Annotated in this window: 60 protein-coding genes and 1 riboswitch (2 of these 61 cut by a window edge); of the genes, 30 read left to right on the forward strand and 30 right to left on the reverse strand. The window is 34.4% G+C overall.

The features are described from left to right. Positions 1 to 221, forward strand: partial view of a WD40/YVTN/BNR-like repeat-containing protein gene (locus AC000W_RS08860; protein WP_474747671.1) — the end only. Its footprint begins 808 nt before the window's first position; only the last 221 of its 1029 coding nucleotides appear in the window; the start codon falls outside the window, past its left edge; it ends in the stop codon at positions 219 to 221. A gap of 6 nt (positions 222 to 227) precedes the next feature. Here the strand turns inward: AC000W_RS08860 and AC000W_RS08865 are convergent, their stop codons facing one another. From AC000W_RS08865 to AC000W_RS08895, 7 genes are all read right to left on the reverse strand, one after another. Continuing rightward, positions 228 to 680, reverse strand: a complete 453-nt coding sequence (locus tag AC000W_RS08865) for a hypothetical protein (RefSeq protein WP_476658673.1) — start codon at positions 678 to 680, stop codon at positions 228 to 230. Beyond that, entirely contained in the window at positions 667 to 1188 is a 522-nt protein-coding gene (locus tag AC000W_RS08870; protein WP_474747674.1) for a hypothetical protein, read from the reverse strand. The genes AC000W_RS08865 and AC000W_RS08870 overlap by 14 nt, the downstream gene beginning before the upstream one ends. Positions 1189 to 1220: 32 nt before the next feature. After that, positions 1221 to 1769: an RNA polymerase sigma factor gene (locus tag AC000W_RS08875; protein WP_474747676.1), complete on the reverse strand. Its 549-nt coding sequence runs from the start codon at positions 1767 to 1769 to the stop codon at positions 1221 to 1223. A gap of 56 nt (positions 1770 to 1825) precedes the next feature. Then, positions 1826 to 3652 carry an ABC transporter ATP-binding protein gene (locus AC000W_RS08880; protein ID WP_474747677.1) on the reverse strand — a complete coding sequence of 609 codons (1827 nt, stop codon included), beginning with the start codon at positions 3650 to 3652 and terminating at the stop codon, positions 1826 to 1828. After that, a complete protein-coding gene (locus AC000W_RS08885) occupies positions 3652 to 5373 on the reverse strand; it encodes a phospho-sugar mutase (RefSeq protein ID WP_474747679.1) in 1722 nt (573 codons plus the stop codon). Before AC000W_RS08885 ends, AC000W_RS08880 begins: the two co-directional genes overlap by 1 nt. Before the next feature lie 116 nt (positions 5374 to 5489). Further along, positions 5490 to 6437 carry a glycosyltransferase family 2 protein gene (locus AC000W_RS08890; RefSeq protein WP_474747762.1) on the reverse strand — a complete coding sequence of 316 codons (948 nt, stop codon included), beginning with the start codon at positions 6435 to 6437 and terminating at the stop codon, positions 5490 to 5492. Positions 6438 to 6487: 50 nt separating this feature from the next. Further along, positions 6488 to 7009, reverse strand: a complete 522-nt coding sequence (locus AC000W_RS08895; RefSeq protein WP_474747680.1) for a DUF4199 domain-containing protein — start codon at positions 7007 to 7009, stop codon at positions 6488 to 6490. 170 nt (positions 7010 to 7179) lie between these two features. Between AC000W_RS08895 and AC000W_RS08900 the strand changes: the two genes are divergently transcribed. The 3 genes from AC000W_RS08900 (at position 7180) to mtaB (ending at position 10096) form a co-directional block, all read left to right on the forward strand. Next, complete coding sequence (locus AC000W_RS08900) at positions 7180 to 7431, forward strand: type B 50S ribosomal protein L31 (RefSeq protein WP_474747682.1); 252 nt, start codon at positions 7180 to 7182, stop codon at positions 7429 to 7431. Between the two features lie 83 nt (positions 7432 to 7514). Next, the gene (locus tag AC000W_RS08905; RefSeq protein ID WP_474747683.1) at positions 7515 to 8690 is read left to right on the forward strand and encodes a GlmU family protein; all 1176 of its coding nucleotides are present in this window, start codon (positions 7515 to 7517) and stop codon (positions 8688 to 8690) included. A gap of 77 nt (positions 8691 to 8767) precedes the next feature. Continuing rightward, entirely contained in the window at positions 8768 to 10096 is a 1329-nt protein-coding gene (gene mtaB / locus AC000W_RS08910) for a tRNA (N(6)-L-threonylcarbamoyladenosine(37)-C(2))-methylthiotransferase MtaB (RefSeq protein WP_474747685.1), read from the forward strand. A gap of 33 nt (positions 10097 to 10129) precedes the next feature. On the opposite strand, the gene AC000W_RS08915 is transcribed toward mtaB, so the two are convergent. Next, on the reverse strand, positions 10130 to 10423 hold the full coding sequence (locus tag AC000W_RS08915) for a GNAT family N-acetyltransferase (protein ID WP_474747686.1): 294 nt from the start codon (positions 10421 to 10423) through the stop codon (positions 10130 to 10132). Between the two features lie 176 nt (positions 10424 to 10599). On the opposite strand from AC000W_RS08915, the gene AC000W_RS08920 reads away from it, so the two are divergent. Together AC000W_RS08920 and AC000W_RS08925 are read left to right on the forward strand one after the other, a co-directional pair. Next, a complete protein-coding gene (locus AC000W_RS08920; RefSeq protein WP_474747688.1) occupies positions 10600 to 11262 on the forward strand; it encodes an alpha/beta hydrolase family protein in 663 nt (220 codons plus the stop codon). 45 nt (positions 11263 to 11307) lie between these two features. Further along, on the forward strand, positions 11308 to 12252 hold the full coding sequence (locus AC000W_RS08925) for a lytic transglycosylase domain-containing protein (RefSeq protein WP_474747689.1): 945 nt from the start codon (positions 11308 to 11310) through the stop codon (positions 12250 to 12252). A 9-nt stretch (positions 12253 to 12261) separates the two neighbouring features. Here the strand turns inward: AC000W_RS08925 and AC000W_RS08930 are convergent, their stop codons facing one another. Beyond that, on the reverse strand, positions 12262 to 12777 hold the full coding sequence (locus tag AC000W_RS08930; RefSeq protein ID WP_474747690.1) for a DUF2892 domain-containing protein: 516 nt from the start codon (positions 12775 to 12777) through the stop codon (positions 12262 to 12264). Positions 12778 to 12973: 196 nt separating this feature from the next. Between AC000W_RS08930 and rpmH the strand changes: the two genes are divergently transcribed. Continuing rightward, positions 12974 to 13141 carry a 50S ribosomal protein L34 gene (rpmH, locus tag AC000W_RS08935; RefSeq protein ID WP_474747692.1) on the forward strand — a complete coding sequence of 56 codons (168 nt, stop codon included), beginning with the start codon at positions 12974 to 12976 and terminating at the stop codon, positions 13139 to 13141. An 88-nt stretch (positions 13142 to 13229) separates the two neighbouring features. Then, a complete protein-coding gene (carB, locus tag AC000W_RS08940) occupies positions 13230 to 16082 on the forward strand; it encodes a carbamoyl-phosphate synthase large subunit (RefSeq protein WP_474747693.1) in 2853 nt (950 codons plus the stop codon). 4 nt (positions 16083 to 16086) lie between these two features. On the opposite strand, the gene AC000W_RS08945 is transcribed toward carB, so the two are convergent. From AC000W_RS08945 to gndA, 5 genes are all read right to left on the reverse strand, one after another. Further along, positions 16087 to 17973 carry a sodium:solute symporter family protein gene (locus AC000W_RS08945; protein WP_474747695.1) on the reverse strand — a complete coding sequence of 629 codons (1887 nt, stop codon included), beginning with the start codon at positions 17971 to 17973 and terminating at the stop codon, positions 16087 to 16089. 364 nt (positions 17974 to 18337) lie between these two features. Then, positions 18338 to 18757 carry a hypothetical protein gene (locus tag AC000W_RS08950; RefSeq protein ID WP_474747696.1) on the reverse strand — a complete coding sequence of 140 codons (420 nt, stop codon included), beginning with the start codon at positions 18755 to 18757 and terminating at the stop codon, positions 18338 to 18340. A gap of 94 nt (positions 18758 to 18851) precedes the next feature. Beyond that, a complete protein-coding gene (locus AC000W_RS08955) occupies positions 18852 to 19202 on the reverse strand; it encodes a ribose-5-phosphate isomerase (protein ID WP_474747698.1) in 351 nt (116 codons plus the stop codon). A gap of 75 nt (positions 19203 to 19277) precedes the next feature. After that, positions 19278 to 20006 (reverse strand): DUF6966 domain-containing protein, encoded by a 729-nt coding sequence (locus tag AC000W_RS08960; RefSeq protein WP_474747699.1) that lies wholly within the window; start codon positions 20004 to 20006, stop codon positions 19278 to 19280. Between the two features lie 296 nt (positions 20007 to 20302). Further along, positions 20303 to 21712 (reverse strand): NADP-dependent phosphogluconate dehydrogenase, encoded by a 1410-nt coding sequence (gene gndA / locus AC000W_RS08965; RefSeq protein WP_474747701.1) that lies wholly within the window; start codon positions 21710 to 21712, stop codon positions 20303 to 20305. Positions 21713 to 21880: 168 nt separating this feature from the next. Between gndA and zwf the strand changes: the two genes are divergently transcribed. Both zwf and pgl read left to right on the forward strand, forming a co-directional pair. After that, on the forward strand, positions 21881 to 23413 hold the full coding sequence (zwf, locus tag AC000W_RS08970) for a glucose-6-phosphate dehydrogenase (RefSeq protein WP_474747702.1): 1533 nt from the start codon (positions 21881 to 21883) through the stop codon (positions 23411 to 23413). Between the two features lie 26 nt (positions 23414 to 23439). Continuing rightward, positions 23440 to 24165: a 6-phosphogluconolactonase gene (gene pgl, locus AC000W_RS08975; RefSeq protein WP_474747703.1), complete on the forward strand. Its 726-nt coding sequence runs from the start codon at positions 23440 to 23442 to the stop codon at positions 24163 to 24165. Here the strand turns inward: pgl and AC000W_RS08980 are convergent. From AC000W_RS08980 to AC000W_RS09000, 5 genes are all read right to left on the reverse strand, one after another. Then, the gene (locus tag AC000W_RS08980) at positions 24146 to 24691 is read right to left on the reverse strand and encodes an acyl-CoA thioesterase (protein WP_474747705.1); all 546 of its coding nucleotides are present in this window, start codon (positions 24689 to 24691) and stop codon (positions 24146 to 24148) included. The two genes, pgl and AC000W_RS08980, sit on opposite strands and share 20 nt — an antisense overlap. Beyond that, entirely contained in the window at positions 24692 to 26041 is a 1350-nt protein-coding gene (locus AC000W_RS08985) for a DNA recombination protein RmuC (RefSeq protein ID WP_474747706.1), read from the reverse strand. It lies immediately after the preceding gene. 142 nt (positions 26042 to 26183) lie between these two features. Beyond that, positions 26184 to 26978 (reverse strand): ABC transporter ATP-binding protein, encoded by a 795-nt coding sequence (locus AC000W_RS08990; protein ID WP_474747764.1) that lies wholly within the window; start codon positions 26976 to 26978, stop codon positions 26184 to 26186. Between the two features lie 11 nt (positions 26979 to 26989). Next, the gene (locus AC000W_RS08995) at positions 26990 to 28021 is read right to left on the reverse strand and encodes a FecCD family ABC transporter permease (protein ID WP_474747708.1); all 1032 of its coding nucleotides are present in this window, start codon (positions 28019 to 28021) and stop codon (positions 26990 to 26992) included. Beyond that, positions 28022 to 29197 (reverse strand): ABC transporter substrate-binding protein, encoded by a 1176-nt coding sequence (locus AC000W_RS09000; protein WP_474747709.1) that lies wholly within the window; start codon positions 29195 to 29197, stop codon positions 28022 to 28024. It lies immediately after the preceding gene. Positions 29198 to 29376: 179 nt separating this feature from the next. Then, a riboswitch (cobalamin riboswitch) is annotated at positions 29377 to 29593 on the forward strand. A gap of 72 nt (positions 29594 to 29665) precedes the next feature. Here AC000W_RS09000 and AC000W_RS09005 point away from each other — a divergent pair. After that, on the forward strand, positions 29666 to 31522 hold the full coding sequence (locus AC000W_RS09005) for a TonB-dependent receptor plug domain-containing protein (protein ID WP_474747711.1): 1857 nt from the start codon (positions 29666 to 29668) through the stop codon (positions 31520 to 31522). A 44-nt stretch (positions 31523 to 31566) separates the two neighbouring features. Here the strand turns inward: AC000W_RS09005 and AC000W_RS09010 are convergent, their stop codons facing one another. Beyond that, the gene (locus AC000W_RS09010) at positions 31567 to 33045 is read right to left on the reverse strand and encodes a S41 family peptidase (protein WP_474747712.1); all 1479 of its coding nucleotides are present in this window, start codon (positions 33043 to 33045) and stop codon (positions 31567 to 31569) included. A gap of 212 nt (positions 33046 to 33257) precedes the next feature. Here AC000W_RS09010 and AC000W_RS09015 point away from each other — a divergent pair, with 212 nt between their 5' ends. From AC000W_RS09015 to AC000W_RS09035, 5 genes are all read left to right on the forward strand, one after another. After that, complete coding sequence (locus tag AC000W_RS09015; RefSeq protein WP_474747714.1) at positions 33258 to 33767, forward strand: RNA polymerase sigma factor; 510 nt, start codon at positions 33258 to 33260, stop codon at positions 33765 to 33767. Beyond that, a complete protein-coding gene (locus tag AC000W_RS09020; RefSeq protein ID WP_474747715.1) occupies positions 33754 to 34185 on the forward strand; it encodes a hypothetical protein in 432 nt (143 codons plus the stop codon). The genes AC000W_RS09015 and AC000W_RS09020 overlap by 14 nt, the downstream gene beginning before the upstream one ends. A gap of 11 nt (positions 34186 to 34196) precedes the next feature. Beyond that, a complete protein-coding gene (locus AC000W_RS09025; RefSeq protein ID WP_474747717.1) occupies positions 34197 to 34739 on the forward strand; it encodes a DUF4252 domain-containing protein in 543 nt (180 codons plus the stop codon). An 83-nt stretch (positions 34740 to 34822) separates the two neighbouring features. Continuing rightward, on the forward strand, positions 34823 to 35362 hold the full coding sequence (locus tag AC000W_RS09030; RefSeq protein WP_474747718.1) for a DUF4252 domain-containing protein: 540 nt from the start codon (positions 34823 to 34825) through the stop codon (positions 35360 to 35362). 140 nt (positions 35363 to 35502) lie between these two features. After that, on the forward strand, positions 35503 to 36318 hold the full coding sequence (locus AC000W_RS09035) for a mechanosensitive ion channel family protein (protein WP_474747720.1): 816 nt from the start codon (positions 35503 to 35505) through the stop codon (positions 36316 to 36318). 24 nt (positions 36319 to 36342) lie between these two features. On the opposite strand, the gene purB is transcribed toward AC000W_RS09035, so the two are convergent. Genes purB through AC000W_RS09050 form a run of 3 tightly spaced genes read right to left on the reverse strand, consistent with a single transcriptional unit; the run spans position 36343 to position 39006 of the window. Further along, positions 36343 to 37686 (reverse strand): adenylosuccinate lyase, encoded by a 1344-nt coding sequence (purB, locus tag AC000W_RS09040; protein WP_474747721.1) that lies wholly within the window; start codon positions 37684 to 37686, stop codon positions 36343 to 36345. Between the two features lie 53 nt (positions 37687 to 37739). After that, positions 37740 to 38297 (reverse strand): adenylosuccinate lyase, encoded by a 558-nt coding sequence (locus tag AC000W_RS09045; RefSeq protein ID WP_474747722.1) that lies wholly within the window; start codon positions 38295 to 38297, stop codon positions 37740 to 37742. Between the two features lie 7 nt (positions 38298 to 38304). Then, a complete protein-coding gene (locus AC000W_RS09050; protein ID WP_474747724.1) occupies positions 38305 to 39006 on the reverse strand; it encodes an SIR2 family NAD-dependent protein deacylase in 702 nt (233 codons plus the stop codon). 57 nt (positions 39007 to 39063) lie between these two features. On the opposite strand from AC000W_RS09050, the gene AC000W_RS09055 reads away from it, so the two are divergent. Genes AC000W_RS09055 through AC000W_RS09065 form a run of 3 tightly spaced genes read left to right on the forward strand, consistent with a single transcriptional unit; the run spans position 39064 to position 40656 of the window. After that, positions 39064 to 39720, forward strand: coding sequence for a TrmH family RNA methyltransferase (locus AC000W_RS09055; RefSeq protein ID WP_474747725.1), 657 nt, complete (start codon positions 39064 to 39066; stop codon positions 39718 to 39720). A gap of 39 nt (positions 39721 to 39759) precedes the next feature. Then, positions 39760 to 40287 carry an SRPBCC family protein gene (locus tag AC000W_RS09060; RefSeq protein WP_474747726.1) on the forward strand — a complete coding sequence of 176 codons (528 nt, stop codon included), beginning with the start codon at positions 39760 to 39762 and terminating at the stop codon, positions 40285 to 40287. Positions 40288 to 40290: 3 nt separating this feature from the next. Next, positions 40291 to 40656: a VOC family protein gene (locus AC000W_RS09065; RefSeq protein WP_474747728.1), complete on the forward strand. Its 366-nt coding sequence runs from the start codon at positions 40291 to 40293 to the stop codon at positions 40654 to 40656. 2 nt (positions 40657 to 40658) lie between these two features. Here the strand turns inward: AC000W_RS09065 and AC000W_RS09070 are convergent, their stop codons facing one another. From AC000W_RS09070 to AC000W_RS09085, 4 genes are all read right to left on the reverse strand, one after another. After that, the gene (locus AC000W_RS09070) at positions 40659 to 42350 is read right to left on the reverse strand and encodes an alpha-amylase family glycosyl hydrolase (protein ID WP_474747729.1); all 1692 of its coding nucleotides are present in this window, start codon (positions 42348 to 42350) and stop codon (positions 40659 to 40661) included. Between the two features lie 82 nt (positions 42351 to 42432). Then, positions 42433 to 43197: a carboxypeptidase-like regulatory domain-containing protein gene (locus AC000W_RS09075; RefSeq protein ID WP_474747730.1), complete on the reverse strand. Its 765-nt coding sequence runs from the start codon at positions 43195 to 43197 to the stop codon at positions 42433 to 42435. A 76-nt stretch (positions 43198 to 43273) separates the two neighbouring features. Next, positions 43274 to 45088 (reverse strand): DEAD/DEAH box helicase, encoded by a 1815-nt coding sequence (locus AC000W_RS09080; RefSeq protein ID WP_474747732.1) that lies wholly within the window; start codon positions 45086 to 45088, stop codon positions 43274 to 43276. A gap of 149 nt (positions 45089 to 45237) precedes the next feature. Then, complete coding sequence (locus AC000W_RS09085; protein WP_474747733.1) at positions 45238 to 45816, reverse strand: non-canonical purine NTP diphosphatase; 579 nt, start codon at positions 45814 to 45816, stop codon at positions 45238 to 45240. A gap of 54 nt (positions 45817 to 45870) precedes the next feature. On the opposite strand from AC000W_RS09085, the gene AC000W_RS09090 reads away from it, so the two are divergent. The 4 genes from AC000W_RS09090 to serA all read left to right on the forward strand — a co-directional run bounded on the left by AC000W_RS09090 (position 45871) and on the right by serA (position 49717). Next, positions 45871 to 46323 (forward strand): methyltransferase family protein, encoded by a 453-nt coding sequence (locus AC000W_RS09090; RefSeq protein WP_474747735.1) that lies wholly within the window; start codon positions 45871 to 45873, stop codon positions 46321 to 46323. A gap of 95 nt (positions 46324 to 46418) precedes the next feature. After that, positions 46419 to 47045 (forward strand): SatD family protein, encoded by a 627-nt coding sequence (locus AC000W_RS09095; protein ID WP_474747736.1) that lies wholly within the window; start codon positions 46419 to 46421, stop codon positions 47043 to 47045. Then, on the forward strand, positions 47026 to 47727 hold the full coding sequence (locus tag AC000W_RS09100; protein ID WP_474747738.1) for a DUF3307 domain-containing protein: 702 nt from the start codon (positions 47026 to 47028) through the stop codon (positions 47725 to 47727). Before AC000W_RS09095 ends, AC000W_RS09100 begins: the two co-directional genes overlap by 20 nt. A gap of 97 nt (positions 47728 to 47824) precedes the next feature. Continuing rightward, positions 47825 to 49717, forward strand: coding sequence for a phosphoglycerate dehydrogenase (gene serA, locus AC000W_RS09105; RefSeq protein ID WP_474747739.1), 1893 nt, complete (start codon positions 47825 to 47827; stop codon positions 49715 to 49717). On the opposite strand, the gene AC000W_RS09110 is transcribed toward serA, so the two are convergent. Both AC000W_RS09110 and rlmH read right to left on the reverse strand, forming a co-directional pair. Further along, positions 49701 to 50468 carry a class I SAM-dependent methyltransferase gene (locus AC000W_RS09110; RefSeq protein WP_474747740.1) on the reverse strand — a complete coding sequence of 256 codons (768 nt, stop codon included), beginning with the start codon at positions 50466 to 50468 and terminating at the stop codon, positions 49701 to 49703. The genes serA and AC000W_RS09110 overlap by 17 nt on opposite strands. 6 nt (positions 50469 to 50474) lie before the next feature. Then, positions 50475 to 50948 (reverse strand): 23S rRNA (pseudouridine(1915)-N(3))-methyltransferase RlmH, encoded by a 474-nt coding sequence (gene rlmH / locus AC000W_RS09115; protein WP_474747765.1) that lies wholly within the window; start codon positions 50946 to 50948, stop codon positions 50475 to 50477. A 96-nt stretch (positions 50949 to 51044) separates the two neighbouring features. Between rlmH and nadC the strand changes: the two genes are divergently transcribed. The 4 genes from nadC to priA are packed head-to-tail and all read left to right on the forward strand — an operon-like array spanning position 51045 to position 55776. Further along, a complete protein-coding gene (gene nadC, locus AC000W_RS09120; protein WP_474747742.1) occupies positions 51045 to 51902 on the forward strand; it encodes a carboxylating nicotinate-nucleotide diphosphorylase in 858 nt (285 codons plus the stop codon). Then, a complete protein-coding gene (locus AC000W_RS09125) occupies positions 51903 to 52868 on the forward strand; it encodes a YihY/virulence factor BrkB family protein (protein ID WP_474747743.1) in 966 nt (321 codons plus the stop codon). Between the two features lie 53 nt (positions 52869 to 52921). Then, the gene (locus tag AC000W_RS09130) at positions 52922 to 53308 is read left to right on the forward strand and encodes a DUF2147 domain-containing protein (RefSeq protein WP_474747745.1); all 387 of its coding nucleotides are present in this window, start codon (positions 52922 to 52924) and stop codon (positions 53306 to 53308) included. A 14-nt stretch (positions 53309 to 53322) separates the two neighbouring features. Beyond that, positions 53323 to 55776 (forward strand): replication restart helicase PriA, encoded by a 2454-nt coding sequence (gene priA, locus AC000W_RS09135; protein WP_474747746.1) that lies wholly within the window; start codon positions 53323 to 53325, stop codon positions 55774 to 55776. Here the strand turns inward: priA and AC000W_RS09140 are convergent, their stop codons facing one another. Beyond that, the gene (locus tag AC000W_RS09140; protein WP_474747747.1) at positions 55777 to 56469 is read right to left on the reverse strand and encodes a LytR/AlgR family response regulator transcription factor; all 693 of its coding nucleotides are present in this window, start codon (positions 56467 to 56469) and stop codon (positions 55777 to 55779) included. It abuts the gene before it with no gap. A gap of 246 nt (positions 56470 to 56715) precedes the next feature. On the opposite strand from AC000W_RS09140, the gene rpsF reads away from it, so the two are divergent. The 3 genes in view from rpsF to rplI are tightly spaced (at most 11 nt apart) and all read left to right on the forward strand, a layout consistent with a single transcriptional unit that may run on beyond the window. Beyond that, positions 56716 to 57054: a 30S ribosomal protein S6 gene (gene rpsF, locus AC000W_RS09145; RefSeq protein WP_474747749.1), complete on the forward strand. Its 339-nt coding sequence runs from the start codon at positions 56716 to 56718 to the stop codon at positions 57052 to 57054. 5 nt (positions 57055 to 57059) lie between these two features. Beyond that, complete coding sequence (rpsR, locus tag AC000W_RS09150) at positions 57060 to 57356, forward strand: 30S ribosomal protein S18 (RefSeq protein ID WP_167964528.1); 297 nt, start codon at positions 57060 to 57062, stop codon at positions 57354 to 57356. Positions 57357 to 57367: 11 nt separating this feature from the next. Next, a protein-coding gene (gene rplI / locus AC000W_RS09155) for a 50S ribosomal protein L9 (protein ID WP_474747751.1) crosses the window boundary here: on the forward strand, positions 57368 to 57427 show its start. It continues 393 nt past the right edge of the window; the window shows 60 of its 453 coding nt (coding positions 1-60); its start codon is at positions 57368 to 57370; its stop codon lies beyond the right edge, outside the window.

Below are 57427 nucleotides of genomic sequence, written 5' to 3' on the forward strand. Positions count from 1 at the left end.
GCAATCTGGAACCTGGATATAAAAGTTGTGTGCAATTTGTGCCAAGCGCTGGAGGTAAAGATATTGTTGCCGTTGGGTTTACAGGAATTTCATATTCAAAAGACATGGGCAACACATGGGAACAACTATCGGAAGAATCTTTTTATACGATTAGATTTTTAAATGATACCATTGCTTATGCGGCTGGAAAGGGTAGGGTTTCAAAACTAACATTTAAGTAAGTATAACTACCTGCCGCCGTGTTTTTTACGATATTCCCTTATCAATTTTTTTTGAAAGTCTTTCTCGGCCTTTATCAATAAAAGTGCTTTTTTGGCGGATAGCAATTTTTTTACTTTTAACATGAAAGCTTTGTCCAATTCCTCTTCTTCCTCTTCAATGAACAAATAACCATCCAATAATCTACCAGCTTCTTCTTCACCGACACTTTCATTGGCCAATTTGCTATAAAAGTCATGGTATTGCTTTTTTCCCAATTGGTGCCTTTTCTTTTCATATTCATTATATGCGGGCCAAAAAGTTTCCGCCTCAGTACTTGTAAGGCTTAATCGCTCTGTAAAAAAAGCCACTTTTAAGGCTTTGATTTTTTCAAACTCTTGTTTGGTCGGTTTTTGCCCAAATGACATATTTAATGCCATAAGAAAAACTGCAATGAATAATGTTGTCCTATTCTTCATCATACACATTATTTAATTCTTGTAAATCTTCAATATTACTGTCTAAATACTCAACAATTCCTTCTTGATTTATTTCTTGATTTAATATGTCATTTATTTCTACATCATGTATTGGCAATAACTCTGCCAATTCGTTCTCATTAAAATCCAATTCGTAATCTTCGAAATAATTTTCAATGCTGGTACTTGTTACATTATCAAAAGTAGGTGTCTTGTTTGTGTTTATCTTAATGGCAAAAAGCACCACAAAGACTGCTGCTATTGATGCAGCTACATAATAGTATTTTTTATAGAGTGAAACAACTTTGGTTTCATTTTTACCAACTTTTTGGAGAATATCTGTGGTTATATTCTCAAAATAGTTTTCAGGCACTTTAAAATTATTTTTAAGGCTGTCAGAATTTGGCAAAACAGAATTCTCTTCAGATATTTTGTTCAAAAGTTCAGCAGGCAAACTTTCCAAATATCCGTCTGGAATCTTAAAACCACTATTTTTCTTTCTTTCTTTCATTCTTTAGTTTGACTATCAATACTTTAAAAGGTTTAATCCTCTTTGATGAATGCTTCTATTTTTTTTACTGCCAAGTGATAGGATGCCTTTAATCCACCCACGGAAGTTTCTAAAATTTCTGAAATTTCTTCATATTTTAAATCATCATAATACTTCATATTAAAGACCAGTTTCTGCTTTTCAGGAAGTGTTGCTATTGCCTTTTGCAATTTCAGTTGAATATCATCTCCTTCAAAATATACATCCGACTGTAAATTACCGACCAATCTTTCCTGAAGTTCTACATTATTTACCCCCATTTTCTTTGATTTGGACTTTAAGAATGTAAGGGCTTCATTGGTGGCAATACGATACATCCATGAGAATAATTTACTATCTCCCTTAAAACCACCAATGTTTTTATAAACTTTTATAAAAGTATTCTGTAGCACGTCATCTGTATCATCATGGTTTAACACAATTTTACGGATATGCCAATAAAGCCTTTCCTTATAGTTGTTTATCAATACCTCAAAGGCTTTGGAAGACAACGTCTTATCCTTTTGTTTTAATTGATACAATAATGTTTCTTCGTCAATCAAAGGTATTGTCTTGTGTATTTTATATGACCTTTTTTTTAGGTAAAGGTTTAATTTGGTTACGAATCAAAAGATTGCATAGCCACCAATTTTTGATATGCGCCTTTTTTTGTAAGCAATTCTTCATGAGAACCCATTTCTGCAATTTCACCCTTCTTTAGTACAACAATAGTGTTTGCTTTTTGAATTGTTGACAGCCTATGGGCAATGACCAATGAAGTTCTATTTTGCATCATTTTTTCTAAGGCATCTTGTACCAAGCGCTCACTTTCAGTATCTAGAGCAGATGTTGCCTCATCCAATATCATAATGGGCGGATTCTTTAAAACGGCACGTGCAATGGATAGACGTTGTTTTTGCCCTCCACTTAGTTTATTACCACTATCACCAATATTGGTATTATACCCATTTGGCAGTTCTGTAATAAAATCGTGTGCATTTGCAATTTTGGCCGCATCAATAATTTCTTCCTCACTTGCATTTTCTTTTCCTAAGGAAATATTATTCTTAACAGTATCATTGAATAGAATGGAATCTTGAGTAACCAACCCCATTAAATCCCTAAGAGATTTCTTGGCCATGTCCTTAATACATATACCATCTATTTTAATTTCACCTTCGTTTACATCATAAAAACGTGTAACAAGATTTGCAACGGTAGATTTTCCACTGCCTGATTGACCTACCAGAGCCACTGTATGGCCCTTTGGAACATTAAGACTGAAATTTTTTAACACATAGTCATCCTCATATTTAAAAGAAATGCCCTGTAGCTCTATATTCTTATTGAAATCGGTTTTTACAACTGCATTTTTCTTTTCAACGATTGGATTTTCTGTTTCTAAAATTTCTAGCACTCTTTCGGCCGCGGCATTTCCTTTTTTAACCCCATAAGATGCTTTACTTATGGCTTTTGCTGGAGTTAGAATGTTATAGGCCAATCCCATGTAAGCTATAAAGGAAGAGGCGTCCAAAGTCTTGTCTACCAAAACCATTTTTCCACCAAACCATAACAATACACCAATAACAAGAATCCCAAGAAATTCCCCTGTGGGTGATGCCAAATTTTGTCGATTCAACAAGGTATTTGAGAATCTAAAAAAACGAGTTGTTGATTTTTTAAAGGTGTTGTAAAATTTAGATTCTGCATTAAAAGCTTTTATCACTCTTAAACCACCCAAAGTTTCTTCTACAATGGATAAAAATTCTCCTTGCTCTTTTTGTACTCTGTCCGACTTCTTTTTAAGTGACTTTCCAATTCTTGAAATAATCATTCCAGCAACGGGAATAAAAATAAACACAAACAAAGTAAGTTTTGTACTTATTCCGAACATAATAATGATAGTGAATAAAATGGTAAGTGGCTCTCTTACAATGAGTTCTAAAACCGATAAAAAGGAATGCTGTATTTCCAGAACATCGGAAGTGACCCTGGCAATCACATCACCCTTCCTTTTTTCCGAAAAATACGAAACAGGCAAATCTGTTATTTTTCGGTACATTTTATTACGAATGTCCTTTAAGACTCCATTCCTAAGAAAGGTAATAAAGTACATTGCCAAGTAGTTAAAAAAATTCTTTAATAGAAATAGAATAAGTACAAGCCCAATGACCAAAACCAACCCTTTCATTTGGTCATCCCCAGAATATAAATTAACTCTATAATTAATTAAGTCCTGTAAATAATCTTTAAAGTGACCTAAATCTGTATACTCTGGTTTTACTATAACTTTTTTTTCGGGTTTAAAAAGAACATCAAGCATTGGAATTAAAGCCGCAAATGAAAGCGCACTGAACAATGCATAAAGGATATTAAAGAAAATATTTAAGAATCCGTATTTGCGATATGGTATAGCAAATTTTAGAATCTTTTTGAAGTACTCCATTAACCTAATTTCAGTTCATCCAAGATACCATTAATTTTGGCATCCAATTGAGCATCAACCAATTTATAATCTGAAGATTTGCTCAAAGAAGTATTGGTTGTAATGTAAAATTTCACCTTTGGTTCTGTACCGCTGGGTCTAGCAGCTATTCTAGTGCCATCTTCGGTAACATAAATCAAAACATTGGATTTAGGGATGTCTATTATTTTATCTTCCCCAGTAATCACATTTTTTGCAATGGAAGTATTATAATCTTCTACCCAAACAACTTTAGAGCCTTGAATTGAATCTATAGGGTTTTCTTTGAAGTTTTTCAACATTTCCTTTATCTCTTCTGCACCACTTATTCCTTTTTTAGTAATTGAAATTAAATGCTCTTTGTAAAAACCATAATCAACATAACAGTCTATTAAATCTTTATAAAAGGAACTACCATTTGCTTTTGCTTGTGTTGCTATTTCGCAAGCCAGTAGAGTAGAGGTAACCGCATCTTTATCACGAACAAAATCACCCACCATATATCCAAAACTTTCTTCACCACCACCTACAAAATATTCATTTGGAAAATCTTTTATCATCTTACCAATCCATTTAAAACCAGTAAGAGACGTTTTATAGCCAATTCCATACGCTTCTGCCAATTTCTGTACCATTGGTGTAGAGACAATTGTAGTTGCAATAAATTCATTTCCTTTAAATCCTATAGTTTTTCTTTGGTCTAATAAGAATTTGGTCATTAAGACCATAGTCTGGTTTCCGTTGAGTAATTCCATTTTTCCTTCAAGGTTGCGAACTGCAATTCCCAATCTATCACTATCAGGGTCCGTTCCAACAACCATATCCGCATCAATTTCTTCTGCCTTGGCAATTGCCATTGCTAATGCTTCTGGTTCTTCCGGGTTTGGGGATTTTACAGTCGGAAAATTACCATCTGGCTTAGCCTGTTCTTCAATTACAGTTACATTTTTATAACCTGCCCGCTTTAAAACCTCAGGAATTGCAGTAATAGATGTACCGTGAATTGAAGTAAACACGATTTTAAAATCATCCTTTCCTGTAGCATTAAAACTACCGTTTGCTACAGATGCTTCAAAAAAGGCTTCATCTACCTCTTTGTCAATTAATTCTATTAGGCTTTCGTTAGCATCAAACTTTATATCTTCAAAAGAAAGGCCTTCTATTTCTGCAATAATCTCTCCATCCTGCGGAGGAACAATTTGACCACCATCTTCCCAATACACCTTATATCCATTATATTCTGGAGGATTGTGCGATGCAGTAAGTACAATGCCAGCTTGGCATTTCAAGTATTTTACCGCAAAGGAAAGTTCTGGGGTTGTTCTTAATTCTGAAAATAAATATACTTTAATCCCATTCGCAGAAAGGACTTCTGCAACTGTTCTCGCCAATGTATCGCTATTATGCCTACAATCGTATGCAATCACAACTTTTGGCTGTTTATTTGGATAGGATTCTTTAAGATAATTACTTAAACCTTGTGTGTTTTTTCCAAGAGTATATTTATTAATTCTATTTGTACCAACCCCCATAATGCCTCGCATACCTCCTGTTCCAAACTCAAGATTCTTATAAAACCTTTCCTCTAATTCTTGAGGGTCATTCTGTATAAGGTTCTCGATTTCTTCTTTTGTCTCAGAATCGAAAAAATTTGTAAGCCAAGTTTGGGCAGTTTTAAGGGCAGAATCAGTAGTATTGCTCATGAAAAATATTTTTGGTAAAGGTACATTAGATTTTTTATTTTTTGAAAAAGAGAGTCGGTCTTTCGTATTATTTTACGGGGGATTAGACCTTAATATTTGTAATTTTTTAGGTTAGATTACAAATTAACCTTTTCATCAATTGCATAATTTGCCTTGTTTTGTTTTGTTCGCAAAATAATTTCTCCTAAAAACCCAGCTAAGAAAAATTGAGTGCCAATAATCATGGATGCCAAGGCAATAAAAAATTGAGGGCGGTCTGTTATAAGTCTACCTGTAGGGTTAATAAATAGTTTATCAATTCCAAGATATAAAGCAAAACCAAATCCAATGATAAACATTAAGACCCCTAGTGCTCCAAATAAGTGCATAGGGCGCTTCCCAAATTTAGATACAAACCAAATAGTAATTAAATCTAGAAATCCGTTTATAAATCGTTCCATACCAAATTTTGTTTTTCCGTATTTTCTTGCTTGATGCTGCACTACTTTTTCTCCAATATTTATAAACCCAGCGTTTTTTGCTAAAACAGGAATATAGCGATGCATTTCCCCAGAAACTTCAATGGTTTTCACCACATTTTTTTTATATGCTTTGAGTCCGCAATTAAAATCGTGCAACTTTACACCAGATGTTTTTTTTGCTGCCCAATTAAAAAGTTTGGAAGGAATGTTTTTAGCAATGACGGAATCATATCTTTTTTTCTTCCAACCAGAAACTAGGTCATATTCTCCTTTGGTTATTAGACTATAAAGTTCAGGGATTTCCTCTGGGTTGTCCTGTAAATCGGCATCCATGGTAATTATTACATCCCCACTTGCAGCGTTGAAACCGGCATGTAATGCCTGGGATTTACCAAAATTCTTAAGAAACCTAATTCCTTTTACGTTGGGGTTGCTTTTACTAAGCTGAGAAATTATTTTCCAAGAATTGTCGATACTGCCATCATCAATAAAAAGAATCTCATATAAAAAATGATTGGATTGCATTACGGATACAATCCAATCATGTAGTTCTTTTAAAGACTCATCTTCGTTAAGTAAAGGAATTACAATAGATAATTGCAACTGCATTGTTCAATTCTAAAATTCCTTTCAAAAGTAATGCTTTTTACTTTTTAGTAGTTGTCCTTATCCTTTTTCAAAATTAAACCACTTATAAGTCCAAGAATAAGTCCAAGGATACAACTAATAATTAAACCAATTGGATATTGTAACCATGAGAGACTTTTTTGCATCTCTACACCTGTATCCCATTGCTCTTGTGTTAGTTTGGGATTTTGAGCAAAAGCTTTGGTTTTGGCTATTTCCATCACTTTATCCATAAAATCTGGTTCTATAAATGTTGTTAAAACATATTGGTATAAGAGGGAAATAATGGTTGCAATAAGGGCTATGCCAACCCCTAACTTTAATGCTTCCGAAATTTTTAGATACCCGCCATTTGCTTTTTTAAAAGCATTGACACCCATGAAAACAAAGACACCAGTAAGTAAAATAGATATTACGATTATGGGAACAGTCTGCTCATAGTGCATTTTTTGCGTAAATAACATTACACCAAAAATCACGGAGGCAAGGCCTAATAATATGCCATAGTTCAGAATGAATTTTTTAGGTTTTAATTGAATTTCTTCCATTTTATTTTAAGTTTTTAGTTGATTGTTTAATTAGTTGTTACTTCCACAATTTTGTTACATTTTAAAGATACAATTTTTTCTTTTTCTTTTTTATTAATTAGTATTGGATATTCGTATGGAAATTTATAAATTTGCACCTCCAAAATTTAAGTGGAATAAAGTTTATTAAAATGAGAAAAGGTATACATCCAGAAAATTATAGATTAGTTGCATTTAAGGACATGTCCAACGACGATGTTTTTATCACTAAGTCTACTGCGGATACTAAAGAGACTTTGGAAGTTGATGGTGTTGAGTATCCATTGATTAAATTGGAAATCTCCAGAACATCACATCCTTTCTATACAGGTAAAGCTAAATTGGTTGATACTGCTGGTAGAATTGATAAGTTCAAGAACAAATATAAGAAGTTCAGTAAGTAATAAATTACGCTTCAAAAAGTTATTAAGTCACGTTTCTATTGTTTTAGGAAGGTGACTTTTTTATTTTTACAAAAATGCCATAGATGAATTATATTCTTTTTGACGGTCCAGCTAGAAATGCCCTTCTCCCTTTTACCTATACTAGACCTGTGGCCGATATTAGAATTGGAATTTTGACCATACGAGAGAAGTGGGAAAAATATCTTGGAAACAAAACAAGCACAATTACCCAAGATTACCTTTCTGATAAATATCCAGTACTTGAATCTTCTATTAACATTTTGATTAATGCTTCTTTTTTACCAAATGAAAATTTTATGGACTTGGTTAAAAACCTAGAAGAAAATGAAGCCATTTATTATAAGGAAAAAGTTGTTGCTTTTTGTTCCAAGACAGCACAAGCAGAACAAGATTTTTCATCCTACAAAAGAATTGAGTTTAGTGGAGATGTGCTATGTATTGAGAAGACATGGGATATTTTCTCAAAGAATGGGGAAGCGCTACAAGCTGATTTTAATTTATTGACTAAAGGAAGAAAAAGCCAGCCTATTCCCAACTCAAACACGGTTATCAAACCTGAAAATGTATTTTTGGAAGTAGGCGCAAAAGTGTCCTGCAGCATTTTGAATGCATCCACAGGCCCTATCTATATAGGAAAAGATTCAGAAATTATGGAAGGTAGTATCATTCGAGGGAGTTTCTCTCTTGGTGAAGATGCTATTGTTAAAATGGGAGCAAAAATATACGGACCAACAACTATCGGCCCTCGTTCCAAAATAGGAGGTGAAGTCAATAACGTTGTTCTTTTCGCATACTCCAACAAGGGACACGATGGGTTCTTAGGGAATTCGGTGCTTGGCGAATGGTGTAATCTAGGAGCAGACACAAATACCTCCAATATGAAGAATAATTATGCAGATGTACGTTTGTGGAGTTATGAAACAGAAGGTTTTGCTCGAACTGGACTTCAGTTTTGTGGATTAATGATGGGGGATCATAGCAAGTGTGGTATTAATACAATGTTGAATACGGGAACGGTAATAGGTGTAAGTGCAAATATTTTCGGTTCTGGGTTCCCAAGGAATTTTATCCCTAGTTTTAGCTGGGGAGGAGCTTCTGGTTTTACAAAGTACCTACCCAAAAAAGCTTTTGAAACAGCGAGAGAAATGATGTGGAGAAGGGAAGTAGAGTTTGATGATAAGGAAGCAGCTATTCTAAATCATGTTTATGAGGAAACCAAGAAGTGGCGTAAAAGCTAGTTAGACATTTTACATCGCCAATAACTTCAAAACAAACTTCTTATCTTTGCAAACCCTCTTATGGAATCATCCAATAAATGAAAAAGAAAGTTGCATTTTACACTTTAGGCTGTAAGCTTAATTTTTCTGAAACCTCCACTATAGCAAGAAACTTTAAAGAAGAAGGTTTTGAGAGAGTGGATTTTTCTACTGCTGCGGATATGTATGTAATTAATACGTGTTCTGTTACAGATAATGCTGACAAACGATTTAAAACCATTGTAAAACAGGCGCAAAAGGCTAATCCAGATGCTTTTGTAGCCGCTATTGGTTGTTATGCTCAGCTTAAACCGGAAGAATTGGTTGCAGTAGATGGAGTTGACTTAGTTCTAGGAGCCACAGAAAAGTTTAAAATCACAGATTATGTAAACGACTTATCAAAGAATGATAAAGGTGAAGTTCATTCTTGTGAAATACAAGAGGTGGATTTTTATGTGGGCAGCTATGCCATAGGTGATAGAACAAGGGCTTTCCTTAAAGTGCAAGATGGTTGTGATTATAAGTGTACCTATTGTACTATTCCATTGGCTAGAGGTATATCTCGCAGCGATACACTTGAAAATGTGCTGAAAAATGCTTCAGAAATTTCAGCTCAAGGTATAAAAGAAATTGTTCTTACAGGAGTCAATATTGGTGATTATGGTAAGGGAGAGTTTGGGAATAAAAAACACAAACATACTTTTTTGGAATTGGTAAAAGCTTTGGACAAAGTAGATGGAATCCATCGATTAAGAATATCATCCATAGAACCCAATTTGCTTAAAAATGAGACTATAGATTTTGTGGCTCAAAATAATTCGTTTGTGCCACATTTTCATATTCCGTTACAAAGTGGAAGTGATACCATTTTAAAGTTAATGAAAAGAAGGTATTTAAGCAATTTGTATATAGAAAGGGTTGCCCGTATAAAACAGGCAATGCCACATGCTTGTATTGGAGTAGATATAATTGTAGGGTTTCCAGGAGAAACAGACGAACATTTTTTGGAAACCTACCATTTTTTAAATGAATTGGGTATATCTTACCTCCATGTTTTTACATATTCAGAGAGGGATAATACAATGGCAGCTTCTATGGAAGGAGCAGTCCCTAAAAATGTGCGTGCTAAGCGCAGTAAAATGCTCCGAGGACTTTCTGCTAAAAAGCGACGTGCATTTTATGAGAGTCAGTTAGGAACCGTAAGAACCGTTTTGTTTGAAGGAGAAAATAAAGAAGGGTATATACATGGATTTACGGAGAACTATGTTAAGGTAAAGACTCCTTGGAATCCTTCTTTGGTAAATACGCTCCATGAAATAAGGTTGACGGAAATCGATGAAGATGGGATGGTACGGTTAGAATTTATAAACAGTGGAGTAGAGGTATAAAAAAACCTCTTGGTTAGAGAGGTTTAAATTTACTTAGATTCTTATCCCAACGGGAAGCATTTCTTTATACTGTCTATTTTTTCGTAGAAACCCTGCTATTTGAGGGCTAGTTGGAACAACTCTTAAATTTTTATCTTGAATTTGATGAAGAACACCTTTAATGAACTCTTCTTTAAAACTTTCTCTTGTAATTTCTTCTGGGATTACAAGCTTGGTTAAAAAAACCTTACGCTCCTGTGATGAATATTCTATCTTGGCCAAGTGCCCATTCACCCTAGTTTCAAATTGACGCAAGAAACTGTTGTCATTAATTTCCATTTCATTCATATAGTCGTATTTTAATGTTGGTTTAGATAAAAAAATTACGACGTTCTCAAATCGTAATTCTTTTAATATTAAGTATTTTGACTAAACTGTATAAGTTTGAGTAAATTTAACAGCGAGCTTACAAAAGTAATAAAAAAAATGCTAAATTCCTAGTTAAAACCCATTCTCGGCCTATTATGACAGAAGAGAAAATCCACGTTTACTTTATGCCTGGCATGGCAGCTAATTCATCAATTTTTAAGAATATTTCTTTGTCACAAGATAAATTTAAAATTCATCTTTTAGATTGGTTCGTACCTAAAAAGGGGAGCAGTATTCAAGAATACGCTCTGGAAATGTGCAAGAAGATAGTGCATCCATCTCCCGTGCTTGTTGGCGTTTCATTTGGAGGAATCTTAGTCCAGGAAATTGCAAAATTGATTCCGGTTAAAAAAGTAATTGTTATTTCTAGTGTTAAGAATAAAACAGAGTTGCCAAAACGAATGATATTTGCAAAGTATACCAAAATACATAAGTTATTACCCACTGGTCTTGTTAACAATGTGGAATTACTAGCCAAATATGCTTTTGGTGAGACAGTCACCAAGCGGTTAGAATTGTATGAGGAATATCTTTCAGTGAGGGATAAGTATTATATAGATTGGTCTATAGATCAAATCGTAAATTGGCAGCATACAGGTAAGCTTCCAAATTTGGTTCATATTCATGGTGAAAAAGATTCGGTTTTTCCAATAAGTCATATAAAAGAGTGTATTCCCGTTAAAAATGGAACCCATACAATGATAATTCATCGGTATAAGTGGTTTAATGAACAATTGCCTGCAATTATTTTGGAATAAAGTAGTTGTATTTAATACCTTTAAGTCGTTAATAAAAGCACAGTTATGAAGTTTATAAAGAATATTTTAATGTTTTTAGGGATGGTTTTTGTTGTAAGCACCTTAATTTTTGCTATTCAGGACAATACAGAAGATGTTGCCGTTGTGGATGTTGAGGAAAATATTGAAACCAATAATGGCTATAGAATTTCGGCTATAGATATCCCTGAAGATTTAAACTTTGCAAATGAACCAGTTCCTTTGGATGACCCAGAGGTTATGGAGCGAGTAGATAGAGAGTTTTTGGTAAACACCTATTGGCAATCCAACGCCCTTTTATTAATGAAGAGAGCCAATAAATATTTCCCAATCATTGAACCAATTCTTGCTAAAAATGGTATTCCAGATGACTTTAAATATTTAGCTGTAGCAGAAAGTGGTTTGCAAAATGTTGTGTCTCCAGCTGGCGCAACAGGGTTTTGGCAAATTATGAAAGGAACTGGTAGGGAATATGGTTTGGAAATAAATGCAAACGTAGACGAACGTTATCATATAGAAAAAGCTACTGAGGTTGCCTGTAGGTATTTAAAAAAATCAAAAGAAAAGTTTGGAAGTTGGACTTTGGCTGCTGCCTCCTATAATGGAGGTCCTTATGGAATTCAAAAATATATGGGCCAACAAAAGGCGGAGGATTATTACAGTCTTCTTTTAGGGCAAGAAACTGGACGTTATATGTTTAGAATCATGGCTATAAAAGAAATTCTAAATAGTCCAGATAAATATGGTTTTGATATTGAAAAGGAAGATATGTATACTTCTGTGCCTACTTTCAATGTGGAAATTGATGAGCCAATAGCTAATTTTGCTGATTTCTCTAATCTTTATGAGATTAACTATAAAATATTGAAAAGACACAATCCTTGGTTAAGAGAGCCACACTTAAATAATACCTCTCGAAAGAAGTATGTTATAGAAATTCCTGTAAAAGGCTATTATAAAGTATCTAAATAAAAATAGAGGTTATATTTTTTTCATCTGCTGCTGCATCATTTTTATTTGATCCGTTAGCATATTGTTTTTATCTAATTTTTTGGCTTCCTGTAAAAGGGTTGTTGCTTCACGCTTTCTACGTTTTTGCATGGCAATACCCGCAAGACTCAATTTAGCCATGGCAACATCATAATCCATGCTTAATCCCAATTTCAAGGCTTTTTTAAAATACTTTTCTGCTTGGGTAAGATTCTTTTGAGAAAAAATAATTCCATGTAGGTAATTGTAATAACCTTGTTGTTTTTTTACAAGTGCACTTTCTGGGTTTTTAATTTTGGCCAACCATTTTTGTGTACCATCCAAATCTTGCTTCCTCATTCTTAAAAAGGACATCAAAATAATTTCATTTTTAAAATATAGAAAGATAAAGATACCAGAAAGGAGAAGGAAAAAGATTCCATTTCCAATGAAGCCTTCAATAAATTGATATACGGCATAGGCAATTATAAGGCCAGCAATGACAAGTTTTATGTTTTTATTGAACATGAATAATTATGTTATTCTTAATTAACGTTAAATATGTGTTTTAGAACGTACCAAAAAACACGCATGCAAAAGTAATAAAACTATCCTAAAATATTTTTTTAAATACGTTTGGGAAAGCAAAAACTCTTCGTATATTTGCGCCCAGATTTTGAGGGATAGCCTTTAAGATTTTTAATAACGAATTAAGGATTAAAAAATGCCTGGACAAAAAAGAACATACCAACCGTCAAAAAGAAAGAGAAGAAACAAGCATGGTTTCAGAGAACGTATGGCTTCAGCCAATGGTAGAAAGGTTCTTGCTAGAAGAAGAGCAAAAGGAAGAAAGAAATTAACTGTATCTTCAGAGCTGAGACATAAAAAATAAATGATAGAATTATTTTCTAAATATTAAAGGTGTTACTTTTTTAAAGTAGCACCTTTTTTTTGATTAAAATTATAACACAATAAAGAAAATGCCGAAAAGAAAAGATATAAAATCAGTTTTAATTATTGGTTCAGGCCCCATTATCATTGGGCAAGCATGTGAATTTGATTATTCTGGATCGCAATCCTTACGCTCATTAACGGAAGATGGAATTGAAACTGTATTAATTAATAGTAACCCGGCAACTATTATGACAGACCCGTCCATGGCGGATCATGTGTATTTAAAACCATTAACTACAAAATCTATTATTGAGATACTAAAAAAACATCCAAATATAGATGCAGTATTGCCAACAATGGGAGGGCAAACGGCACTTAATTTATGTATTGAGGCCGATGAAAAAGGAATTTGGGAAGATTTTGACGTAGAAATTATTGGAGTTGATATTGATGCTATCAACATTACTGAGGACCGTGAGAAGTTTAGAGAGTTAATGTTGAAGATTGGAATAGGTATGGCGCCACAGGCTACCGCTACTTCTTTTTTAAAGGGTAAAGAAATTGCCCAAGAATTTGGTTTCCCTTTAGTAATAAGGGCATCTTATACCTTAGGAGGGGCTGGAGCATCTATTGTTTATAAGCCAGAAGATTTTGATGAATTATTGAGCCGTGGGCTGGAAATTTCACCTATTCATGAGGTAATGATAGATAAAGCCTTAATGGGCTGGAAGGAGTACGAATTGGAGCTATTGCGTGATAAAAATGACAATGTAGTTATTATATGTACTATTGAAAACATGGATCCTATGGGAATCCATACAGGTGACTCTATTACCGTAGCACCGGCTATGACCTTGTCTGATAGAACGTATCAGAAAATGAGGGATATGGCCATTAAAATGATGCGAAGCATTGGTGATTTTGCTGGCGGTTGTAATGTTCAGTTTGCTGTAAGCCCAGATGAGAAAGAAGATATTATTGCTATTGAAATTAATCCAAGGGTTTCCCGTTCGTCAGCGTTGGCATCAAAAGCAACAGGATATCCCATTGCTAAAATTGCAACCAAATTAGCGATTGGCTACCATTTAGATGAGTTGGATAATCAGATTACAAAATCTACTTCGGCTTTGTTTGAGCCAACTTTGGATTATGTTATCGTAAAAATTCCACGCTGGAATTTTGATAAGTTTGAAGGTTCTGATAGGAGCTTGGGCCTCCAGATGAAATCGGTGGGAGAAGTAATGGCCATTGGTCGTTCTTTCCAAGAAGCATTGCATAAGGCCACACAGTCATTGGAAATAAAGAGAAACGGACTTGGTGCAGATGGGAAAGGTTACAAGGATTACGACCAAATTATCCAGAAACTAAGAGTTGCAAGTTGGGACAGAGTATTTGTTATCTATGATGCAATCCAAATGGGAATTCCGTTGAGTAGAATCCATGAAATCACCAAAATTGATATGTGGTTCCTTAAACAATATGAGGAGTTACATTTCTTAGAAAAAGAAATATCAAAATATACCATAGAATCTTTACCAAGAGAACTTTTGTTAGAGGCTAAGCAAAAAGGTTTTGCGGATAGGCAAATTGCCCATATGTTGGATTGTTACGAGAGTGAAGTCCACAAAAAACGTTCTTCATTAGGTATTAATAGGGTGTATAAACTGGTTGATACATGTGCTGCAGAATTTAAGGCTATGACTCCTTATTACTATTCCACTTTTGAGGAAGAAATTGAAACATCTGATGGTGAAAGGTATGTTGCCAATGATAGTATAGTCACTGATAAAAAGAAAATTGTAGTTCTTGGTTCCGGTCCAAATAGAATAGGACAGGGAATAGAGTTTGATTATTGTTGTGTACACGGTGTATTGGCAGCCGCTGAATGTGGTTATGAAACCATTATGATTAATTGTAACCCAGAAACCGTTTCAACTGATTTTGATACAGCTGACAAACTCTATTTTGAACCCGTTTTTTGGGAACATATCTACGATATAATTCAGCATGAAAAACCAGAAGGGGTTATTGTACAACTTGGAGGTCAAACAGCTTTAAAACTTGCCGAAAAGCTTTCTAAATACGGAATTAAAATAATAGGTACTAGTTATGAATCTTTGGATTTAGCAGAGGACCGAGGAAGTTTTTCCAAGCTGTTAATGGAAAATAAAATTCCTTTCCCAAGATTTGGAGTTGCAGAAACTGCTGATGAAGCTCTTGTATTGGCTGATGAGTTGGATTTTCCATTGCTTGTAAGACCATCCTATGTGCTAGGTGGCCAGGGTATGAAAATTGTCATCAATAAAGAAGAACTAGAAGAGCATGTAGTTGATTTATTAAGAAAAATACCCAACAATAAATTGCTATTAGACCATTATTTGGATGGAGCAATAGAAGCTGAGGCCGATGCTATTTGCGACGGTAAGGATGTCTATATTATTGGTATTATGGAGCATATTGAACCTTGTGGAATTCACTCTGGGGATTCCAATGCCACCTTACCGCCTTTCAATTTGGGTGAGTTTGTAATGCAACAAATTAAGGATCATACCAAAAAAATAGCCTTGGCATTGAATACAGTAGGTTTAATTAACATACAGTTCGCTATAAAAGATGATATGGTATATATCATAGAAGCTAATCCAAGAGCTTCTAGAACCGTTCCTTTTATTGCAAAAGCATACAAAGAACCATATGTAAATTATGCTACCAAGGTGATGTTGGGAGAGAAGAAAGTGAAGGACTTCAAATTCAATCCGCAATTAGAAGGCTATGCCATTAAGCAACCGGTATTCTCTTTTAATAAGTTCCCTAATGTGAACAAGAATTTGGGACCAGAAATGAAGAGTACAGGTGAAAGCATCTTATTTATTGATAGTCTAAAAGATGACGAATTCTATACGCTCTATTCTAGAAGGAAAATGTATTTAAGTAAGTAGTTGTTTAAGTATTTTCAACTTCAGTATTGTGCATAGCATCTTTACCGTATACCCTTTTGTACCATAGAGGAACCATGGCAAGGCCAATTACGGTTAGTATCACGGCTAGTGTAATACTTTCGGAACTGTGTCTAAACATAAGTTTACCAAGACCTACCAATAGGGTAAAAAGTGAAATGGCTGTAAAAAGTACGTCTATCATACTTTTCTTAAACCTCTTCATAGGAGCTGCTGGACTCTCTCCCATGGCAATAGCTGTGCTTTTCCAAAAACCAGATGGGTTAACTTTTTTGTAAAATGATTTTAATTTTTCTGGACTATTCCTTGGGGTAAGCAAGGTTACAGTAACTACTATTATTGTAGATGCGGCTGCCATTACTGCGATTTGCATCCATTGTTCATCAACATAAAGAAGAACTAAAGGAGCAAGTATTAAGGAGGCAACAATAGCCGAAATTTCCGAAAATAGGTTTGTTCTTTCCCATAGCCAGCGCATTAGTAAAACTGCACCGATACCAGATTCAAAAACAAGTGCAATATACCATGCTTCCTGTATAGACCCTAGATTAAACATGACGGCCAATGCTATAAAAAGAATTAAAAAATTGGATAAACGAGCTACCCAGACCAACTCCGAGCTCTTGGGTTTCTTTTTTAACCATTTTTCACAAATTATATGCTGATAAATATCGTTGCTCCAATAACTAGAACCCCAGTTAAGATGAGTGTCAATAGTGGATGCCAATGCTCCCAGAAGTCCAGTAAGCATAATTCCTTTTATTCCCATAGGGAGCATATCGTTTATACCATTTACAAAAGTAAGTTCTCTAGCAGCTGTAAAACCAACCTCGGTTGTTTCTGCCAAATCATATGGGTAAATAACCAATAGGCCCACACCGATAACTAACCAAATAAGACTGCGTAGCAATACCTGTACCCATGTAAAAATCATAGCCGCGGTACGGGCATCTTTATCCGTTTTGCAAGCAATCATCCGCTGTGCCAGGTACCCTGTGCCATCACTATTTTTTTGAAATAACCATTGGAGGCTTAAAAGAACCACAAAAGGCATTATGGCATCTTCTGCATTTGGCGTAAATGATAATAATTCCTTAGAACGAACATCACCATATATAAGCTCTATCTTTTCTAATATACCCCCAATACCACCAGCATGGTATAAAATATAACCAGCATAAATTAAGGTGCCCACCATGGCAAAATAGAATTGGGTAATATCTGTTGCAATTACACTTCGTAAACCACCAGTAGTGGAATACATAGTTGTAAAAGCTAAAATCAGGAAAATACTAATAAGGTTGTTGGTTGTTAAAATCACAGGGTCTAAAGAGACATCTCCCCCAACTACAGCAAGCCCTGTAGAAGCAACTAAATCATGTATGGGCTGGTATATGGATTCTGGCAACCAAAGATTCCAAAAAAGAAAGGCTTCTGCAATACGCATGGCAGCCACTAAGACCATGGCCATAACCGTACAATTTATTACGGTGCCATAATATATGGCTTTTAAACCTCTTAAAAGAGTTACTCCTTTACCGCTATACCTTAAATCGGCCAGCTGAGCATCTGTAATAACACTAGATTTACGCCATTGCGCTCCTAAAACCAAACCCATTATTAAAAATGCGAGACCAAAAATCCACAATCTCCAGACCAAGAAAATACCACCTGTAGCAATCATGCCCGTTACCAACAGCGGTGTATCTGCTGCAAATTGTGTTGCAGCCATACTTAATCCTGCACGCCATCCTTTTACCGTTCTTCCAGCCAAAAAATATTCTTGTAGATTTTCACCTGCTTTGGATTTAGATTTAAATCCAGAATAAATGGCATAGACAATAAAAGCGAGTACAATAACTAAATCAAGCATAAATGGTTTTTATTTATTTGGAATAATCACTTTTTAAATTAATGTAGGCAAACCCTAGATGGTTTTACCCATTAATTTACTTAGGTAAGATATGTAAATTTTGCACTATTCTACAAATTATTTGATTTTTGCGTTAAAATTTATAATATAATGGTGGTTTTGGCTCTAGTAATTATGAATTTACTAAACAATTACATGAATCATTTTTGGAATTAAGAAGATAAGAAATACCCTGTTCAAAAAGGGAAAATGTATTTGTGGTAGTAGACCTAATTATAGAGTAAATTTAAAAAGGTGTATGGATTGAGAAAAATACCATACACCTCATAATGATAGTTTAGTTAGTTTACTATTAAGAATAGATTCAATTAAAAAAATGAACATGGGATTCATTCGCTAATAACTGTACATTTTTTGGAAACTCTGCATGTAATACCAATGCGTTTTTATGATGGTGTTCCAACTCCGCCAGCTTTTTTCGGTTTAATAGGACTACTGTAGAATGTCCGTGGTGGTCATATTTGTCCAAAATAGTCGTTTGGTTAAAATCACATTGCCAATGTGTTTCTCCCATGTCTTCAGAATAAGAAAATGCTATGCTTGGAACTTGGTAATATTGATGTTTGCCAATATTCTCGAAATCAAAAACAATTCTTACTAAACCACCATCAAATACTAAGTCCTCATCTTTTAACCCCATTTCTGCCAATGAAACCTTACCAGATGTTGGTTCGTTGAAAAATACTTTAATCTCACCTGGATTTTGTTCTGTTATAAATGTCATATCTATTGTTTATTTAAATTTTTAATGACATAAAGGAAAGAATTTAAGTGACCATAAAAACTGTCATTTATCAGGTTTTAAATGAAATTTTCACTTAATTAAACCAAACGGCATATCGTTTTCTTCGCAGTTCCAAAGCTAAGGTTTCTTCCATTTTAAGCGCTTCTGCACGGTTGGTTATTGGCGGGATATGGTTGTACAGGCTAGGACGTAGGTAAGAACCATATTTTTGTACAATGTTGGAGGATAGCTTATACCCTTTTTTGTTTACAAAACCTGTCTTATGCTGTGCAAAACGCTCTTTGGGTGTTTTGCTCGTCATGCCCACATACAAACATTCCAATATACCGTTAAATTGAGGATTGGCTTCCCTAAATCTTCTATTTTCTGTGAATACCTTTTTAGAGAGTTCTATAACATAAATACGGTATTCGGTTTTGGGCATTGTTTTATGGTATTCTTTAATAGATTAGCTACAATTGAATGTGTTCTACGCTGCAGGTGTATTCGACATCATCGGTTAGCGTAAACGTAGTAGCCGACGAATGGAGGCTATTATCGTTTTACGCGTTGTTGTATGCTGGCTTCTTTTTAATTTTAAGTTATCTGATGATTCAACTATTTCATTTTTTGCAATATCATATTCCCACCTGTAGACACAAACATCATTGCTTTTACAATTTGGACAGACCTTTAACCAAGAACTATTTTTTCCCAGTTGTATGTTGGTTTCTCTTAAAGAATCAATGATTTTCAATCTTTCCGTTTCTATTTCTAAATCCTTTATCCAACTCTCAATTGGCAACAAATTTTCTAATTTTTCACTCTTAACTAATTGAACGATTTTTTTGGGTAAAAATTTGTTTGATAAATGATATTCAACTTTATTTTCATTTAATCTTGATAGTCCACAATTTCTACAACGCCATCCACTCATTTGACCATTTCCATTTCTGTAGAATTCCTCGGATTTTGGTGCTTCTTTAATTCTTCTTTTTGCTAAATTCCAAGATAGATTTTTTACTTTCTCAAAAATCAAATTCTCCCATATCCCAGATTTATCTTCTCCTCCTACCCATAAATCATTAATTGAGCCCATTCCTCCAAAAGCTCCTAAATGATGTTTTACACTTTTCTCTTTATTCCATAATTCGATATCTTTCTTAATCCAATTAGCCCAATGATTATTACCAGACTTGTGCAATAGTCGATGAAGTATATTGAGTGATATTTCGTAATGGTCTGTCATTTTTTTCCGCTTGCAAATTGAATATAAATCATATGATCTATATATCTTTTATGTGAGCACTTACGAAGCTAGTAAATCTTTTAGTAAAAACTTAAGCTTATCCATTTTAGGCTGTAGTCACTTTAATTTCCATTTAATTTGTGCATGGTCATTTCAGCAGAACGAGGAACGAGTGATGAGAAATCTATTACTATTTTGAGATTCTTCTTCGTGCCTCATTCGAAATGACAAGCTATCCTAAAAAGGATGAGATTCTTTTAATCAAAACAATAATGGTTTATTTACTTTTTAGCCAACTACTCCCACTCTGTATGAAAAATACCTTCCATATCTGTTCTTTCATAGGTATGTGAGCCAAAATGGTCACGTTGTGCCTGTATTAAATTTAATGGTAGTTTTTCTGAGGTATAGGCATCAAAATAAGTAAGAGAGTTAGAAACCCCTGGAAGCGGAATTCCATTTTTAGCAGCATATGCAACTACTTCTCTTGCAGAACCAACAGTAGCCTTCACTTTTTCTACAAAAGTTGGTGCCAGTAAGAGATTTGCCAGCTTTTTGTCAGCTTGGTATGCTTTGGTAATATCTTCCAATAATTCTGCCCTAATAATACAGCCTGCTCTCCAGATTTTGGCAATTACCGCCAAGTCTAATTCATAGCCATATTCATTGGAGGCATCTAAAAGTTGGTGCAATCCTTGCGCATAGGCAGAGATAAAAGAGAAATAAAGGGCTTCTTCTGCCGTTTTTATTAATTCCGCTTTATCAACAGCAGTAGGGGTAGGGCGGTCGTACAAAGAATCTGCCAACACACGTTCTTCTTTAAGGGCAGAGATTTCTCTCATGCTCACAGCAATATCTATAGTTGGCACGGGAATCCCTAAATCCATGGCATTTTGGCTAGTCCATTTTCCCGTTCCTTTTTGTTTGGCCTTGTCCAGAATTTTATCAACCAGCCTACCATCACCTTTATCGTCTTCTTGATTAAATATTTCTGAGGTAATTTCAACTAAAAATGATTGCAATCTGCCTTTATTCCATGTGCTAAATACTTCATGCAGTTCATCATTGTTAAGCCCACCTACTTTTCTTAATAAGTCATAGATTTCAGATGTCAGTTGCATTAAACCATATTCAATACCATTGTGCACCATTTTTACGTAGTTTCCTGCAGATTTTGGCCCCAAATAGGCAACACAGGGTTCTCCTTTGAATTTAGCGGATACAGCCTCAAAAATGGGTTTTATACTTTGGTAGGCTTCTCTATTTCCCCCAGGCATAATACTTGGCCCTCTACGAGCACCCTTAGCACCACCAGAAACTCCAGAACCAAAGAAATTGATTCCTTTCTCTTGTAAATAAGCTTCCCTACGGTCTGTATCTGTATAGAAGGAATTTCCACCATCAATTATAATATCTCCTTTGTCTAAAAGTGGCAAAAGGCTTTCAATTACAATGTCCACAATTTTGCCAGCAGGAACCAAAAGCATAATTTTTCTTGGAGTACTCAATGCTGCAACAAAAGTTGCTGCATTAGAAGTGGCATTTACCTTATTGGTATCTCCGCCTTCCTCAATTAGAGCACTTACTTTTTCTTCATCCAAATCATTACCATAAGCGGTAAATCCATTATCAGCCACATTTAAAATAAAATTACGACCCATTACACCAAGACCAACCAATCCAAAATCATACTTTACGTCTGACATATTTTTTAAAATTACTTTTTATTTAACATTCTTCTTGGCAAATGAGCCATCTCTAACGAAACCAGAAATAATCACTAAATTCCGAGGTTTAAAACATCAAATTTAAACTAAAAATAGCGACTTTTGCACCTTGTTAAAGAAATATAACATAGTTAACTTTTCTGATTAATGAGAAAAACAGACAATCAAATGCTGGTGATTTTTGGCGCTTCGGGAGACCTTACTGCAAGAAAATTAGTGCCAGCTATATTCGATCTCTTTATTGCGGGTCAACTTCCAGAAAACTATATAGTTCTTGGCGCTAGTAGAAGTAACCTTACAGATGGCGGCTTTAGGAAAAAGGTTATTGATGAGAGTCCTTTTTTAAAAGAAAAGATAAAAAATGTTTCTAAGGAGAAAGTAAAGGAATTTGCAGACAAGTTTTTTTATGAAGACTTGGGAGAAAACTACGACACCTATTATGGGAGGTTGCAAACAAGGATTTCTGATCTTGACAACAAATATAACACAGAAGGAAACCTAATTTTCTATCTATCTACACCTCCGCAGTTGTATGAAGCCATTGCGAAGAATTTGGCGGATCAAGATTTAAATAATCAAACAGATGGATGGAAACGCTTAATCGTGGAAAAACCTTTTGGATATAGCTTAGAAACGGCAAAACAATTGAACAAAGGGCTTCAAACTTATTTTGCAGAATCCCAGATATATAGAATAGATCATTATTTAGGAAAGGAAACGGTACAAAACTTATTGATTACACGTTTTTCCAATAGTATTTTTGAACCACTTTGGAACAGAAATTACATTCATCATATAGAAATTACCAATGCAGAAAGTGTTGGGGTAGGCAAAAGAGGTGGCTATTATGATAAATCTGGTGCTTTGCGAGATATGTTTCAAAACCATTTATTGCAGATTGTATCCCTTATTGTGATGGAACCACCAATTAGTGACAAACCAGACGATATCCGTAATGAAAAGGTAAAGGCATTAAAGTCTTTGCGTATTATGCGAGATGAACAAACCCTTTTTGATAATACAATTAGAGCACAATATATAGCCTCTAAAATCAATGGTAAAAAAGTTAAAGGATATAGGGAAGAGGATGGAGTAGACCCAAATTCTACCACAGAGACGTACGCTGCAATTAAATTTTTTGTGGACAATTGGCGTTGGCAAGATGTTCCTTTTTATGTGCGCACAGCTAAGTGTATGCCCACTAAGGTTACGGAGGTTGTTATTTATTTTAAATCTCCGCACCATCAACTATTTCAGTCTTCGGACTTGAGTAGTAAAGCAAACAAACTGATTATTAGGATACAACCAGACGAAGGTATTTTGGTTAAAATAGGTGTAAAAGTTCCGGGTCAAGGCTTTAAAGTAGAGCGCGCCAATATGGATTTTTATTATTCCAGCTTAGAGGAAACTACAGTAATGGATGCATATGAGCGTTTACTTTTGGATGCTATGCAGGGTGATGCCACTTTGTATGCTAGAGCAGATGAAGTAGAAGCCGCTTGGGAGTTTGTAGACCCTATTTTGGAGTATTGGAAAAATGGAAAGGATGTTAGAATGTATGGATACTCAGCTGGAGTTTGGGGACCACAGAATGCGGATAGTTTAATAGATGGTATAGGAATGTGGCGTAATCCTGAGGCCAAATTGGCAGATGAACCAGATTTTTGTGTTCTTGTTTAAAAATTAATTACGACCAAATATTTAGAATGGAATTAAAAGTATATAACTCAAAAGAAGCGGTAGCGGAGTCTTTCTCAGAATATTTAGTTCAGTTGATTGAGTCTAATGAAATAATTCACATAGCTCTTTCCGGTGGTAGTACCCCCAAAGTGGTTTTTGATTATTTAGCGGAGAATTATAAAAATGAGATTGATTGGTCAAAAGTTCATTTCTATTGGGGAGATGAGCGTTGTGTGCCACCGAGCCATGAAGAGAGCAATTATAAAATGACAGTGGATCATTTGTTGAGTAAAATTGATATTCCCAATACCAACATCCATCGTGTTAAGGGTGAAGATATTCCAGAGGATGAAGCTATTAATTATAGTGAACTACTGGAACAAAAATTACCAAGCGAGAATAACATTCCCCAATTTGATTTAGTAATATTGGGAATGGGTGATGATGGTCATACGGCTTCTGTTTTTCCATATAATATTCATCTGTGGGATTCAGACAATGATTGCGAGGTTGCCATACACCCAGATTCTGGACAAAGACGTGTAACAATTACAGGTAAAGTAATTAACAATGCCAAGGAAGTTGCTTTTTTGGTTACAGGTGATAGTAAATCAGAAAAAATAAGGGAAATCATTAACAAAGAGGAAACGGCTACATTATATCCAGCAGCATTGGTAAAGCCTACCTCTGGTAGTTTATATTGGTTTTTGGATTTGGCCGCAGCAAAAGAAGTTACTTTAGAGCAATCTTAAGGTTTTCTTTTTTTAGCAATTTCAAGTGTTCCTTTGCTTTGAACTTAGAAGCATCAAATTGAGTATCCCTAGAAAAGGCTTCTTCTTTTCTTTGTTTGCTACAAGCAAACCTGCGTATTCCTTGTTCATTTTCTACAAGTAACCCAGGAATTGGAATGTTTTTGCCCTGCTCATCTTTTGCAACCATGGTAAAATAGGAAGAATTACAATGCTTCTTTTTTCCGGAAGTAATATTTTCTGATTCTACCCTTACGCCAACTACCATAGATGTTTTTCCTGTATAATTAATGGACGCTTTTAATGTTACCAATTCCCCAACATCAATAGGGTTTAAAAAATTTACACGGTTTACGGATGCCGTAACACAGTAACATTGTGAATGCTTAGAAGCGCATGCAAAGGCAATCTGGTCCATTAAATTTAAAATATGGCCCCCATGTACCTTACCACCAAAATTTGAATGGGAGGGAAGCATAAGCTCTGTTATGGATACCCTAGATTCTCTAGCTGATTTATATTTTGGCATTTATAAATTTAGTTTTGTAGGTTCTTCATCAAAGTCATCTTCCTGAGCCCGTTTTAATATGGGTTCTGGAATGGATTTTTTGGCTTTAGCACCCATTTTTTTGAGCTTTTCTATGCTAGTGACAATATTTCCACGACCTTCCACCAGTTTGTTCATAGCACCTTTGTATTCGGTTTTGGCTTCATCCATTTTTTTACCAACTTTTGTGAGGTCGATTACAAACCCTTCAAATTTATCATAAAGCGCACCTGCTTGGCGGGCAATTTCTATAGCATTACGCTGGTGTTTTTCATTGTTCCACATAGAATCAATAGTTCTTAATGTTGCCAATAAGGTCGAAGGGGTGACAATCACTATATTTTGTTCAAATGCCTTGTTGTAGAGACTATTGTCATTGTTAATGGCAACAGCAAAAGCAGGCTCAATTGGTACGAACATTAATACAAAATCTGGACTTTCCATTTCATATAGGTCCTCGTATTTCTTTTCAGACAATTGATCTACATGCTTTCTAAGGGAATTAATATGATCTTTTAAGTTTTTCTCTTTTTGGTCATCTTCGGCATTAACATACCTTTCATAATCGGTTAATGATACCTTGGAATCCACAACCATTTTCTTGCCGTCTGGAAGGTGGATAATAACATCTGGCAGAACTCTTGTACCATCTTCTTTGGTAAAGCTTTGTTGCACGGAATATTCTCTGTCTTTTTCTAACCCCGACTTTTCTAAAACGCGCTCCAATACCAATTCCCCCCAATTCCCCTGCATTTTACTATCACCCTTTAGAGCTTTGGTTAGGTTTATGGTTTCCTTACTCATTTGTTCGTTCATTTCCTTTAAGCCAAAGATTTGTTGACGCAAGGCAGCATGATAATCGATACTTTCTTTATGGGTCTTATCTACTTTTTCCTCAAAAATTTTGATTTTCTCTTTTAAAGGATTGAGAATGTTTTCAATATTTTCTTTATTGCTTTTTGTAAATTTTTCACTTTTTTCATCAAGAATCTTATTGGCCAAATTCTCAAACTCTTTTGTAAATTTTTCTTGCAGTTTTTCTACTTCTTCCTTTTGCTCTGTATTCTTTAATTGAAGGTTTTCTAAATCAGCTTGATATCGTGTTATTTGATTGCTTAATTGAGAATTTTCTATATGTAGTTGGCTTTTTTCCTCTTCGATATAGTTTAATTTTTCTTCCTGAACCGATAGCGAATTTTTTAGTAGTTGTTCTCTTTCCACCAAAGTGCTATGACTAGATTTGGTTTTTAGATTTTGAATATAACTACCCAAAAAGAAACCGCCTACAAGAAATACTAGACCTATCAATACGTAAATTAAAAGTTCACTCATTTGTTAAAAATACTTTGTAGTAAATTACCTCTGAGCCAGCCCACAAGAAATACATAAAAAAACATTTTTTTGAGTTTGAGGCAAGCCCTAGAGTACTTAAATCTGGATTATCCAGTAAAGATAAAGGTTTGACATTAAAATGCTACTTCTTTATTTTAAAGGAGCCTGTGGTTGCATCAAAACGAATAGTGTCTTTTGGGAATAAACTTTCAAAACAGGCATTTTTAATTAATTGTTTTGGTGTGCCAAAATTGGTTTTGTCATTTTCCAACACCAACATTTTATCTGCTAATTGTATTCCCAACTCTATTTCATGGGTCGTAAACACAATTGTTTTATTGGTTTCATGGGCAATCTGTTGCAAGAGTTTTAAAATTTGAGCTTTATGGTACAAATCTAAATGGGTGGTGGGTTCATCCAACAGCATAATGGAAGTGTCTTGGGCAACTGCGCGGGCAATCATTACTTTTTGTAATTGACCATCACTGAGTTCATAACATTTTTTATGTTGCAATTCTTCCAATCCTATCATTTGAATTGCTGATTTAATTTTTTCTTTATCAGTTTTAGATAAACTTCCTATCCAGTTTGTGTAGGGTTGTCTTCCTAGAGCAATGAGCTCTATAACTGTCAGGTTTTTAGAAGCAATAGACTCAGTTAGCACAATACTTATTTCGGTAGCCAGTTCGTTAGATTGATATTCTTCAAGAGGTTTTCCTTTTAAGCTAATATCTCCAGATAGTTTGGGCTGTACATTGCCCAAAGTTCGCAGCAGAGTTGATTTCCCAATCCCATTGACACCAACAATGGCACACAATTCTCCTTGTGAAACACCAATATTGATATTCTGAGCAATGGTAATCTGTTTCTTTTTGGTTGAATAACCAATGGAAAGATTTTTTATGGATAGAATACTATGTTGTTCTTTTGTATTGATAGGGAATCTATTTAAAATATGATTTTTCTTTTTCTGACCAAGAGCCAAATTACTACTGGTGCACCCACAATGGAAGTTATGGCATTAATAGGCAATACATATGCAGAGTTTGGCAATTGTGCTATTACATCACATAAGAGCATTAAAATAGCTCCATAAATAACAACTGCGGGAACTAAAACTTTATGATCAGTTGTATTAAAAATTTGACGCGTTAAATGGGGCACTGCCAATCCAACAAATGCAATAGGTCCTGCAAATGCTGTTATACCACCCGCCAACAATCCTGTAGCCAGAATAATTAAGTGTCGTTTTTGCTTAATGTTAACCCCAAGACTTTTAGCATAATTTTCGCCCAAAAGATAAGCGTTTAAAGTCTTTATCATTGCAATGCTTATAAGCAACCCAATAATAAAAATTAAAAAGAGAATACCCAATTGTGACCATGAAAGGTTTCCTACGCTACCAAAAGACCAATAAATATAGCGTTGTAAATTCTCAGCATTGGAAAAATAAGAAAGTACACTTACTAAAGCTGCAGTAATACTTCCGAACATTAATCCAATAATTAGCAGTGCCATGGTATCCTTAATTTTTGTTGCAACTACCATAACTGTAAGAAGTACTAGAAGGCTACCAATACTGGATGCCACAGCCAATGTAACATCGTTCACAAAATCATAGGCAAATAATCCGGACAATAGAGAAGTTCCCATGATTAAAAGTGCAGCACCAAGACTGGCACCAGAGCTTATTCCCAAGACAAAAGGGCCAGCCAAAGGATTCCTAAAAAGTGTCTGCATTAAAAGACCGCTTAACGATAGTCCCCCACCAACAAGAATAGCAGTAAAGGCTTTTGGAATTCTATAATTTTGGATAATATAGCTCCAAGATTCTTCCTGTACATTCCCTCCAAAAATGGAATTAAAAATACCCCCAAACGGAATACTCACGGAACCTAAACTAATGTTCAAAAAAAAGGCAATAAACAATGCTATTGCCAAAAGGATAAAAGAGGGTCTATATGTTTTTTGAATACTCATTTAGTTTAATGGAGTAAAAAAGAACAATTGATGGTTTGGCAATACTTCTGGGTGTAAAATATGGATAAGGTCCTTTAAAATTAAATCAGGTCTATTTGGTCCTAGTTCATAATACAACAATCCTCCAGTTTCACCAACTGTATTGGAAAAAGTGTATATTTTTTTGTTTTTAAAAGCATCAAACTGTGCATAATGCTGGTTGCCTTTTAACATAGATTCGTACGATGTGTATTGCGAAGGAGCAATCCAAAATTCTGCATGTTGGGCAGTGTTTAGTACGCTTTCAATACTTAGGGACAGGCTTCCAGTTTCTTTGGAGTCTTTCCATAGATAATTACTGTTTGCATCAGTTAAAAATTCCGCAGCCCAACTTTTGCCTCCTGGCAAGTACCAAACATCTTTGTACATAGCTCCACTTAAAAGAGTTGGTTTGTCATTTGCTTTCAATGCCAGCGATTTTGCTTCTTGGTATGATTTTTCAATATTATTGAAAATACTATCAGCTTTCTTTTCCAATTGAAAGAAAGGAGCAAAGAATTTTATCCATTCTGCCTTTCCCAATGGGGTTTCTTCGGTCCAATCCCCATTATAGACTACAGGAATATTGGCTTTCTGTATGGTTTCGTATATGGCATTCTCATTGTCAATTCCAAAACCTACAACCAATTCAGGCTGCAGTGCTATGAGCATTTCGGTATTTAATTGTTCATTGTTTCCTAGCTCTTTTATAAGACCTTCATCAATTCTTTTTCGTGCTTCTTTTGAAGATATATATTGGGTATCTGGAAATCCAATTAATTTATCAAGAACACCCAAGCTTTCCAAAGCGGGAACATGAGTGGTAGAAGTAGCTACAAAGTTTTTAATTGGTATGGTCACAATAGCATTATATTCATCTTTGTTTAATGTTATAGTTGCTAATTTTTCCTTTGGAACAAGTGCATAGGAGAAGTTTTTATTTGCATTTGGCCAGGGAGATACTACTGTAATTTTAGTAATGCCATTATCTGTTTTTTCAATACTAAAACCTTTTGCGTAGGAAATATCAAAAGAATGGAAATCTTGATGCGTTATTTTTTCCTTTTTTGATTTGTTTGCACAACCCAATAAAAGAACAGCAACTACAATATTGAGAGAGACTTTTTTTAAAAAGAAGTTGTGTGACAATTGTGACATGCGGTACTGTACTTAGATAGTAATTTTGATAAACTTTTTTTATGAGAGGCGATTCAAATTTAACTATATATATTATTGCTGGCATTATTCTTCTACATTTTGTTGTAGGCTTCATTTACCTCATATATAAAATGAACAAGAAAAAATAATTTTGACTATCATTCCAAATTAGTAATACGTACTTTCGTATTGAATTTAGGTTTCTATCACTTTTTGTGATAGGATTAAAAGGGAATCCAGTGAAAATCTGGAGCTGTTCCCGCAACTGTAAGCATGTGTTGAATTTATTTCACCACCTCCAAGAGTTGTTATGTACTACTACCACTGTCCATTATGGATGGGAAGGTCGCATAGCAAATTGCAAGTCAGGAGACCTGCCAAATTCAAACAAATAATGTTAAACTTTCGGGATAGAAGTTTACGTATGGGTACAGACATACTAATCTCCCGTTTATTGAATTAAACGAAATGAACAAAAATTTTATTGGGCTATGCGCCATTGCTTTGGTGTATACAAATGTTGTTTCACAACAACAAAAAGATTCCACTGTTGTCCAGCATTTGGACGAAGTTGTTGTAAGTGATTCCCGTTTTGAACTTAAAAGGGAAAACTCTGGAAAAACAGTAATAAAGATTACTGCGGATGAATTGAGAAAGAATCAAGGCAGGTCTATTGCCGAAATCATTAATACCAAAAGTGGTATTGAAATTACAGGAAGTAGAGGTAGAAAAGGAGCAATTTATGGTGTTTATGCTAGAGGTGGCAGAGGTAAGCAAGTATTAGTACTAATAGATGGTGTTAGGGTGTCCGACCCATCCTCTTCTTCACAAGATTATGATCTACGTTTATTGTCCACTTCCAGTATTGAATCCATTGAAATTATTAAAGGTGCCGCAAGTACACTTTATGGTGCCAATGCAGCTACGGCAGTTATAAACATTATAACAAAAAAAGCCACTCAAGAGAAAATAGCTTTAAATGTTCAGTCGAGTTTAGGAACCAATCAAACTACAAAAGACCAAAACTATAATATTTCTGACTTTTCGAATGGAGTACAATTGAATGGGACATTGGGAAAATTTAATTATTTAACTAGTTTTTCAAATCAATATTCCAATGGCCTTTCTGCTATTATGACTCCTAATAATAGAGAAGATGATTATTCAAATTTTAGTACAGATGTAAAGCTTGGCTACCAATTTACAGATGATTTTGGGGTTGCTATTTATGGTAATCACACCAAGTTAAGAACTCAGTTTGATGAATCTTTTGGGTTGATAGATGCTCCCTATCAGTTTTTAAGTGAACAAAAAAGAGTTGGACTTTCATCAATTTATAAATATAAAAACGGTTCTATAAATGTTAATGGATCATTTGCTGATTATGCCTCGGAAAACCAAAGTGCCTTCCCAAATATGTTTAAAGGCACTAATTTAGTTGTAGATGTTTACAATAAGTATGTTTTTAATAATGTTTTCCATACGATTATAGGCCTAAATTATCTTAAAGACGAAAGTAAATTTGACGTAGCAAAAGATTTTAAAATTACAGACCCTTACCTAAATGCCATATACATATCTGCTTTTGGATTGAATTTGAATCTAGGAGGAAGGTTAAACAATCATTCTGAATATGGTTCCCATTTTGTATACAATGTGAACCCATCGTATACCCATAAATTAAATAGTGGCTACTTAAAACTGATGAGTTCCTATGCAACTTCTTATATAACACCAACACTTACTCAATTGTTTGGTTTTTTTGGTGCTAACCCTAATTTAGAGCCTGAAGGGAACAGGACTGTTGAAGGAGGTTTTGAATATGGAAGTAATGATTTAAGAGCTAGTGCCCTTTATTTTAATAGAGAAGAGAACAATCCCATTGTTTATGGCCTTAATGGTTATGAAAACATTGAGGGATTTATTGATGCCCAAGGAATTGAGATTGAACTAGACTGGGATTTGTTTGATGCTTTAAAATGGTCCGCCAATTACACCTTTACAGAGCGGAAGGGTGATAATGCTATTCGCATACCGAAGCATAAAATAAATACTTCCTTTGGGTATGATTTTTCAGAGAAAACTTATATGTCTATGACATATTCCTATACAGGAGAACGTTCTGATACCGACTTTAACACCTTTACTGATGTGGCCCTTTCGCCTTTTTCATTAGTGGATGTATATGTTGGTCACGAAGTGATTGCTAATAAATTGAGCGTATTTTTATCCGCCAACAATTTATTGAATGAAGACTATACAGAGATTATTGGTTTTACTACAAAAGGTAGAAACATTAGAATAGGAATGAACCTTAATATGTAAGAAGATAAAAAAAGAGGCTTAAATTTTAAGCCTCTTTTTGCTTTTTACTGAATGTTCAGGTTTAAATCTAGATTCTTATCCAGATACATATTATCCTTGGCAGGAGTAAACATTTTTCTACTGGTCATAATCTTGACAGGCATTTTTACTGTAAAATCTCTTTTTCCAGAAATCCCAGTAATTTCTTGTATGGCTCTGGCCAATAAGGGCTCGTTTAAATCCCCTAAGATTCCAAGATTGGCCAAATCTTCCTCTAATTCAACATCTGGAACCAAACCAGCCGTATAATCAGAAAAACCATCTGCATTTTCATTTCTACCTACCAAAGGCTGCATGCCCCAGCTATTCTCCGAGTTAATATCATTCACTTTGCCAGAGTTATATACAAAACTATTGCTTGGAATATCTACTAGAGTAATGGAAAATTCATTTTTACCCCTTGTGGTTTCACCAATGTGTACAATATCCACATATGGAGCTAAGCCATTCATCACCAATTCACTTGCAGAGGCAGAACTGTTAGTGGCCAAAATATAAACTTTGTTAAGATTTAATGTATTAAGATTAGCTCCACTTCCGGTTTCATTTCCAAAATAGTCTTCCAATTGTTCAGCGCTTAATTCTGGTTGTATCTTATCATTCCAACGCTGCCTTATATACAGGTCGCTTGTATTTGTACCATAAATCATACTTGCCAGTAAACGAGAGGAGTTTACAGAACCTCCAGGGTTGTACCTTAAATCTAAGACTAAATCAGTTACTCCTTCTGAGCTAAATTGCCCAAAGGCATCATTAAGGTCATCATCAAAATTACTGGTAAAACGGTTGTACACTAAATATCCAATTTTATTACCATTAATATCAAATGATTTGGCAATAAAAACGGGATTTTCTACCAAGCCTTCCATTTTGGTCAATGTAACTTCCTTATCATTAGGAGTAATGGAATTATTTTCAATATCTGCCATGTTTAGCGTATAGGTATCATTATCACCAAAAAGTAACTCAACATAGTTATTTAGGTTTAATGTTTGCCCATCCACACCAGTAAAGAGTTCTCCTCTGGCAATATCTTTTGTTGAAGCATCAGAATTAGGAACAATGTAGCGTACATATCCAAAGACATCATCACTATCAGAAAATTTTACTAAGCCATATTCCAATCCATCACTTTTAGAAATACCAGCTTGGGACTGTATTAAAGTATTATAATCTTCTGCTAAAAAACTAAAACGGTCTTCTGTGAAAAGAAGTTCATCATAAAAAAAACTCTCTGGGTTCAAAAATTGTTCTAAGTAGGTAGTATATTCTTCGGTACTGGAAAAACGAGTGTCCGCCAAATCTGGTACATCGGCTTGCCAAAAATACCATAGATTTAATGCTTTCCACATAAAATCCTGTACATCCACACCAGCATTTGGATCTGGGTCTTGCCCACCTGGTTCACCCACGCCGTCATCATTCTTTTTACAACCAACAAACAATATGGTGGCACCAACAAACAATAAAATATATTTTTTCATAGCTTTTTTTCTTTTCAAGAATCAATTATCATTCCATTTAGTATTGATTCTATAACTTTCCTTTCAAATGCAATATACTTATTTTTATAAAGTACAAGCGTCTAAATTATGGACATCCAAGGAGAATAAAAATTTTTTGTAACAAAAATCGTTGTACTTCGTCTTCATTATGTAACCCTCTAATTAGGATTGCAAAACAACTATACCAAAGCATGAATCAGGCAGAATTTGTAAAAGTGGTAATGCCCTTTAAAGATAAGCTCTACAGACTAGCAAAACGTTTGTTGACTTCCTCAGAGGAAGCAGAGGATGCTACACAAGAAATACTGATGAAGTTGTGGTCTAAGAACAATAAAATTGAAGAGTATAACAATGTGGAGGCTTTTGCCATGACCATGACAAAGAACTTTTGTTTGGACAGATTAAAATCCAAACAAGCAAGTAACTTAAAATTGGTACACAGCAATTATAGCGATGAAAACACATCATTACAAAAACAAGTTGAAGCCAATGACAGTGTAAGCTGGGTAGAAAAAATAATGGAAGAGTTGCCCCATCAACAAAAAATGGTATTACAATTGAGAGATGTAGAAGAATACGATTTTGATGAGATAGCGAAATTACTGGAAATGCAACCTACAGCAGTGCGGGTAACATTGTCCAGAGCAAGAAAAACAGTTAGAGAAAAATTAATACAAAAACATAGCTATGGAATTGGATAACATAGAAAAATTATTGGAAAAGTACTTTGAAGCAACTGCTACAGTAGCTGATGAGAAAACACTAAGAGCCTATTTCACAAATGAAAACATAGCACCGCATTTGGAACAGTACGCTCCCATGTTTCAATATTTTTCCAATGCCAAGGAAGAACAGTTTACAAAGCAGGTATCCGTCACAGGGGTCGCTAAGACCAGAAACATCTATTATAAATGGATTTCCGTTGCTGCGGTGGCCGTTCTAATGTTTGGCATCTATTTTGGTAAGGAGTACCAAGAACAAAAACAAGCAGAATATGCATTTAATGAAACAAAAAGAGCATTGAACTTGTTGGCCGATAATTTTGGAAAAGGAACCCAAAAGATGGCTTATTTAACCGAGTTTGAAACAACAACTCAAAAAATTTATAATAACAAATAAAATTTAGAAAAATGAAAAAGTATATTTTAATAGTATTAATTGCAATTGTACCCCTAGCAGGTTTTTCACAATCAGCTTTTGACAAGTATGAAGATTTGGAAAATGTTAGTTCTGTGGTAGTAAATAAAAGTATGTTTAAGCTTTTAAGCAATATTAATGTAGATATTGACGATCCAGAGGCAAAAGATTTTATGGATATAGCGCAGAGCCTTACGGGATTAAAGGTTTTTATAACAGAAGATAAAGGAGTTTCTACAGATATGGCAGCAACGATGACTAAGTATCTTAAGTCTGCATCTTTAGAAGAGTTAATGCGTGTTAAGGATAAAGACGCCAATATAAAATTCTATATTAAGAATGGAAAGGATGAAGACCATGTTAGTGAGTTGTTAATGTTTGTCACTGGAATAAAAAATGCAGATATAGAAATTAATGATAGAAAGATTGAAACAGTATTACTTTCTTTAACAGGAGATATTGATTTAACAAAAATTGGAGCCCTTACTAGTAAGATGAATCTTCCGGAAGAATTAAATAAAGCGGAGAAGCATTAAGAGTATTGATTTCAGTTGGCAATATTATTTGAATTTGCCAACTGAAATTTTATATTAAAGCAATCAATCAAAAAAAACAGAAAATGAAAAGTATATTAAAAGGTTTGTTGGTTATAGTAGTAGCCTTCGTCGCTTCTTGCTCATCAACACAGAGTCTTCAAGAATATTATGTAGATAGTGCAGAAAATCCAAACTTCATCTCTTTGGACGTGCCTACTAGTATTTTGAATTTGGCCGAGGCCGATTTAACCGAGGGACAAAAAGAAGCACTTTCCTCTTTAAGGAAATTAAACGTTTTGGCTTTTAAAAAGACTGCCAATAATGAAGCGGATTATAAAATTGAAAACGCCAAAGTAAAAGATATTCTAAAGAACGATGAGTTTGTGGAGTTAATGAAATTGAATTCTAGCTATGGTAAGGGAGTTATAAAATATTTAGGTGATGAGGACGCCATAGATGAGGTAATCATTTATGGAAATAGTAAAGAGAAGGGTTTTGCCTTAGTGAGAGTTCTTGGCAAGGATATGAACCCGGCTCATATTGTACAGCTTTTACAAGCCATTCAAAAATCCGATTATAAAGGTGAAGGCCTTGGCGATATTGGAGAATTTTTGAAAGGTTAACTTTTTGGAGTAACTAAAATTTTAGTCCTGTTCTATTTATTTGGAGCAGGATTTTTTTATGGTTAACATTTGATTGTCCATTCTCTTTGTTCATACAAATTGTTATCTTGGGGCACACATTAACATTAACTATATATATTATGGAAAAAGCACAGGAATGGATTAATTATGGAATTGATTTGGCCAAAGAGTTTGGGCCTAGATTAATTACAGCACTTGTTATTTATATTATTGGATCTTGGATAATCAATAGAATTATTAAGGCATCCAAAAAGATGATGGCAAAAGGCAGTTATGATGAATCACTGCAACGATTTTTAGTAAATTTAATCTCATGGGCATTAAGAATATTCTTAATTCTTTTAGTGATATCGCGACTTGGAGTGGATGTTACCACATTTGCTGCCGTTATAGCCGCTGCTGGTTTGGCTGTAGGTTTAGCATTACAAGGTTCGCTTTCCAATTTTGCAGGTGGAGTTTTAATTATGATTTTTAAGCCGTACAAAATTGGAGATTTAATTGAGGCTCAAGGGACTTTAGGCGTTGTTAAAGAAATAGAAATTTTCACCACCAAATTAACAACTCCAGACAGCAAGTTGGCAATTGTTCCAAATGGTGCTATGGCAAATGGTAATATCATAAACTATACTGCTGAAGGAAAAATGAGAGTAGACACTACAGTTGGAATTGGTTATGACGAGGATATAAAGAAAGCCAAGGAAGTGTTGTTAGAAGTACTTACATCCAACCCAAAAGTGTTAAAGGACCCTGCACCTTCAGTAAATGTCTCTGGTTTGGGAGACAGCTCGGTTGATTTTGCAGTAAGACCTTTTTGTAAACCCGAAGATTATTGGGATGTATATTTTGCAACTTATGAGAACTGTAAACTAGCATTGGATAAAGCTGGTATTGAAATACCTTATCCACATGCAGTAGAAATACAGAAGAAAGGATAATATTATTTCTTTTTTAAAAAAGTATTAAACCCCAGTATAATTTGCTGGGGTTATTTTTTTTAATTCACTTTTAATAGCATCCGAAACTTCTAAAGTGTCAATAAAATTGGCAATGGATTGCTGATTTATTTTCTCATTGGTACGCGTAAGACCTTTTAAGGCTTCATATGGATTTGGATAACCCTCACGCCTTAAAATAGTTTGAATTGCCTCTGCAACCACTGCCCAATTATTTTCCAAGTCTTGTTCAAACTTCTCCTTGTTCAATAATAATTTGTTCAATCCTTTCATCGTAGATTGAAAAGCAATAGAAGTATGAGCCATTGGGACACCAATATTTCTAAGTACAGTACTATCTGTTAAATCTCTTTGCAATCGAGAAACTGGAAGTTTGGCAGACAAGTGCTCAAAAAGAGCATTGGCAATACCCAAATTCCCTTCAGAGTTTTCAAAATCTATTGGATTTACTTTATGCGGCATAGCAGAAGAACCAACTTCCCCAGCTTTTATTTTTTGTTTAAAATAATCCATGGAAACATAGGTCCAAAAGTCCCTGTCCAAATCTATAATAATTGTATTGATACGTTTTAACGTATCAAATAGGGCAGCCATATGGTCATAATGTTCAATCTGAGTGGTAGGAAAAGAGTGGTGCAGTCCTAATTTTTCCTGTACAAATTGTTGCCCAAAAGCTTTCCAATCAATTTCTGGGTAAGCTACTTTATGTGCATTGTAATTTCCTGTGGCGCCACCAAATTTGGCTGCACTTGGAATATCATTTAATAAATTAAATTGTTCTTTTAATCGAACAACGAAAACTTCAATTTCTTTACCCAATCGGGTAGGGGAGGCTGGTTGACCGTGGGTTCTTGCCAACATGGGAATATCTGCCCACTCGGAAGCCAAACTTGTAAGTTTTTCCAGTATTTCAAAATACTGTGGGACATATGCCTCATTCATGGCCTCTTTTAATGAAAGGGGAATGGCTGTGTTGTTTATATCCTGTGATGTTAATCCAAAATGGATAAACTCTTTGTGGACTTCTAACCCTAATGAATCAAACTTCTTTTTTATAAAATATTCAACCGCTTTGACGTCATGATTAGTAATTTTTTCTATGTCTTTAATTGTCTGAGCATCTTCTGAAGTAAAATCTTGATAAATTTTACGCAGGGATTCAAATTTTGTTGTGTCAAAGGATTTGAGTTGAGGTAAAGGAATTTCACACAAAGCAATAAAATATTCAATCTCTACAAGCACTCTGTATTTAATAAGGGCTTCTTCAGAGAAAAATGGTGCAAGATTATTTACTTTGTTTCTATACCGACCATCAATTGGAGAAATGGCGTTTAAGGGGTTTAATGACATTTTTTTGGATTGAATTTTTGAAAGGGCAAAGATAGTTATATAGTTTAAGAGTTTTAAAGTTTTGCCAATGTATGTCTGGCTCTGGCCTTGTAAGCTGCACTGCCTTGGGCATAATTTTGTTCTAGTATCATTTTTAGTTCTGGATGTATCCATGAAAATTTTGAGCCTATCAAAAGTAGGCAGGTCATAGAATGTGCTTTTGGAGCTACTTTGTGGTTGCCAATTAGCCAATCAAAACATGCAGTTGCTATTTTTTCTAGATGCCCTTCTTTTATATGCTCTCTAGTAATAGAATTCTCTTTTTTAAAATAATCTAGCATTAATAATTCGCACATTTTTGCCATAGGCCTAACAGCTGATTCGTACTTTACTGTGTGAATGTTATTTATAAAATAATCTATATGTGGCAGAATTGGCTTTATATCTTGTTTAGCAGAAAATTCCAATCCCCAACACGCTTTGGTAGAAACGGGGTCATTTACCATGAAAACAATTTCCATGAGAGGGCGGATAAGAGTTGGGTCGCCAAGAATTATTTCTGCCATTCTCCCTCTTTTTTCCCTTGTATGATCTATATAATTTAAGGAGTTGTATAGTTCTTCTTTTGTCATATTTTTTTTATAAACTAGAAATTTTATCAATTAAAGAAAAGGTAAGATTAGGGACTCCATTTACTGCGGTTTCGGAAATAATAGTGAGATTCTCAAAATCATATTTTCCAATGCTTGGTTTGGGATCTACGAAATAGATAGGATTTCCTTTCTGTGCATAATTTATAAGTCCGGCAGCTGGATATACTTGCATGGATGTGCCTATAATAATTACAATATCAGACTCCAATACAATTTCTGCTGCATGATTAAGTAAAGGGACATCTTCTCCAAACCAAACTATATGTGGTCGTAGTTGGTATCCGTTGTCACATAAATCTCCCAATTTTAAATCCTTTTTCCATTCTAAAATAGTATTAGAGTTTTGCGTACTCCTTACTTTTAAAAGCTCACCATGTAAATGTAAGATTTGGGAACTGCCAGCACGCTCATGAAGGTTATCCACATTTTGGGTAATAATGGAAACATCATAATAAACTTCCAATTCTGCCAAAGCTTTATGTGCTTTATTTGGTTCAACATCAAAAAGCTGTCTTCTTCTCTGATTATAAAAGTCCAGTACCAATTCTGGATTTTTGGCAAATCCCTGCGGGGTGGCAACTTCCATAACATCATGTCCTTCCCAAAGTCCATCTGCATCTCTAAATGTTTTTATGCCACTTTCAGCACTTATTCCTGCTCCGGTGAGTACAGCTATTTTTTGTTTCATATAACAAATTCAATATCATCAAATTTATACATTTTACATTTTTATTATATTAGAATTATGTTTGATTCTGATTTACTTACATATTTAGAGAAAATTATTTCCCCAGAACGTAAGCAAAGGTTTCTAGAAATATTGGAAAGTCGGACCAATTATATTACTGTTGCCATTGAAGATGTTTACCAAATGCATAATACGAGTGCCGTCATAAGGAGTTGTGATGCCTTTGGAATACAACAGGCACATGTTATAGAAGGAAGGTTTGGTAATCGGCTTGATAAGAACATTGCAATGGGAGCTCAGCAATGGGTTGATGTGTATAGGTATAAAAACACTACAGACTGTATAGATGCCCTAAGAAATAATGGATATAAAATCATTGCAACTACTCCTCATAATGAATCCTGTTTTTTAGATGATTTTAAAATTGATGGTAAAGCTGCTTTGTTCTTTGGAACTGAAAAGGAAGGATTAAGCCAGGAAGTCATGGATAAAGCCAATGGATTTATTAAAATACCAACAGTAGGTTTTTCTGAAAGTTTAAATATTTCTGTATCCGCAGCAATTATTTTACAATCATTAACGGTTAAATTAAAAAAAGGGAACATTGATTGGGGTATATTGGAAACCGAAAAATTAAATAAACGTTTAGATTGGTCAAAAAAATCAATAAAAAGCATTGATGCTATTTTGGAAAGATATTATACCGATAAATAAATTTCGCTATATTTATTGGACTAACTAATTGATAAACAAATGATGACATTACTTTATATTTTAGGGGGAATTGTTCTTTTAATTTTAATACTTGCCCTGTTGGCACCAAAGACTTATGATGTTTCTAGAAGTATAGAAATAACTAAACCTAGGTCTGATGTATTTAAATATTTGCTTTCGTTAAAAAAAATGGATGAATGGTCACCCTGGGCAAAAAAGGACCCAAATATGAAAAAAACTTTTACGGGAACTGATGGAGAGGTTGGTTGTGTAAGTCATTGGATAGGAAATAAAGATGTAGGTGAGGGAGAACAAGAAATAAAAAAAATAATTGATGGAAAGCGAATAGAATCTGAACTGCGATTTCTAAAACCATGGAAATCCACATCAGATTGCTATATTGATGTTGATGAAGTTTCTAAAGGAAATACAAAAGTTACTTGGGGCTTCTCTGGTAAGAACAAATTTCCAATGAGTATTATGACGCTTTTTATGAGCATGGATAAAATGGTGGGTAAGGATTTTGAAGAAGGATTAGGTAGTTTAAAAACAAACTTAGAAAAATAGAATATGGTAGGATGGTTTGAAGTACCTGTGACTAATATGGACCGGGCAAAGGAGTTTTATGAAAAAGTTTTTGCAATTGAGATTAGTGTACATGATTTAGGTGGTTTTGTTATGGGTTGGTTTCCCAATGATCCAAAAAAGTCTGGAGCACAAGGTTCTTTGGTAAAACATGAAATGTATATACCAAGTGAAACTGATGGACCACTAATTTATTTTTCTTGTGAAGACATTGCAACAGAATTAGGAAAGGTAGAAACTTCTGGAGGTAAAGTATTAAAACAAAAAACAGAAATTGGTGGCGGACATGGTTTTATGGGACTATTGTTGGACACAGAAGGAAATAGAATTGCTGTGCATTCAAACAAATAGATCTACTCTGCTAATTCCAAAAGAGCAATATCATAGTCATTCTCTAAGAGAACTTTTCCGTTTTGCACCAATACTTCTGTTTCAGAATATGTATCATATAATTTGGTGCCATCGCCGAAAAATCCCTTTACCCAAAGGTATTTTTTACCCTTGGGTAAGTTTAACCCAACTACTACCTTGTCTTTATAATCTCCATCTACATAACTTCTACTAAAGACATATGGACTTTTAGCAAGCCTTTTATGTTTTCCTGCCCCTATAGCCAAATGATTGGCTCTAAACTTCCCTAATTTTTGCCAGTGATTGTGTATCCTTCTTGTTTCGGGTAGACTGTCCAAGTCTTGCCAGTTCATAAAAGACCGTAGTGTGGCATCTCCCTCAGTACCTTCTATAGTAAGGTTTCTCGCTGTTTCATCACCATAGTAGATTTGGGATGCACCTTGTGTAAGCAACAACACATTAGCAGAGTAAATAGATTTTTTACGCTCTTTATCAAAAGGTTCCCCATCATCATGAGAGGTTAGGTAATTGAGCACACTTTTCCCTTTGAGTTCTGTATTTAAAAGAGTATTATATTTTTTAAAAATGGTTTCATAATCACTTAGGGCATCTTTTTTTAGTTCAAAATTAATAAGGCTTTTAAAGCCATAATTAAAGTAATCTACTTTTTTGTTCCCAAAATCAAATTCACGACCAGCAGAAATATTATAATTATAAACTTCACCTACCATAAAAAATGGGTTATTATCCAATACATTATCGGGGTGTTTTTTCTTCCATGTTTCAAAAGCATATGAAGCTTCTGCATAGAGTTCACTCCATGCATTTTCATCTGCGTGTTTTACTGTATCTACTCTAAAACCATCAATACCATATTCATTCACATAATCTGTCAACCACTTAATTATATAAAAACGTGGTGCTCTAGGGTGACCAGTTCTATCAAAAAAGGATTGTAATTCATCTAACTCTGTACTTAATCTTCCTTCATTTTTCCATTTGGCCAAAAGCTGATCAGGGAGCGCTATTGGTTCACTAGATTCGGTATAGATATCGGGTAAATTATCTACTAGTGTACAGCTAGTTGTATTTTCATAGGTGGTAAATTCACATGTTGGACTGGTTCGTACCCAATGTGACGGCCAAACAGAATCTTCATCTGTTACTGGCCCAGTATGGTTAAGAACAACATCTAACAAAATGCGAATTCCTTTTTTGTGAGCGGTTTTCACCAAAGTTTCCAAATCTTTTTTTGTTCCAAAATTGGGGTCTAAAGCTGTCCAATCTTTTGCCCAATATCCATGATATCCATAGGTGTTACCTGTTCCTTCGTTCACTGCACCGTGGATTTGTTCCACAGTAGGTGTAAACCATATAGCATTAACCCCTAAATCTGTAAAATATCCTTCGTTTATTTTTTTGGTGATACCTTGTATGTCTCCTCCCATGAAGCCCCTTAAAACTCCAGTTTCTTCGGTACGGTCAAAGTTAATATCGTTATCCTTATTACCATTATAAAACCTATCTGTCAGTAAAAAGTAGATATTGGCACTTTCCCATAGAAAGGGAACTTTTTTCTCTTCTACCTCAATAGAATCTGTTGCAATGGCAGTGTCATTTGTGGAAGCATTTTTGACATCTTTACAACTAAAAACCAACAGGATTAAGGGAATAGCAATAAGTAGTTTTTTCATTCTCATGAATTTTCTTTAAAGCTATAAAATGATAGTGGAAATAGAAAATTTATTTGTAGGACATTACCTCGGGTACGATAATTTAGTTTTTTCTATTTAAAACCCTGTATTCTTCATAACAACTGCTAATAGCATCCAAAATTTGAAGATCATTTGCAGTCATAATAAATGACCTAGAATAATTACAGTTGTTTAGAATGTCATCTATATCTACTTTTTCCAATTGTAAGAGCTCCATTAAAGTTTCCCTATCGAATTTTGCGGCTAAGAGATCTCTAATTTGGTCATCTTCTTTCATTTGCCTTAATTTTCTCATTTGGTTTGGTTTCTTTCCAAATAAGTTCCTTAACAAATCAGCTGGGTTAAGTATTGCTCCCAAAACTTTGGTTACCGCACTTGGAGTTTTGTTACCGCCTTCGTAGCTTTTAGATAAGCCAGAGATGCTATATTGATAAGCATTGTTAATTGGTAGATTTTTCACATCGATTTCCAAATAACCCGTAAGCTGGTATGGTTTTACTATGACTTCTTCTAAGGCATATGCCAATTCAGTCAATGTAATTTTTGTATCCTCAAACTTGAACATATCATTGGTAATTCTAACCTTTTGTGACTTGAAACCTAAAAAGGTAAAATATAAAGTATCGTTTACTGCGGCTGATATTGTAAATTCTCCTTCTTTGTTGGTAATGGTTCCTACTACTTTGTTGAGGTTCACTACATGGACACTCTCCATCGGAGTATCTGTTTGTGCGTTGACAACAATAGCTTTAATTTCCCCATTGTCTTCTTGGGCAGTTCCTATGAAGCTTATAAGGCAAAAACAAACGAGTATAATTTTTCTCATGTACAAAATCCAATTCTAAAAATAGTAAACAAAATAAAAAAACACGCTACTGCGTGTTTTTTTAATATACAATTAACTAATAAAAGCCATCTCTTCTTTTGCTTTTTCTTCTACCTCCAGAATTACTAGAGCCGCCAGAATTGCCTTTAAAAGAGCTTTTGTCCCTTCTACGACCACCTTCACTATTACTTCTATTTCTATCACTTTTCCCTCTGCTTCGGTCCCTTCCTCTATCATTGCGTCGTCCACCACCGCTACCTCCGGGATTTTTAGAAACTTCCACATTTACAAATCTACCATCTACCTTAAATTCAGAAAAAGTACTTAGTATTTTTTCTGTGTGTTCAGCATCAGTATTAAAGAAAGAGAAACTTTCTTTGGTATCTACTTTATAAATAACATCTCTATCAACATCTAAAGTATCTTTAAGGAAGTCTTTTAGGGACATCCAATCATACCCATCTTTTTCTCCAACATTTATGAAGTATCTAACAGAACCGTTGGTGGGAACTTCTCCACCTCTAGAACGACTTTCTTTTCTTTCTCCTCGTTCCCTTCTACCAGAATCTGACGAATTAAGGTCTTGAGATTTGCTGTAATACTGATAAAATCTTGTAAACTCAACCGAAACAATCTTTTTAATAAGTTCTTCACGGTCAATTCCTTGTAGAACATCAGTGATTGCAGGTAAATAATGATCTACATCATCATTGATTTTAGTATCCTTAATTTTATTTGCAAGATGATATAATTGAATCTCACAGATTTCGATTCCTGTTGGTATTTTCTTAGAAATAAAATTTTGCTTTATTTTTCGTTCTATAGCAGTGATTTTTCTTAACTCACTACGAGTAACAATTACCATAGAAATTCCTGACTTGCCCGCTCTACCTGTACGACCACTACGGTGTGTATAGGTTTCAATCTCATCTGGTAATTGATAATTTATTACGTGCGTAATATCATCAACATCTATTCCACGAGCGGCCACATCTGTTGCAACCAACATTTGTATTTGTTTTTTACGGAATGAGTTCATTACCAAATCTCTTTGGTTTTGGCTTAAATCACCGTGAAGCGCACCAGCATTATAACCATCTTCAATCAGTTTTTCTGCAACTTTTTGGGTATCCCTTTTGGTTCTACAAAAAATAACTGAAAATATACCTGGATTAGCGTCAGCTAACCTCTTTAATGCTGGGTATCGATCTCTACCACTTACAACATAGTGTTCATGTTGTACTGTAGAGGCTCCTGAATTTTTATCACCCACTGTAATCTCTTTGGGAGAGTGCATAAATTTTTTAGCAATGGTAGAAACTTCTTTTGGCATGGTAGCCGAAAATAACCATGTAGATTTTTCATTGGGAGTATTGGAAAGAATATCCTTAATATCCTCATAGAACCCCATGTTCAGCATTTCATCTGCCTCATCAAGAATACAATAGTCAATTTTAGAAATATCAACCAACCCACGGCTAATCATATCTTTCATTCTACCTGGAGTTCCCACAACTATTTGTGCTCCTTTTTTAATCTGTCTAGCTTGGTCTGTAATGCTTGCTCCACCATAAATTGCAACAACATTTACTCCTCTTTCATATTTGGAATACAATTGTATTTCATTGGTAATCTGCAAACAGAGTTCCCTTGTAGGAGAAAGAATTAACCCTTGGGTAGTTCTACTTTCGTTATTAATTTTTTGAATTAAAGGAAAACCAAAGGCTGCGGTTTTTCCTGTTCCCGTCTGCGCCAAAGCGACCAAATCGGTTTCGTCTTCCAATAAGATTGGAATTGCTTTTTCTTGTACTTCAGAAGGAGTTTCAAACCCTAAATCTGAAATAGCATTTAACAGGGACTTTTGCAGTCCCAGTGCTTCAAATTTTGTCATAATAAGTTTTACTTAATTCGCAAATATGTATGTTGCATAGAGCGGTTCTCGTAAATGACCTATTAGACTCGGCGCAACACATGCTATACCAGCGGCGTTTATTAAAGCGGCAAAGGTACTGCTATTTATTTACATGCAGATAGTTGGGGTTAAATACTTTCTGTAAGATGCTTTACCAGTTTTTGGATTGCCTTTCCTCTATGGCTTATTTTGTTTTTTTCTGATAAGAGTAGCTCAGCAAAAGTCTTGTCATATCCGTTTGGCCTAAATACGGGGTCATACCCAAAACCTTTTTTTCCATACTTCTCTGTTGTTATTTCTCCCTCAACAATACCATAAAACTGTTTTTGCTCTGTTGGCAGATTCAAGGCAATTACCGTTTTGAACTTAGCTATCCTACTCCTTTTATTATTCAATTCTTGTAAAAGTTTATCCATATTGTCATTAGAACTTTTGTGCTCTCCTGCGTATCTTGCGGAATAAACTCCAGGATTACCGTTTAACGCATCTACTAACAGGCCAGTATCATCTGCAAAACATGGATAGTTATATTTTTGAGTAACATAGTCCGCCTTTAATTGAGCATTCTCTTCCAAGGTTTTTCCAGTTTCTGGAATTTCTTCATTACACCCAATATCGGATAATGATAAAATAGTAATTGCTTTTGGTAAAAGTAATTGCACTTCTTTTAATTTGTTAAGATTATGTGTTGCAAATACCAGTTTCATTTATTTTTTTGAAAAACTAATTATGGAAGATTTCAAAAATAGTAATTTTAAAGAATGAAATTAAAAATTCCACCTGCGATAGTTGTTTTGTTTTTTGCTTTAGCAATGTATTTTCTTAATAAATTTTTACCTGTTGGTGATCTTGCTTTTTTTGGAACCAAGTATCTTATGGGTGTTTTATTGATATTGGCATTATTAATAGTATTAATTTCTTTATTACAGTTTTATAGAAGTAAAACAACAATAGACCCTGTTAAACCTTCAAAAGCTTCTAGTTTGGTTACTAAGGGTATTTATAAATATTCCAGAAACCCTATGTATTTAGCAATGTTATTGCTGTTGATGGCTTGGGGATTATGGTTAGGAAATGCTTTTAACACTATTTTGGTTGCTGGGTTTGTATCTTATATGAACGTTTTTCAAATATTCCCAGAGGAGGAAGCTCTTACCAGTCTTTTTGGTTCCGAGTATAAACAATACTGTACTTTAGTTAGAAGATGGTTCTAAAATATACTACAAAATAAATATTAGCGTTATGACTTATAATTAATAAAATTAGTGTATTTGCTTATATTTTAATATATTAGCATTTTAACTTATATATGATAGCCACAATAACAGGAGATATAATCAATTCAGAAAGGAACAACATTCAAGAATGGATGCCTGTTCTTAAGAAGTATTTTTCCAAAATCGGAAATACTCCAATGGATTGGGAAATATACAGAGGTGATGAATTTCAAATAAGAACAACACCGGAGAAGGCCATGGAAATTGCTATATCCATTAAGGCTTTAATAAAATCTTTAAAAGGACTAGATGTGCGTATGAGTATTGGTTTTGGTAATGAAACCTTTGCGGGTAATAGCGTAAGTGAATCTAATGGTACTGCCTACCAACGTTCTGGAAGATTTTTTGATAAACTAAAAAAAGAAAAACTTAATTTGGCCGTGGTGACAGGCGATGAAGAGAAAGATAAAGAGCTAAACTTTATTTTAAAACTTGCCCTGGATTTTATGGATAATTGGACTCCTGTTTCTGCCGAAATAGTTGCAATGGTCTTGGATACTCCCAATATTTCACAAAAGGAAATGGCAGATATGCTCCATATACAACAGTCTGCTGTTAGCCAACGCCAAAAAAGAGCTAGGTTAGATTTGGTTTTGGAATTACTAAGCTATTACAATAAATTAATAAAAGAGATTCCCAATGACACTACTGTTTATTAAGTTGCTTTTAGCTCATTTAATCGGTGATTTTTTATTACAGCCCATAAAGTGGGTCATTCATAAAGAATCCAACAAGGCATCATCAAAATATTTATATTTTCATGTATTTGTACATTTTGTATTGACCATGTTAGTGGTTTGGGATTTAAAATTTTGGAAACAAGCTCTTTTAATTATGGGTTTGCATTATGTTATTGATGCGGCGAAACTTTATTCAACCCCCTTGTTTAAGAACAAAAACATCCCTTTTTTTATTGACCAAATCCTTCATATTATTGTCTTATACTGTGTTGTTTTTTACGGAAATATTACTGGTCATTCTATAGAATTAATTAATAAAATAGATTGGTCTTTGGTAACGGCTATTGTATTTGTGAGCTTTCCAACAGCCATAATTATGGGAAAATTGATGGAGGCCATGTCCAAACAAATTGCTTTGGATCACAAATCGCTCCCTAATGCAGGCAAATACATTGGAATTATTGAACGCCTGTTTGTGTTGGCTTTTATTATTTCTGGTAAATGGGAGGGAATTGGACTCTTGATTGCGGCAAAATCGGTTTTTAGGTTTAATGACCTTAAGGAAAGCAATAGTCGTAAGCTTACGGAATACATTCTAATAGGCACTTTGCTTAGTTTTGGAATTGCCATGTTAACGGGAATTGTCTATACAAACCTTTAAATAATATCAATTCAAATCCTTTTTGTTTTATTTGGAATAACAGTTATAACAGATAAAATTTATGTTTAATTTTGTGCCTTAATTTATATCAATAAAAATGGTAGAAGTGGGCAGAAAATATGTGTTCGATTTTGACAGTACATTGACCAGGGTAGAGGCATTGGATGTTTTGGCAGAAATGATATTGGAGGGTAAATCCAATAAAGATGAAATTGTCCAAGAAATTCAAAAAATCACCAATTTGGGAATTGATGGTGATATTTCTTTCACTGAGTCACTGGAAAGAAGAATTAAATTGTTGAATGCCCATAAAGATGATTTGGAAGGTTTAGTTACGGAGCTTCGTCAGAAAATTTCTAAATCTATTGAAGCTAATAAAGATTTTTTTCATGACTATGCCGATGATATTTATGTAATTTCTTGTGGTTTTAAAGAATTTATAGATCCTATTGTTGAGGAGTACAACATCCCTTCTGAAAGGGTGTATGCCAATACTTTTAAGTTTGATGCTGATGGAAATATAATAGGTTTTGATGAAACCAATGTTCTTTCTGCGCATAATGGTAAAATAGAATGCCTTAAGAACTTGAACTTAGATGGAGAGGTTCAAGTAATAGGAGATGGATATAGTGATTATGTTATGCGAGAAGCTGGTATAGCTGACAAATTTTTTGCCTATACAGAGAATGTGCACAGAGCAAAAGCTGCTAACAATGCTGACCATGTTGCTCCAAATATGGATGAATTTTTGTTTGTAAATGATTTACCAAGAAGTATATCTTACCCTAAGAATAGAATAAAAATTCTTTTGCTAGAAAATGTTCACCCTGCCGCATTTAAGAACCTTTCAGAAGATGGTTTTTCTGTTGAGTTGGTAAAACATAGTCTACCAGAAGAAGAATTAATAGAAAAAATTAAAGGCGTTCATGTATTGGGCATACGCTCTAAAACGCAGGTAACTGAAAAAGTATTGGAAGCTGCAGACAAATTATTGGCTGTTGGTGCTTTTTGTATAGGAACTACTCAAATAAATCTAGACTCTTGTAAAAGGAAAGGGGTTGTAGTTTTTAACGCACCTTATAGTAATACACGTTCTGTGGTGGAGCTGGCCATTGGTCAGATTATAATGCTCAAAAGGAGCATTTTTACCCGTAGTACAGAAATTCATAAAGGACAGTGGAACAAAACTGCATCAAATGCCACAGAAGTGAGAGGCAAAAATCTAGGAATTATTGGCTACGGAAACATTGGTAAGCAATTATCTGTTCTAGCTGAAGCCATGGGTATGCGAGTGTACTACTATGATGTGGGTGATCAATTAGCTCTGGGTAATGCGGTTAAATGTAACACTTTGGAAGATTTATTAAATGTTTCCGATGTTGTTTCACTTCATATTGACGATAACAAGGCTAATAAAAATTTTATTGGAGAAAGAGAGTTAAACCAAATGAAAGACGGCGCCATATTGGTTAATCTTTCTAGAGGATTTGTCATTGATATTCCAGCTCTGGCATCTGCATTAAAGAGTGGAAAATTGGGCGGAGCTGCTGTGGATGTATATCCTGAAGAACCACGGGCAAATGGAGAATTCTATACAGAATTGCAAGGATTGGAAAATGTAATATTAACTCCACATATTGGAGGAAGTACAGAAGAGGCCCAACGAGATATTGCAGATTTTGTACCTAACAAAATTATGGATTATGTCAATTCTGGTAATACAGTTGATGCAGTTAATTTCCCAAACATAAGACTACCTAAGCAGAATAAAGCTCACCGCTTTTTGCATATACATAAGAATGTTCCTGGTATCATGGCAAAGATTAATGAAGTTCTTGCAAAATATGAAATGAATATTTCTGGTCAATATCTATCAACGGACAATGAGGTCGGTTACGTTATTACTGATTTAGACAAGGAGTATAACAAGGATGTTATAAAAGCCCTTAAAAAGATAGAGAACACCATTAAATTTAGGGTGCTTTACTAAACTTATTTATTCTGCCAATCTTGGTAAAAATAGAATAGGTTACAGTTTTTAGTTCATCACTGTCCCAATACTGTTTAATTTCGTTTATTAAACTATCTACTGGATTTTCATAATTGACGTTTTTGTAATTCTGGACACTTGACCATGAATTAAAGTAGCCTTCCAAATCAGACAAGTTAAGCTTGGACTTAATTTCAAAACTTTTGTGAAGTATTATCTCGGGGAATATGAAACCAATGGCTTCATACTCGGAATCAATGTGTTTACGTTCATCATTCCAATAAGGAGCAATAATTTTGGTATAAAAAGTATTGATGATGGAATCAATTTCCAGATTTATTTTTAAGAGACCATATCCCCAAATAGCTATTATGGCATTATTTCTACTTACTCTTATTGCTTCTTTGTAAAAAGCATCAAAATCAAACCAATGAATGGCTTGTGCCACGGTAATCAAATCAAAAGTATTGTCCTTAAAATCTGTTTTTTCGGATCTTTGTTCGCTATAAAAAATAGCACTTTTTCTTTCAGCTAGTTTCAGTTGCTTTTCACTAATGTCAGTTGCATAGACATTTTTAAAATGTTTGGACAATTCTATGGCTACTTGCCCGTTGCCCGTGCCACAGTCCCAACAATTTTCTCTTCCAGGGGTTATTTTTAATAGTTCATCATAAAAATCAGCAGGGTAGACAGGTCTATATTTTTTATAGATTTCAGCTTGTGTTGAAAACTTGTCCAGTACTTTTTTCATTGGTTTTTATTGATGATGATAGGGTTCGTTCTTTAAAATAGTGAATCCTCTATAAATTTGTTCCACAACAAAAAGGCGTACCATTTGATGCGAAAAGGTCATTTTGGATAGACTAATTTTACTATTTGCTTTTTTATATAGAATTTTACTGAATCCATAGGGTCCGCCAATGATAAGCACAAGCTGCTTGGTTCCCATATTCATTATTTTTTGTAGGTGGTTGGAGAATTCAACAGAACTGTATTGCTTTCCATTTTCATCCAAAAGAACAATAAAGTCCGTTGGGTTTAATTTCTTTACAATAACATCAGCCTCTTTATCTTTCTGTTGGGATTCAGACAAGTTTTTTACATTTTTTATATCGGGAATAATTTCAAGGTCAAATTTTACATAGTGTTTTAACCTATTTTCATAGTGATTAATAAGTCGCTCTAAATCAGAGCTGTCCGTTTTTCCTATTGCCAATAACTTAATGTTCATAAAGGCAAAGTTAGCATATACTTGCAAATCTTTAAAGATAGGCGAGATGGGTTTGCCCATTGTTTTAGTAAATTAGCAATTAGCAAACATTAGTAGATGATTACAGAAGAACAATTCGATAAAGAAATAGAACTGATTATTGAAAATGCCATTAGAGAAGATGTAGGTGACGGTGACCATAGTTCCCTAGCTTGTATTCCAAGGGAAGCACATGGAAAAGCGAAACTTTTAGTAAAGGATGAAGGAATTATTGCAGGAGTAGCGTTTGCCAAACAAGTATTTGCTTATGTGGACAACGCTATGGAAGTAGAGACTTTGATTGAGGATGGAAGCCCAGTAAAATATGGCGACATTGTTTTTTATGTCTCTGGAAGTTCTCAGAGCATTTTAAAAGCGGAACGTTTGGTGCTTAATGCTATGCAGCGAATGAGTGCTATTGCTACAAAGGCAAATTATTTTATGTCTTTGGTTAAAGAAACCCAAACCAAAATTTTGGACACCAGAAAAACAACACCAGGAATTCGAGCTTTGGAAAAATGGGCCGTGAAAATTGGAGGAGGAGAGAATCATAGATTCGCTTTGTATGATATGATTATGCTCAAGGATAACCATATAGATTTTGCAGGAGGAATTACAAAAGCAATTGAGACAACAAAGCAGTATTTAAAAGATACAAAACGAGATTTGAAAATTATCGTAGAAGCCCGCAACTTGGATGAAGTAAAAGAAATCCTCAAAACCCCTGGAGTATATCGTATTCTTTTGGATAACTTTAATTACGAAGACACACGTATGGCTGTTAAAATAATAGGGAATTCTTGTTTAACGGAGTCTTCTGGTGGAATTAATGAGGAAACCATAGGTAAATATGCAGCCTGTGGGGTAAACTATATTTCATCTGGAGCATTGACTCATTCAGTTTACAATATGGATTTAAGTCTTAAAGCGGTATAAATGTCTGCAGAAATTGAAGAACAGATAGAAAAAATACCAATTATAAATTGGGCCGCAAGATTATTAAAGAAAATAAAACTTTCTGCTTTTGAAGGCCTTTCCATGTACGACTTGCTGGAAATGTATATTTTGGGCATTGTTAAAGGGGCATTATCATCTAGGGCAAGCTCCATTGCCTTTAGCCTTTTTATGGCACTCTTTCCGTTGCTTATTTTCTTAATTACTCTTATTCCTTTTATTATACCTTATGTAAGTGTGAGCAATGAAAATTTTGATGCTCAACTATTGGTTTTTTTGGAATCTTTTTTGCCTTCTGCAACAGGGGATTATTTTGGTGATATTTATCAACAGATAAAAGACCAAAAAAGAGGAGGTTTACTATCATCATCTTTCTTAATATCCATTTTTTTAGTAGCAAACGGTGTAAATGCCATTTTTGGCGGCTTTGAAAATTCCTACCATGTAGAACTTACAAGAAACTTTTTTAGACAATATATGTATGCTTTTATGGTGGGGTTAATTCTTGCCATTTTGTTACTAATTGGCGCCATTGCCTTTGTATATTTTGAGTTTTACATTGTTGAGTATTTAAGTGAATTTGCCGCTAAAACACGAGGCTATGATTTGGAAGAGAATGATATTGTGGGAGTAACAATAGGGAAAGTTTTATTTTTTACCCTATTATCTTACTTAACCACCGCTATTCTATATTATTTTGGAACAGCAGAAGGTAAAAAAGCCAAATTCTTCTCTGCAGGCGCTTTAATGACGACTTTATTGTTTTTGTTAACGTCATATCTATTTGGAGTATATGTGGAAAAATTTGCGCGTTATAATGAGTTATATGGTGCATTGGGAGGATTATTGATTCTTATGGTATTTATTTGGCTAAATTCTAATATATTGCTCCTTGGCTTTGAACTCAATGCAACTTTAAATTCCTTAAGAAAAAACATTAAAAAATAATGCGAAAAGAAAGTAAGGTAGTATTCATATGTTTTTTTATATTTTCTTTTCAGATGACCTATTCTCAAAGTGTATTTGGAAAATGGAAGACTGTGGATGATAGGAATGGTATTGTAAAGGCAATCATTAATGTGTACGAAGAAAACGGTGCAATGTATGCCTATGTAGAAAAGATTTTAGAAAAAGGAAAAGAAGGGGCACTTTGCACCAAGTGTAAAGATGAGCTTAAAGATAAACCCGTGGAGGGCATGATGATTATGGATAGCCTCACCAAAAATAAAAATGGAGTATATACGGGGAAAACACTTTTTGACCCAGAACAGGCTATGACTTTTAGGTGTAAAGTATGGTTAAATCAAGATAACCCAAATGAACTTAAAGTTAGGGGATATTTGGCCTTTATTTATAGAACTCAAACTTGGATTAGAGCAACAGATTAAGTAGATGAAGAAGTATGCAGTGTTTTGTAAATGTAATTTTACCCATACCCCTAGAGAAGCTCTTCACTTATAGCATTTCTCAATCAGAAGCAAATTTCTTAAAACCTGGAATGCGGGTGGCCGTTCCCTTTGGAAAATCTAAAATATATACTGCCTTGGTATATAATGTGCATAATACACCACCTACTGTTTATGAAGCCAAGGATATCCATCAGATTTTGGATGAAAAACCTGTTGTAAACAAGATTCAGTTAAAACTTTGGGAATGGATGGCACAATATTATATGTGTACTACTGGAGAGGTTTTTAGGAGTGCTGTTCCAAGCGCATTTTTATTGGAAAGTGAAACCTTGATTTTGAAAAATGAAATTGATTTCTTTGATGAAACTGATTTAAAAGATGATGAGTTTTTGGTGTTTGAAGCTCTACAACATCAATCCATATTAAAAGTTCATGAAGTAGCATCTATTATTGAACGAAAAAATGTGATGCCAGTTCTACAACGGTTATTGCAAAGAGGAGTCATCAATCTAAAAGAAGAAATATACGAGCAATACAGACCCAAATTACTTAGGTATGTAAAACTGGGTGTAGAACATCAATCTGAAGATGCCTTGGAAAACTTATTGAATTCATTGACAAGGGCTCCAAAACAGAGTCAAGTACTTCTTTCTCTTTTTCAATTAGAAGCAACTTATAAAAAACCAATAAAGGTAGATGATTTGGAAGTTGAAAGTGGCGGTTCCAAAGCTGTAATTAAAGCTTTGATTGATAAAGGAATACTGGAAGAGTACTTTATTAAAACGGATAGGATTAATTACATTGGGAACAAAGAAAAACCATCAGTTTTTCTAAATGAACATCAAGATAAAGCGCTTATAGACATCCAAAAGAGTTTTGATAATAATAAAGTCACACTCTTGCACGGTGTAACTTCTTCAGGAAAAACAGAAGTTTATATTAAATTGATAGAAGGGGTAATGGAAAAAGGGAAGCAAGTTTTATACTTGTTGCCAGAAATTGCTCTTACAACTCAGCTCATTGGTAGATTACAAAATTATTTTGGAGAAAAAGTGTCAGTTTTTCATTCCAAATATAACATTCAAGAAAGAGTAGAGGTATGGAATAATGTATTGGAAAATAAAGACAAAGCCCAAATAATAATTGGTGCCCGTTCTGCCATGTTTTTGCCATTTTCCAATTTAGGATTGGTCATTGTGGATGAGGAACATGAAGCTTCCTTTAAGCAATACGACCCAGCTCCAAGGTATCATGCAAGGGATACGGCCATTGTGTTAGCCAATATGCACCAAAGCAATATAGTCTTGGGTTCTGCAACTCCAAGTATGGAGAGTTTTTATAATGTAAAAACTGGAAAATATGGTTATACAGAAATTAAAAGAAGGTATGGTGATGTTTTAATGCCAGAAATGGAATTAGTTGATATAAAAGAGCAAACCAAGAAAAAGCGCATGAAAGGTCATTTTTCTGAACGTTTGCTAGAAGAAATCACTAATGTTCTTGATGAAAAGAAACAGGTTATTCTGTTTCAAAATAGAAGAGGATATGCGCCAATTTTAGAGTGCACAACTTGTGGGCACTCTCCACAATGCCCCAATTGTGATGTAAGTTTAACCTATCATCAGCATAGAAATCAATTGCGTTGTCATTATTGTGGGCATCATATTGCATTGCAGACAAGTTGTATGGCCTGTAGTTCGCCCACATTGAATACTAAAGGTTTTGGTACAGAACAGATAGAAGAAGAATTAAATAAATTGTTTCCAGATGCCAAAGTTGCTAGAATGGATCTAGATACTACAAGAGGGAAACATGGTTATGAAAAAATTATAACCTCATTTGAGCAACAAGAATTAGACATTTTGGTTGGGACACAAATGTTGACAAAGGGATTAGATTTTAGAAATGTGGACTTAGTTGGTATTATGAATGCTGATACCTTGCTCAATTTTCCAGATTTTAGGGCTCATGAGCGTAGTTTTCAATTATTGACACAGGTGGCCGGTAGGGCAGGACGTACCCAAAAAAGAGGAAAAGTTTTAATACAAAGTTATAATCCGTACCATCAAATACTAAAGCAGGTTACTACCAATGATTTTGAAACTATGTTCAATGAGCAGTTATATGAGCGAGAACAGTATAAATATCCTCCAATAAATAGAATTATTAAAATAACCCTTAAGGATAAAGATTATAATAAATTGAATGATGCTTCGGAGTGGTTTGCTAAATCTTTAAGGAGTATATATAGAAATAATGTTTTGGGCCCAGAATACCCACCGGTAGCAAGAATCCGAAATCAATATTTAAAAAATATCATTGTTAAGATTCCAAAAGAGCTATCGGTTGTAAAAACAAAAAATAGCATTAAAAGAGTTGAAAAATCTTTTAATGCTATTTCCCAGTATAAAAGTATTCGTATTATCTACAACGTAGACTATATTTAATTAGACGTTGCTAAGGGCTTCTGCTAGCTCAGTCTTTTTATTTCTACTTAATGGTATTTGTCTACCGCTAACTTCAACATTTTTACTGTTGAACTTTTCAATTTTTTCTAAGTTTACAATATATGACTTATGTATTCTTAAGAATTTTTCAGCAGGTAATTGTTGTTCAAAGGATTTCATTGTGGAAAGAATTACAATATTGGCTTCATCTGTAACCAATTTAATATAATCTCCCAATGCTTCAATCCATTTAATATCATTAAGGATAACTTTTCTTTTCTTCAAGTTACTCTTTACAAAGATATGCTCTTCGTCTTCGTTAACTTGGTTCATTTGCTCATACTTGGCAACAGCTCTTTTAACAGAAGCGTCAAAGCGTGCCAAAGTAATAGGTTTGTGCAAGTAATCAGTAACATCATAATCAAATGCTCTTAGAGCATAATCTGGCTTTCCAGTGATTAAGATTACTTGTGGTGGGTTTTCTAATGACTCCAAAAGGTCAAATCCAGTAATAATAGGCATTTCAACATCAAGAAAAATTAAATCTATCTCATTGTTTTTAATACCGTTCTTAGCCTCAATGGCATTACTGTATTCGGCTACCAAAGCCAAGTTAGGGTGGTTGTTTACCAACTTTGCAACTGCCATACGCTGCATTGATGAATCGTCTACGATTATACTTCTTAATTTCATAAATGGGGTGATTTGTGGGGTTAAATCATCGGCAAATTACTAAAAAAACACGCTTAACTGCAACAAAAGATGTAAACATGGTATTATTTGTTGTGTACGTGGTAAAATGCATGATTAAAGTTTAGGTTAAGTTTGATTTTGTTAAGATTGTTAATAACTCTTTCAGCTAATAACGAAGATTTTTGCGTTTTCTTGTAAAAGGGATAAATAATTATTACTTTTGCCACCCTAAAAATATAAATCAATATGAATCATTACGAAACTGTTTTCATTTTAAATCCCGTTCTTTCTGATACTCAGATAGAGGAAACAGTTAAGAAATTTGAAGATTTCTTAATTAAGAATGGTGCCAAGATGGTATCCAAAGAAAATTGGGGCCTAAAAAAATTGGCATATCCCATACAGCACAAGAAAAGCGGTTTTTACCACTTGTTTGAATTTACTTCTTCTGGAGAAACTATTGCTCCGTATGAGCTAGAGTTTAGAAGAGATGAAAGGATTATGCGGTTTTTAACCGTTAAATTGGATAAGCATGCCGTTTCATGGGCAGAGAGAAGAAGAACAAAGTTAAAAGCTAAAGCGTAAGGAGTATGTCAACTATAGAGCAAACTGCAAAAGGAAAAAAAGATGGGGAAATTAGATATTTAACCCCATTGAACATTGAGACCAATACACAAAAGAAGTATTGTCGTTTTAAAAAATCTGGTATTAAGTATGTGGATTATAAAGATCCAGATTTTTTAATGAAATTGGTTAATGAGCAAGGAAAACTGTTGCCAAGAAGGTTAACAGGTACTTCATTAAAATATCAGAGAAAAGTGGCAACCGCTGTTAAAAGAGCCCGTCACTTAGCATTAATGCCTTATGTAGGTGATTTACTAAAATAATAAAGCTAATCATGGAACTTATATTAAAAGAAGACGTACAAAACTTAGGTTTTAAAGATGATGTGGTCAAT

The sequence above is a fragment of the Saonia sp. genome (assembly GCF_056326165.1).

Bases quoted from the DNA above. Each gene is read 5' to 3' on its own strand.
- AC000W_RS08895 (WP_474747680.1), bottom strand. From the start codon at position 7,009: ATGGAAGAAATTCAATTAAAACCTAAAAAATTCATTCTGAACTATGGC.
- rpsF (WP_474747749.1), top strand. From the start codon at position 56,716: ATGAATCATTACGAAACTGTTTTCATTTTAAATCCCGTTCTTTCTGAT.
- AC000W_RS08945 (WP_474747695.1), bottom strand. From the start codon at position 17,973: ATGCTTGATTTAGTTATTGTACTCGCTTTTATTGTCTATGCCATTTAT.
- AC000W_RS08995 (WP_474747708.1), bottom strand. From the start codon at position 28,021: ATGAGTATTCAAAAAACATATAGACCCTCTTTTATCCTTTTGGCAATA.
- AC000W_RS08985 (WP_474747706.1), bottom strand. From the start codon at position 26,041: ATGAGTGAACTTTTAATTTACGTATTGATAGGTCTAGTATTTCTTGTA.
- AC000W_RS08870 (WP_474747674.1), bottom strand. From the start codon at position 1,188: ATGAAAGAAAGAAAGAAAAATAGTGGTTTTAAGATTCCAGACGGATAT.
- AC000W_RS09125 (WP_474747743.1), top strand. From the start codon at position 51,903: ATGTCTGCAGAAATTGAAGAACAGATAGAAAAAATACCAATTATAAAT.
- AC000W_RS09065 (WP_474747728.1), top strand. From the start codon at position 40,291: ATGGTAGGATGGTTTGAAGTACCTGTGACTAATATGGACCGGGCAAAG.
- priA (WP_474747746.1), top strand. From the start codon at position 53,323: ATGCAGTGTTTTGTAAATGTAATTTTACCCATACCCCTAGAGAAGCTC.
- AC000W_RS09140 (WP_474747747.1), bottom strand. From the start codon at position 56,469: ATGAAATTAAGAAGTATAATCGTAGACGATTCATCAATGCAGCGTATG.
- pgl (WP_474747703.1), top strand. From the start codon at position 23,440: ATGGAATTAAAAGTATATAACTCAAAAGAAGCGGTAGCGGAGTCTTTC.
- AC000W_RS09015 (WP_474747714.1), top strand. From the start codon at position 33,258: ATGAATCAGGCAGAATTTGTAAAAGTGGTAATGCCCTTTAAAGATAAG.
- AC000W_RS09005 (WP_474747711.1), top strand. From the start codon at position 29,666: ATGAACAAAAATTTTATTGGGCTATGCGCCATTGCTTTGGTGTATACA.
- AC000W_RS09060 (WP_474747726.1), top strand. From the start codon at position 39,760: ATGATGACATTACTTTATATTTTAGGGGGAATTGTTCTTTTAATTTTA.
- rpmH (WP_474747692.1), top strand. From the start codon at position 12,974: ATGCCTGGACAAAAAAGAACATACCAACCGTCAAAAAGAAAGAGAAGA.
- AC000W_RS08950 (WP_474747696.1), bottom strand. From the start codon at position 18,757: ATGACATTTATAACAGAACAAAATCCAGGTGAGATTAAAGTATTTTTC.
- AC000W_RS09010 (WP_474747712.1), bottom strand. From the start codon at position 33,045: ATGAAAAAATATATTTTATTGTTTGTTGGTGCCACCATATTGTTTGTT.
- AC000W_RS08900 (WP_474747682.1), top strand. From the start codon at position 7,180: ATGAGAAAAGGTATACATCCAGAAAATTATAGATTAGTTGCATTTAAG.
- AC000W_RS09100 (WP_474747738.1), top strand. From the start codon at position 47,026: ATGACACTACTGTTTATTAAGTTGCTTTTAGCTCATTTAATCGGTGAT.
- AC000W_RS09025 (WP_474747717.1), top strand. From the start codon at position 34,197: ATGAAAAAGTATATTTTAATAGTATTAATTGCAATTGTACCCCTAGCA.
- AC000W_RS09085 (WP_474747733.1), bottom strand. From the start codon at position 45,816: ATGAAACTGGTATTTGCAACACATAATCTTAACAAATTAAAAGAAGTG.
- rlmH (WP_474747765.1), bottom strand. From the start codon at position 50,948: ATGAACATTAAGTTATTGGCAATAGGAAAAACGGACAGCTCTGATTTA.
- AC000W_RS09055 (WP_474747725.1), top strand. From the start codon at position 39,064: ATGTTTGATTCTGATTTACTTACATATTTAGAGAAAATTATTTCCCCA.
- AC000W_RS08930 (WP_474747690.1), bottom strand. From the start codon at position 12,777: ATGTTCAATAAAAACATAAAACTTGTCATTGCTGGCCTTATAATTGCC.
- AC000W_RS09035 (WP_474747720.1), top strand. From the start codon at position 35,503: ATGGAAAAAGCACAGGAATGGATTAATTATGGAATTGATTTGGCCAAA.
- AC000W_RS09045 (WP_474747722.1), bottom strand. From the start codon at position 38,297: ATGACAAAAGAAGAACTATACAACTCCTTAAATTATATAGATCATACA.
- AC000W_RS08980 (WP_474747705.1), bottom strand. From the start codon at position 24,691: ATGCCAAAATATAAATCAGCTAGAGAATCTAGGGTATCCATAACAGAG.
- AC000W_RS08915 (WP_474747686.1), bottom strand. From the start codon at position 10,423: ATGAATGAAATGGAAATTAATGACAACAGTTTCTTGCGTCAATTTGAA.
- AC000W_RS09070 (WP_474747729.1), bottom strand. From the start codon at position 42,350: ATGAAAAAACTACTTATTGCTATTCCCTTAATCCTGTTGGTTTTTAGT.
- zwf (WP_474747702.1), top strand. From the start codon at position 21,881: ATGAGAAAAACAGACAATCAAATGCTGGTGATTTTTGGCGCTTCGGGA.
- AC000W_RS08885 (WP_474747679.1), bottom strand. From the start codon at position 5,373: ATGAGCAATACTACTGATTCTGCCCTTAAAACTGCCCAAACTTGGCTT.
- carB (WP_474747693.1), top strand. From the start codon at position 13,230: ATGCCGAAAAGAAAAGATATAAAATCAGTTTTAATTATTGGTTCAGGC.
- mtaB (WP_474747685.1), top strand. From the start codon at position 8,768: ATGAAAAAGAAAGTTGCATTTTACACTTTAGGCTGTAAGCTTAATTTT.
- AC000W_RS09075 (WP_474747730.1), bottom strand. From the start codon at position 43,197: ATGAGAAAAATTATACTCGTTTGTTTTTGCCTTATAAGCTTCATAGGA.
- AC000W_RS09030 (WP_474747718.1), top strand. From the start codon at position 34,823: ATGAAAAGTATATTAAAAGGTTTGTTGGTTATAGTAGTAGCCTTCGTC.
- gndA (WP_474747701.1), bottom strand. From the start codon at position 21,712: ATGTCAGACGTAAAGTATGATTTTGGATTGGTTGGTCTTGGTGTAATG.
- AC000W_RS08925 (WP_474747689.1), top strand. From the start codon at position 11,308: ATGAAGTTTATAAAGAATATTTTAATGTTTTTAGGGATGGTTTTTGTT.
- AC000W_RS08960 (WP_474747699.1), bottom strand. From the start codon at position 20,006: ATGACAGACCATTACGAAATATCACTCAATATACTTCATCGACTATTG.
- AC000W_RS08905 (WP_474747683.1), top strand. From the start codon at position 7,515: ATGAATTATATTCTTTTTGACGGTCCAGCTAGAAATGCCCTTCTCCCT.
- nadC (WP_474747742.1), top strand. From the start codon at position 51,045: ATGATTACAGAAGAACAATTCGATAAAGAAATAGAACTGATTATTGAA.
- rpsR (WP_167964528.1), top strand. From the start codon at position 57,060: ATGTCAACTATAGAGCAAACTGCAAAAGGAAAAAAAGATGGGGAAATT.
- AC000W_RS08865 (WP_476658673.1), bottom strand. From the start codon at position 680: ATGATGAAGAATAGGACAACATTATTCATTGCAGTTTTTCTTATGGCA.
- AC000W_RS09080 (WP_474747732.1), bottom strand. From the start codon at position 45,088: ATGACAAAATTTGAAGCACTGGGACTGCAAAAGTCCCTGTTAAATGCT.
- AC000W_RS09020 (WP_474747715.1), top strand. From the start codon at position 33,754: ATGGAATTGGATAACATAGAAAAATTATTGGAAAAGTACTTTGAAGCA.
- AC000W_RS09110 (WP_474747740.1), bottom strand. From the start codon at position 50,468: ATGAAAAAAGTACTGGACAAGTTTTCAACACAAGCTGAAATCTATAAA.
- AC000W_RS09130 (WP_474747745.1), top strand. From the start codon at position 52,922: ATGACCTATTCTCAAAGTGTATTTGGAAAATGGAAGACTGTGGATGAT.
- AC000W_RS08880 (WP_474747677.1), bottom strand. From the start codon at position 3,652: ATGGAGTACTTCAAAAAGATTCTAAAATTTGCTATACCATATCGCAAA.
- AC000W_RS09050 (WP_474747724.1), bottom strand. From the start codon at position 39,006: ATGAAACAAAAAATAGCTGTACTCACCGGAGCAGGAATAAGTGCTGAA.
- serA (WP_474747739.1), top strand. From the start codon at position 47,825: ATGGTAGAAGTGGGCAGAAAATATGTGTTCGATTTTGACAGTACATTG.
- AC000W_RS08955 (WP_474747698.1), bottom strand. From the start codon at position 19,202: ATGCCCAAAACCGAATACCGTATTTATGTTATAGAACTCTCTAAAAAG.
- AC000W_RS09000 (WP_474747709.1), bottom strand. From the start codon at position 29,197: ATGTCACAATTGTCACACAACTTCTTTTTAAAAAAAGTCTCTCTCAAT.
- AC000W_RS08920 (WP_474747688.1), top strand. From the start codon at position 10,600: ATGACAGAAGAGAAAATCCACGTTTACTTTATGCCTGGCATGGCAGCT.
- AC000W_RS09095 (WP_474747736.1), top strand. From the start codon at position 46,419: ATGATAGCCACAATAACAGGAGATATAATCAATTCAGAAAGGAACAAC.
- AC000W_RS09090 (WP_474747735.1), top strand. From the start codon at position 45,871: ATGAAATTAAAAATTCCACCTGCGATAGTTGTTTTGTTTTTTGCTTTA.
- purB (WP_474747721.1), bottom strand. From the start codon at position 37,686: ATGTCATTAAACCCCTTAAACGCCATTTCTCCAATTGATGGTCGGTAT.